This is a genomic window from Alistipes sp. cv1 (genome assembly GCF_900240235.1).
In the GTDB taxonomy this organism is placed as follows: Bacteria; Bacteroidota; Bacteroidia; order Bacteroidales; family Rikenellaceae; genus Alistipes_A; species Alistipes_A hominis.
This window is the reverse complement of sequence record NZ_OEPW01000002.1, coordinates 57525-115195: the sequence shown is the minus strand read 5'-3', so window position 1 is coordinate 115195 and position 57671 is coordinate 57525. Positions and strand designations below refer to the sequence as shown.

The 57671-nt window shown below is 57.2% G+C and carries 46 protein-coding genes and 1 tRNA gene (2 of these 47 cut by a window edge); 30 read left to right on the top strand and 17 right to left on the bottom strand.

What is annotated here, in order from left to right; translation table 11 throughout:
• The 5 genes from C1A08_RS04860 to C1A08_RS04840 form a co-directional block, all read left to right on the top strand.
• Nucleotides 1–1013 carry the 3' portion of a PglZ domain-containing protein gene (locus C1A08_RS04860; protein WP_055202564.1) on the top strand. 541 nt of this gene lie to the left of the window's left edge, so only the last 1013 of its 1554 coding nucleotides appear in the window; the start codon falls outside the window, past its left edge; the stop codon is at nt 1011–1013.
• A gap of 16 nt (nt 1014–1029) precedes the next feature.
• Nucleotides 1030–1830, top strand: a complete 801-nt coding sequence (locus tag C1A08_RS04855) for a creatininase family protein (RefSeq protein ID WP_101571780.1) — start codon at nt 1030–1032, stop codon at nt 1828–1830.
• Nucleotides 1831–1927: 97 nt separating this feature from the next.
• Nucleotides 1928–3739, top strand: coding sequence for a DUF4838 domain-containing protein (locus tag C1A08_RS04850; RefSeq protein WP_101571778.1), 1812 nt, complete (start codon nt 1928–1930; stop codon nt 3737–3739).
• A 125-nt stretch (nt 3740–3864) separates the two neighbouring features.
• On the top strand, nt 3865–4287 hold the full coding sequence (tsaE, locus tag C1A08_RS04845; protein WP_055202558.1) for a tRNA (adenosine(37)-N6)-threonylcarbamoyltransferase complex ATPase subunit type 1 TsaE: 423 nt from the start codon (nt 3865–3867) through the stop codon (nt 4285–4287).
• Nucleotides 4288–4326: 39 nt separating this feature from the next.
• The gene (locus C1A08_RS04840) at nt 4327–5130 is read left to right on the top strand and encodes a hypothetical protein (RefSeq protein ID WP_145996519.1); all 804 of its coding nucleotides are present in this window, start codon (nt 4327–4329) and stop codon (nt 5128–5130) included.
• Between the two features lie 21 nt (nt 5131–5151).
• On the opposite strand, the gene C1A08_RS04835 is transcribed toward C1A08_RS04840, so the two are convergent.
• Entirely contained in the window at nt 5152–5832 is a 681-nt protein-coding gene (locus C1A08_RS04835; protein WP_101571775.1) for a DNA alkylation repair protein, read from the bottom strand.
• 42 nt (nt 5833–5874) lie between these two features.
• On the opposite strand from C1A08_RS04835, the gene C1A08_RS04830 reads away from it, so the two are divergent.
• A complete protein-coding gene (locus C1A08_RS04830) occupies nt 5875–6567 on the top strand; it encodes a YjjG family noncanonical pyrimidine nucleotidase (protein WP_172970731.1) in 693 nt (230 codons plus the stop codon).
• A 52-nt stretch (nt 6568–6619) separates the two neighbouring features.
• Here the strand turns inward: C1A08_RS04830 and C1A08_RS04825 are convergent, their stop codons facing one another.
• From C1A08_RS04825 to purB, 6 genes are all read right to left on the bottom strand, one after another.
• Nucleotides 6620–8062, bottom strand: coding sequence for an alpha/beta hydrolase family protein (locus C1A08_RS04825; protein WP_101571773.1), 1443 nt, complete (start codon nt 8060–8062; stop codon nt 6620–6622).
• Between the two features lie 11 nt (nt 8063–8073).
• Nucleotides 8074–9867 (bottom strand): hypothetical protein, encoded by a 1794-nt coding sequence (locus C1A08_RS04820; RefSeq protein WP_101571771.1) that lies wholly within the window; start codon nt 9865–9867, stop codon nt 8074–8076.
• Between the two features lie 10 nt (nt 9868–9877).
• On the bottom strand, nt 9878–12655 hold the full coding sequence (locus C1A08_RS04815; protein ID WP_101571770.1) for a family 78 glycoside hydrolase catalytic domain: 2778 nt from the start codon (nt 12653–12655) through the stop codon (nt 9878–9880).
• 87 nt (nt 12656–12742) lie between these two features.
• Nucleotides 12743–13918, bottom strand: a complete 1176-nt coding sequence (locus C1A08_RS04810) for a multidrug effflux MFS transporter (protein WP_101572051.1) — start codon at nt 13916–13918, stop codon at nt 12743–12745.
• A gap of 165 nt (nt 13919–14083) precedes the next feature.
• The gene (gene rd / locus C1A08_RS04805; protein WP_055202543.1) at nt 14084–14242 is read right to left on the bottom strand and encodes a rubredoxin; all 159 of its coding nucleotides are present in this window, start codon (nt 14240–14242) and stop codon (nt 14084–14086) included.
• Nucleotides 14243–14291: 49 nt separating this feature from the next.
• Entirely contained in the window at nt 14292–15647 is a 1356-nt protein-coding gene (gene purB / locus C1A08_RS04800) for an adenylosuccinate lyase (RefSeq protein WP_101571768.1), read from the bottom strand.
• 252 nt (nt 15648–15899) lie between these two features.
• Between purB and C1A08_RS04795 the strand changes: the two genes are divergently transcribed.
• The 8 genes from C1A08_RS04795 (at nt 15900) to C1A08_RS04760 (ending at nt 23794) form a co-directional block, all read left to right on the top strand.
• On the top strand, nt 15900–16181 hold the full coding sequence (locus C1A08_RS04795) for a DUF4834 family protein (RefSeq protein WP_055202541.1): 282 nt from the start codon (nt 15900–15902) through the stop codon (nt 16179–16181).
• A gap of 84 nt (nt 16182–16265) precedes the next feature.
• Nucleotides 16266–17009, top strand: a complete 744-nt coding sequence (locus tag C1A08_RS04790) for an MlaE family ABC transporter permease (RefSeq protein ID WP_055203506.1) — start codon at nt 16266–16268, stop codon at nt 17007–17009.
• A 1-nt stretch (nt 17010) separates the two neighbouring features.
• Nucleotides 17011–17766 carry an ABC transporter ATP-binding protein gene (locus C1A08_RS04785; RefSeq protein WP_055202539.1) on the top strand — a complete coding sequence of 252 codons (756 nt, stop codon included), beginning with the start codon at nt 17011–17013 and terminating at the stop codon, nt 17764–17766.
• 158 nt (nt 17767–17924) lie between these two features.
• The gene (gene gap / locus C1A08_RS04780) at nt 17925–18929 is read left to right on the top strand and encodes a type I glyceraldehyde-3-phosphate dehydrogenase (protein WP_055202537.1); all 1005 of its coding nucleotides are present in this window, start codon (nt 17925–17927) and stop codon (nt 18927–18929) included.
• Nucleotides 18930–19111: 182 nt separating this feature from the next.
• Nucleotides 19112–20503: a Gfo/Idh/MocA family protein gene (locus C1A08_RS04775; RefSeq protein WP_101571766.1), complete on the top strand. Its 1392-nt coding sequence runs from the start codon at nt 19112–19114 to the stop codon at nt 20501–20503.
• A gap of 28 nt (nt 20504–20531) precedes the next feature.
• Complete coding sequence (locus tag C1A08_RS04770) at nt 20532–21611, top strand: phosphotransferase enzyme family protein (protein WP_101571764.1); 1080 nt, start codon at nt 20532–20534, stop codon at nt 21609–21611.
• A gap of 48 nt (nt 21612–21659) precedes the next feature.
• Nucleotides 21660–22571, top strand: coding sequence for a glycosyltransferase family 2 protein (locus C1A08_RS04765; RefSeq protein WP_055202533.1), 912 nt, complete (start codon nt 21660–21662; stop codon nt 22569–22571).
• A gap of 59 nt (nt 22572–22630) precedes the next feature.
• Nucleotides 22631–23794, top strand: coding sequence for a glycosyltransferase (locus C1A08_RS04760; protein ID WP_101571762.1), 1164 nt, complete (start codon nt 22631–22633; stop codon nt 23792–23794).
• A gap of 1071 nt (nt 23795–24865) precedes the next feature.
• On the opposite strand, the gene C1A08_RS04755 is transcribed toward C1A08_RS04760, so the two are convergent.
• On the bottom strand, nt 24866–26509 hold the full coding sequence (locus C1A08_RS04755) for a beta-N-acetylhexosaminidase (RefSeq protein ID WP_055202527.1): 1644 nt from the start codon (nt 26507–26509) through the stop codon (nt 24866–24868).
• A 267-nt stretch (nt 26510–26776) separates the two neighbouring features.
• Between C1A08_RS04755 and C1A08_RS04745 the strand changes: the two genes are divergently transcribed.
• Complete coding sequence (locus tag C1A08_RS04745; RefSeq protein WP_101571758.1) at nt 26777–28660, top strand: methylmalonyl-CoA mutase family protein; 1884 nt, start codon at nt 26777–26779, stop codon at nt 28658–28660.
• A 12-nt stretch (nt 28661–28672) separates the two neighbouring features.
• On the top strand, nt 28673–30808 hold the full coding sequence (scpA, locus tag C1A08_RS04740) for a methylmalonyl-CoA mutase (RefSeq protein ID WP_101571756.1): 2136 nt from the start codon (nt 28673–28675) through the stop codon (nt 30806–30808).
• A 238-nt stretch (nt 30809–31046) separates the two neighbouring features.
• On the opposite strand, the gene C1A08_RS04735 is transcribed toward scpA, so the two are convergent.
• From C1A08_RS04735 to C1A08_RS04725, 3 genes are all read right to left on the bottom strand, one after another.
• Nucleotides 31047–32273, bottom strand: a complete 1227-nt coding sequence (locus C1A08_RS04735) for an alkaline phosphatase family protein (RefSeq protein ID WP_055202521.1) — start codon at nt 32271–32273, stop codon at nt 31047–31049.
• Nucleotides 32274–32387: 114 nt separating this feature from the next.
• On the bottom strand, nt 32388–34340 hold the full coding sequence (dnaG, locus tag C1A08_RS04730; protein ID WP_101571755.1) for a DNA primase: 1953 nt from the start codon (nt 34338–34340) through the stop codon (nt 32388–32390).
• A gap of 78 nt (nt 34341–34418) precedes the next feature.
• Nucleotides 34419–35003: a manganese efflux pump MntP gene (locus tag C1A08_RS04725; protein ID WP_055202517.1), complete on the bottom strand. Its 585-nt coding sequence runs from the start codon at nt 35001–35003 to the stop codon at nt 34419–34421.
• 104 nt (nt 35004–35107) lie between these two features.
• Here C1A08_RS04725 and uvrB point away from each other — a divergent pair, with 104 nt between their 5' ends.
• Together uvrB and C1A08_RS04715 are read left to right on the top strand one after the other, a co-directional pair.
• On the top strand, nt 35108–37141 hold the full coding sequence (uvrB, locus tag C1A08_RS04720; RefSeq protein WP_055202515.1) for an excinuclease ABC subunit UvrB: 2034 nt from the start codon (nt 35108–35110) through the stop codon (nt 37139–37141).
• A complete protein-coding gene (locus tag C1A08_RS04715; protein ID WP_055202513.1) occupies nt 37138–37641 on the top strand; it encodes a GtrA family protein in 504 nt (167 codons plus the stop codon). The genes uvrB and C1A08_RS04715 overlap by 4 nt, the downstream gene beginning before the upstream one ends.
• A 2-nt stretch (nt 37642–37643) precedes the next feature.
• Here the strand turns inward: C1A08_RS04715 and C1A08_RS04710 are convergent, their stop codons facing one another.
• Nucleotides 37644–38276 (bottom strand): LysE family translocator, encoded by a 633-nt coding sequence (locus C1A08_RS04710; RefSeq protein WP_101571752.1) that lies wholly within the window; start codon nt 38274–38276, stop codon nt 37644–37646.
• 29 nt (nt 38277–38305) lie between these two features.
• Nucleotides 38306–39403 (bottom strand): peptidoglycan DD-metalloendopeptidase family protein, encoded by a 1098-nt coding sequence (locus C1A08_RS13215; RefSeq protein ID WP_153497792.1) that lies wholly within the window; start codon nt 39401–39403, stop codon nt 38306–38308.
• A gap of 196 nt (nt 39404–39599) precedes the next feature.
• Here C1A08_RS13215 and trxB point away from each other — a divergent pair, with 196 nt between their 5' ends.
• The 9 genes from trxB (at nt 39600) to rnr (ending at nt 49913) form a co-directional block, all read left to right on the top strand.
• Entirely contained in the window at nt 39600–40529 is a 930-nt protein-coding gene (gene trxB, locus C1A08_RS04700; RefSeq protein WP_101572049.1) for a thioredoxin-disulfide reductase, read from the top strand.
• An 11-nt stretch (nt 40530–40540) separates the two neighbouring features.
• Nucleotides 40541–41506 (top strand): acyltransferase, encoded by a 966-nt coding sequence (locus C1A08_RS04695; protein ID WP_101571750.1) that lies wholly within the window; start codon nt 40541–40543, stop codon nt 41504–41506.
• Between the two features lie 63 nt (nt 41507–41569).
• A complete protein-coding gene (locus C1A08_RS04690; protein ID WP_101571748.1) occupies nt 41570–43411 on the top strand; it encodes a menaquinone biosynthesis decarboxylase in 1842 nt (613 codons plus the stop codon).
• A 5-nt stretch (nt 43412–43416) separates the two neighbouring features.
• A complete protein-coding gene (locus tag C1A08_RS04685; protein ID WP_101571746.1) occupies nt 43417–44577 on the top strand; it encodes a ComEA family DNA-binding protein in 1161 nt (386 codons plus the stop codon).
• A 74-nt stretch (nt 44578–44651) separates the two neighbouring features.
• Nucleotides 44652–44843: a 30S ribosomal protein S21 gene (gene rpsU / locus C1A08_RS04680; RefSeq protein WP_055202501.1), complete on the top strand. Its 192-nt coding sequence runs from the start codon at nt 44652–44654 to the stop codon at nt 44841–44843.
• A 73-nt stretch (nt 44844–44916) separates the two neighbouring features.
• A complete protein-coding gene (locus C1A08_RS04675; protein WP_055202499.1) occupies nt 44917–45858 on the top strand; it encodes a tyrosine-type recombinase/integrase in 942 nt (313 codons plus the stop codon).
• Nucleotides 45827–46120 (top strand): ribosome hibernation-promoting factor, HPF/YfiA family, encoded by a 294-nt coding sequence (hpf, locus tag C1A08_RS04670; RefSeq protein WP_055202497.1) that lies wholly within the window; start codon nt 45827–45829, stop codon nt 46118–46120. Before C1A08_RS04675 ends, hpf begins: the two co-directional genes overlap by 32 nt.
• Nucleotides 46121–46258: 138 nt before the next feature.
• A complete protein-coding gene (locus C1A08_RS04665) occupies nt 46259–47638 on the top strand; it encodes a hypothetical protein (protein ID WP_101571744.1) in 1380 nt (459 codons plus the stop codon).
• Nucleotides 47639–47723: 85 nt separating this feature from the next.
• Nucleotides 47724–49913, top strand: coding sequence for a ribonuclease R (rnr, locus tag C1A08_RS04660; RefSeq protein ID WP_055202494.1), 2190 nt, complete (start codon nt 47724–47726; stop codon nt 49911–49913).
• A 131-nt stretch (nt 49914–50044) separates the two neighbouring features.
• Here rnr and polA read toward each other — a convergent pair whose 3' ends face one another.
• From polA to C1A08_RS04640, 4 genes are read right to left on the bottom strand one after another with little or no spacing between them, the layout of a single operon-like run.
• Nucleotides 50045–52885, bottom strand: coding sequence for a DNA polymerase I (gene polA / locus C1A08_RS04655; RefSeq protein ID WP_101571742.1), 2841 nt, complete (start codon nt 52883–52885; stop codon nt 50045–50047).
• A 22-nt stretch (nt 52886–52907) separates the two neighbouring features.
• On the bottom strand, nt 52908–53483 hold the full coding sequence (locus C1A08_RS04650) for a pentapeptide repeat-containing protein (RefSeq protein WP_180951525.1): 576 nt from the start codon (nt 53481–53483) through the stop codon (nt 52908–52910).
• A gap of 11 nt (nt 53484–53494) precedes the next feature.
• Entirely contained in the window at nt 53495–53947 is a 453-nt protein-coding gene (locus tag C1A08_RS04645) for a 6-pyruvoyl trahydropterin synthase family protein (RefSeq protein WP_055202489.1), read from the bottom strand.
• 4 nt (nt 53948–53951) lie between these two features.
• Nucleotides 53952–54425 (bottom strand): Lrp/AsnC family transcriptional regulator, encoded by a 474-nt coding sequence (locus C1A08_RS04640; RefSeq protein ID WP_055202487.1) that lies wholly within the window; start codon nt 54423–54425, stop codon nt 53952–53954.
• 168 nt (nt 54426–54593) lie between these two features.
• Here C1A08_RS04640 and C1A08_RS04635 point away from each other — a divergent pair, with 168 nt between their 5' ends.
• The 3 genes from C1A08_RS04635 to C1A08_RS04625 all read left to right on the top strand — a co-directional run.
• Nucleotides 54594–55853: a phosphoglycerate kinase gene (locus tag C1A08_RS04635; protein ID WP_101571739.1), complete on the top strand. Its 1260-nt coding sequence runs from the start codon at nt 54594–54596 to the stop codon at nt 55851–55853.
• Between the two features lie 224 nt (nt 55854–56077).
• A tRNA-Val gene (locus tag C1A08_RS04630) sits at nt 56078–56152 on the top strand.
• Between the two features lie 490 nt (nt 56153–56642).
• Nucleotides 56643–57671: the 5' portion of a hypothetical protein gene (locus C1A08_RS04625; protein WP_101571737.1), read on the top strand. The gene runs 474 nt beyond the window's last position; 1029 of the gene's 1503 nt are visible here — the first part of the coding sequence; it begins with the start codon at nt 56643–56645; the stop codon falls past the right edge of the window.

Here is a 57671-nt window from a genome sequence, read left to right as displayed (position 1 = left end):
ACCAGAAGAACGAAGCGAACAACGAATTTGCCAAATTTATCAAAAACCGTTATCTGGACTGGTTCGCGAAGCCCGACGACGATACGCCGGTGATGTCGCAGAACCTGATTCGCAAAAAAGTGTTCCCGGTGGTGGACGCCGCTCCGAAGACTACGTTTTTTCTGATCGACAATTTCCGGTACGACCAGTGGCGGGTGATCCAGCCGGTGCTGCACAGTCTGTTCGAAGTTGAAAAGGAGGATTTTTACTGTAGCATCCTGCCGACGGCGACACAGTACGCGCGCAATGCGATCTTTGCCGGACTGATGCCGGCCGCGATCGACAAGATCATGCCCGACCTGTGGCTGAACGACGATGAAGAAGGCGGTAAAAACCAGCACGAAGAGGATTTCCTGCGCCGCCAAATCCAGTCGCAGGGGAAGGGATACAGCCTGTTTTTCGACAAGATCGTCAAGACGGATTCCGGGAAACGACTGATCGAGAATATCGACAAGGTACATAATGCCGATTTCTCGGTGATCGTTTACAATTTCCTCGATATTCTGTCCCATGCCCGCACCGAGACGCAGATTATCCGCGACCTGGCCGAGGACGAAGCGGCTTTTCGTTCGCTGACCCGCTCGTGGTTCGAGCATTCCGACCTGTTGGAGCTGATGCGGCTGCTGGCCGAGCGCGGCCATACGATCATCATCACGTCGGATCACGGTACGATCCAGGTGGATAATCCGGTGCGCGTGCAGGGCGACCGCGCGACTTCGTCGAACCTGCGCTACAAGACTGGGCGCAACCTCGGCTTCAATCAGAAAGAAGTTTTTGCGATCACCAAGCCGGAGCTGGCGCACCTGCCGAAGTCGAACATCACGTCGACTTACATTTTCGCCTACAACCGCGATTTCTTCGTTTATCCGAACAATACGAATCAGTTCGTCCGCTATTACAACAATACGTTCCAGCACGGCGGCATTTCGATGGAAGAGATGATCGTGCCGTTCCTGGTGTTGAAACCTCGATAACCGACCGTTTGCCGTTATGGAGAATCCCGATGAACGCGGCGTCGATCTTACCCGCTGCTGCTATGCCGACCTCAGGGGCGGAACGTACCGTCTGGCCGTGCTGCCTTGGGGCGCTACGGAGCCGCACAACCTGCACCTGCCGTATCTGACCGATTGTTTGCTGGCGCAGAGCTTGGCCGTCGACGCGGCGGCGAGGCTGTGGCGCGAACGCGGCGTTCGCGCGGTCGTGCTGCCGCCCGTTACGCTGGGGTCGCAGAATCCGGGACAGTGGGACAAGCCGTTTTGTCTGCATACCCGCTACGAAACCCAGCGCGCCGTGTTGGGCGACATCGTCGCTTCGCTGCGGCGGCAAGGGCTTTCGCGGCTGATCGTGCTGAACGGACATGGCGGTAATTCGTACCGTAACATGGTGCGCGATCTGGCGTTCGAATACCCCGATTTCCTGATCGCTGTTTCCGATTCGTTCGGGATCGTTCCGCAGCGGGATTTTTTCGAGGAAAGGGACGACCACGCCGGGGAAATGGAGACTTCGCTGATGATGCATTACCATCCGGAACTGGTGGATATCGAACGCGCCGGCGACGGCCGTTCGGAGCCGTTCGCCGTGGAGTCGTTGAACGACCGGACGGCATGGGTGCCGCGCGATTGGAACCGGGTGTCGGAGGATACGGGCATCGGCAATCCGCTGAAATCTTCGCCCGAAAAGGGGGCGCGTTACGCCGAAGCGGTCGTCGACCGGCTGGTGCGGTTGTTCGCCGACCTCGCCGCGCCCGACGGCATTTACGGAGAGCGACGCCCGGAAACAGATCGTTTTTAACGGATTCGTCCGGAATTTTTCGTAGCTTTGTAAACGGCGGCCGGCGTCGCGCCCGAGGGCGTCGTCGGTTTGCCTACAATCGCTAACCTTTTCCGCTATGAAAAATATTCTGCTTGTCTTTTGCCTGCTGGCGGCCGGAACCGGTTTCGTCCGCGCCGGCGGACTGACGCTCGCCTCGCACGGTAAGAGCGGTTATGTAATTATCATTCCCGAAAAAGCCACCCCGGTCGAGAAAAAAGCGGCCGACGAGTTCCGGCGGCTGTTCGCGCTGAGTTCTTCGGTCGAACTGCCCGTCTGTACCGACGCCCGCCGTCCTTCGGCGCGGGAGATCGTGATCGGCAATACGTCGCGGTCGAATTCCGCCGCCGATACTTCCGGCCTGCAGCAGGACGGGTTCGTGATCCGCACCGACCGCAAATCGCTCTCGATCCGCGGCGGCAGCGAAAAGGGGGTGTTGTACGGCGTTTATACGTTTTTCGACAAATACCTCGGTTACCGCTGTTATTCGCCGACCGTGTTCAAATATCCGACGCTCGCGAAGGTGACGGTCGCAGCCGGGATCGCCGACCGCCAGGTGCCGGTCAACCTCTACCGGAACGTCTTTTACGAAGTGGCCGACGATCCGTTCTATGCGGATTGGCATAAGCTCGATCACATGAAACCCGACTGGGGCATGTGGGTGCATACGTTCGCGCAGTTGCTGCCGCCCGACCGGTATTTTGCGGAACATCCGGAATATTACGCCCTGGTCGACGGCAAACGGGTCGGCATGCAGGCCGACGGTCACCTTTGCGCGCAGTTGTGCTTGACCGACCCGGACGTGCTGGAGACGGTCGTCGAAAACCTCGGCGACAGGATGCGCGAGCAGCCCGACGCCCTTTATTGGTCGGTCAGTCAGAACGACACCTATGCCGAGCACGGCTATAACTGCGCCTGTCCCTCCTGCCGGGAGTTGGACGAGCAGGCCGGCGCTCCGAGCGGTTCGGTCGTCGCTTTCGCCAACCGCGTGGCCGCTCGGTTCCCGGACAAAATGATTTCGACGCTTGCCTACCGTTACAGTCGTACGGCCCCGAAAGGAATTCGCCCGGCCGACAACGTCAATATCATGCTGTGCGACATCGAGTGCAACCGCCATCGGCCGATCGAAACCGATCCGACCAGCCGGGCGTTCCGCACCGATTTCGAGGAGTGGGGGAAAATCGCCAAAAGTATCCTGATGTGGGATTACGTGATTCAGTTTTCGAATCTGATGGCCCCGTATCCGAACCTGCGCACGTTGCAGCCGAACATGCAGTATTTCGTCCGCAACGGCGTGACGGCCCAGTTTCAGCAAGGCAATATCAGCAAAGGCGGTGAATTCTGCGAATTGCGGCCTTATTTGGTGGCCCGGCTGCTGTGGAATCCCGATGTCGATATCCGCGCCGAACTGGCCGATTTCCTGTCCGGGTATTACGAGGAAGCGGGGCCGCATATTGCGGCTTATATCGACCTGATGCACGACGAACTCGAAAAGTCGGGCCTGCCGCTGACTATTTACGGCAAGCCGTACGATCATTACGAGAAGGGATATATGCGTCCGGAGCTTTTTGCCCGTTACGAAGTCCTGTTCGACGAAGCCGAAAAAGCGGTCGTATCGAAACCCGACGTGCTCGAACGGGTGCGGGTGGCTCGCCTGCCGCTGACCTTCTCGCTTTTCGAGATCGCCAAGGCGCGCGGTACCGCCGAAGACCGGGTGTTCGAACAGGCGGACGGCCGCTGGAGGGTGCGTCCCGAAATAACGACCCTGCTGGACGATTTCCATGCGTTATGCAATAAAGTGAAGATTCGGCATTTCGTCGAAGGAGGCGTGTCGCCCGACGAGTATTGCCGGCAGACCCGCGAGGCGCTGGAAGCGGCGACCCGGAAATAAAGTCGAAACGAATGTTCCGGGAAACCGGAGTTTGTTGTGGAATTCGAAAGGAAACGTTTATCTTTGCCCCGTATCCCGGAAAGTACCGGAAACGGCGAGTCGCTGAATTTTGATAAAACGATTTTATGATACTGAAGATAGGTTCGACGGACGATCTGCCCAAGGCGGCGGCCGCGATTCTGGAGTCGCTCGACGGACGTTCCGTCGTGGCTTTCCGCGGCGAAATGGGAGCCGGCAAGACGACGTTGATCCGTGCGATCTGCGATGCGCTGGGCGTAACCGATACGGTGACCAGCCCGACGTTCGCCATCGTCAACGAATATCGCGGAGAGGGGATTCCGCCGGTGTATCATTTCGATTTTTACCGGATCGACCGGATCGAGGAGGCTTTCGATTTCGGGTACGAGGAGTATTTCTACGGCGGCGACCTGTGCCTGGTCGAGTGGCCCGAAAAGATTGAAAGCCTGCTGCCGGACGATGCGATGACGGTACGTATCGAAGTGACCGGCGAGGATTCGCGGACGATCGAGATCGATCCTCAGGACTGAGACGAATTGAAAGACTGATTAAGGTTAAACTATATGAATATGACAAAGAGTGCGTTTTTGTTCGTCCTGCTGCTTTTCTCCGTCCGGGCTTTCGGACAGACGGATACGATTTTCTCGAACAACGAAAAGATCCCGTGTATCGTCAAGGAGATCAAGGAGAGCTCTGTGGTGTACGTGCATCCGGGGGAAGAGCTTCTGAACAGTATTTATAAAAATGCCGTCCAGAAGATCGTCTTTAAGAACGGCCGGGTTCAGGTTTTTGCCGAGGCGACTTCGTTCAATGCGGTCAAGGGCGTCGACGATTACGAAAAAGTGACCGTGACGGCCGTCGAAAGCGAGGTGAAAGGGCTTTTCAAAGTGGGGGATGTCAGCGCCAAAGCGGTGGGAACCACCGAACTGTCCAATCAGGAGCGAGTGAAGAACCGGGCGTACCGGAAGCTTAAAATGGTGGCTGCGATGATGGGAGCGAACGCCGTCTACCTGACCAACCAGCGCACCGAAGGCAATAAGATCGGTTATTTCTCGTCCAGTTCGGCCGAGACGAACCTTACGGGCGTCGCCTATACGAACCGGCTGCCCGATTTCAACGCCTTCAAGGAGCTGCTCGATCGGCACAAGGGAAAGATGACTCAGGTGCTCGAGGTCAGCCTCGGCGGCAGTTCTACCGAATATGCGAAATTTAAGACCAACAAGCCTTTTACGATCGAAAACTTGACCGGCGAAAACGGGTTGATCGTGATCGACGACAAATACCGCGTGGTCGGGTTCGACCAGCAGGGGTTCAACGTCTATTACCGGAACAAGAGCAAATGGTTCAACGTGCGGGTCGATTTCGGGGAGTAATCCGTATCGTGCCGCCGCCGTCTACGGCTTGATCCGGGCAATGATTTTCGGGTCGGAGAGTTCGCGCAGCGCGTCGCGGCCGATCCATGCAGCCGTCCGGTCGGCGGACGCCCCCAGGCGGCGGCTCAGTGCGACGGCCTGCGTGTGGAGCCGCAGGTTACGCTTGCCGGTTTGCCGCAGCGCCCAGTTGACCGCCTTGCGAACGAAATTTCGGGGGTCGGCGGAAGCGGTTTCGATCAGATCGAAAAGCGGGATGAATTTTTCATCGCCGCTTTTTTTGTCTCCGACGGCCAGCGTGGCGATCAGCGCGAAGGCCGTTCGGCGGACGAATTCCTCTTCGCGGGGAGCATAAGCGTAAATTTTGTCGAATGCGAACGGTGTATGCCGCAGCAGGTTCTGGCAGCACATATCGCAGATGTCCCAAGCGTCGAAACCGTCCGTCCAGCGGTCGGCCAGCTCCGGCGTCGTCCGGGCCGGATCGGCGATCATCGGGGCCAGCAACCGGGCTTCGTGCCAACCGGTCTCCCAAAGACTCAACGCCAATTCGTGCTGTCTTTTGTAAGGCTTGGCGATCTTCCGCAGTTGCGGCACCGGGACGCCCAGCGCCCGTTCGTTCGGGATTCCGAAACGTTTCATTTTTGCCAGGTGGTCGGGCGAGGCGTGCGATTTGAGCAGTTCGATCAATTCGGTCGTTTTGTCCATGAGTTCGGGTTGTGTTATCTTTGGAGCAAAATTAATCATAAAGTGAAAAGGTACGATTGTTTGCTGTTCGATTTGGACAGAACCCTGTGGGATGTGGAGCGGAATCAGAAGGAGGCTCTGCGGGTGTTGTACGACCGTTACCGGCTGGAGCGTTTCTGCCCCGATTTCGACGATTGTTTCGGTTATTACGAAACGAGCAACGCTCGGCTGTGGGAAGAGTACCGCGACGGCAAAGTGAACCGCGAGACCCTGCGCAATGCGCGTTTCGAGGAGATGCTGGCTGCGATCGGCGTATACGATACGGAGTTGGCGCGGCGGTTGGGGGACGATTACGTCCGCCTTGCGCCGACTTTTACGAACCTGATTCCGTATGCCGAGAAGGTAGTCCGGGAGCTGAGCGGACGCTATCCGCTGTACGTCGTGACCAACGGATTCAGAGAGACGCAATATATCAAATTGAAAGAGTGCGGCCTTTACCGTTATTTCCGGGGCGTCGTCTGCTCGGAGGAGGCCGGTGCGAACAAACCGTCGCCGGTAATCTTCGGGTATGCCCTCCGTGCGGCGGGCGTCGGGGCCGATGAGGCCGTGATGATCGGGGACGATCCGCAAACCGATATCCTCGGCGCGTCGAACGCCGGCATCGACTCCGTCTGGTTCAATCCGTTCGGCGAAGTCCGCGAGATTGACGCGACCTACGAAGTTTCGGCCCTGTCGGAATTACTGGGAATATTTTAGAAGACAGTGTTTTCTGCACTCTCCGCCCTCGTTCCGTTGTTATGGGGGAAGGTCAGCGGGAACTGCCGGTCGTTTTCCCGATCCATTCGGCGATTAGGTCGAGCGCTTCCGGAGCGAACGTTTCGTCGATGCTGCCGTATTCGTCCGGTTCTCCCGTTTCGCAGTGCTGAAAAAGGTGGTTCAGCCCGGGGAACCGGCGGAATTCCACGTTCGTTTTACCCGCTTCGCGGCAGCTCTTTTCGAGGCCGTCCATATTCAGGTCGCAGTAGACCTGCATGTCTTTCTCCCCGTTCAGAATCAGCATCGGGCAGCGTATCTGCCCGATCAGCTTGCCCGGATCGGAAGCCATAAAGTACCGGTACCACGGGATGTTCATCGGGCCTACCAGTTTCGTCAGCGAGTCCGGTTCGAGGTAATGTTCGGACGGCAACGACGGCATGACCTTTTTTACGGTGCCGCTGTCTTGTTCCGCGACCCATTTTTTCAACTGTCCGGAGAAAATCACTTCCGCCTTCTGCTGCGGGTTCGCGATCAGGTCGGTATAGATGCTCCTGTTCAGCGCCTGTGCCGCGTCTATGACCGTCCGATCCGATATGATTTTTTTCAGGGCGTGTTCCTGCTGGGACAGGAATATTTCGATACCCGGCACGCCCGGTCCTGCCAGCGAAACGATAAAGGCGATGTCCGGATTGTCCTGCGCGGCGATCAGCGCGATCAGTCCTCCTTCGCTGTGTCCGGCCAGTCCGATCTTCGCCGGGTCGATTTCGGGCCGGTTTTTCAGATAACGGACGCCTTCCAGTACGTCGCGGGCGAAATCCTCGGATGTAGCCTGCCGCAGATCCCCGGTCGTCTGGCCGCATCCGCGGTCGTCCACGCGCAGTACGGCGATTCCGCGGCGTCCCAGGTAGTCGGCGATCACGCGGAACGGCTGGTGATCGAACAGCGTTTCGTTCCGGTCCTGCTGCCCGCTGCCGGTGATCAGCAGTGCGACCGGAAATCGCTCCCCTTTTTCCGGCAACGTCAGCGTGGCGCCGTAGCGGATCGAGGAGTCGCCGTTGTAATAAATGACATCCTGTTCGGCGTAGGGGAAAGGCGGTTGCGGGTATTGCGGGCGCAGTTTGATCCGGTCGACGGATTTGCGGAGCGTCAGCGGGAATTTTTTACCGTAGTTATGCCATTCGCCTACGATGCTGTCCGCCTTTATTTTGCCTTTAAAATAAGCATCTGCGGGTTTCTCTACCCTGAATACCACGCTGTCTTGTTCATAACCGACCGTCGCCGGATAATCGAATGTGCCCTGTGCCGGGACATTCATCTTCGCTGAAAAGTTTCCCGAAGGGTCTTTTTGTACGATGAACTGCATCCGGAGCCGGTGGGCTCCGGCGACCGCATCTCCTTCGTAAAAATTTGGTTGCAATGGCTCTGCCGTCCGGCTGACGGCAATTACCGGCGTACTCAGCAGAAATATCAACAATATTTTTTTGATCGGGTACATTTTTCCACTGATTATTTGGCTTTGTAATGGTAGTTGTAACGTCGTTCCGGAGCGGATTCCCCGTTCAGGAAAAATTCGGCGATGTCGTCCGGCTTCCGGATATTGTCGGCCCAATGGAAATAGAAATCCGGCCGATCGCCTTGGCCGAGCAACTTTTTCGGGACGGCGATCTCCATCTCGTTCCCTCGCTGCCGGTACCGGCAGGGCGCAACGGTCGTCCAGCGGTCGCCGTCGCGCCGTTTCAGCATGGTTTTTTCCGGCGACCGGATCTCCAGGTTGACGGCGAAATCGTATCCTTCCCAGCCGGTTTTTTTGTCCCGGTCGCCGTCGATGAAAAGCAGCATCCAGTTCGGCTCCCGCCAGCAGGTCATCGGTTCGACGGTTTTGACATAAAAATAGATGAATTTGTCGTCGCAGGCCACACGCGATTCGGCGATGTCGTTGCGGGCGGTACGGTTGACGTAGCGGATGCCCTGCGGCGCGCCGTCGTTGTCCCGCATTTGAAGTTCCCCGACGAAATCCTCGAAGCGGGGCTGCACGTCGGCCCACTCGTCGAAGCGGCCGTCGATCGCGATCGTCTTGCGGGGCGAGGCTTCCGGAGGCGGTTTCATCCCTTTGTAACGGCGGACGTGGGCGGCCAGTTGGTAGAAATAGTTGTCCGAATTTTTTCCGGCCTGCGGCTCCAGGTCGCGGTTGAACTCCTCGTTGAATTCATCGACGAAGTAGGTCTCGCCCTCGGCCAGTTTCCGGTTCTGGAAAGTGATGCCGCCCGCCACGAGTTCGGCGGTGGCCGGCCATGCCTCGGCTTTCCATTCGTTCCATCCGGTAACGCAGACGATCAGCGGACGGAAACGTTCGGCCCCTTTCCACTGCTCTTCGAAAAACAGGCCTTCGCCGGAGCGAGGGCTGTTCCAGTAGCGGTCGTATGCGGGCGTGCTGTCCCGCGTGGAACTTTTCGAACCGTAGGCCGGGTAGTCCCATAACGGGGCTCCCTTGCCGGCGGCCACGGCGATCTGTTCGGCCGCCCCGTCGGGGCGCAGGGCGGGCGTCTGCGGATAGTCGTCGAAATAGTGCCAAAACCCGTCGGCGTCCTTGCCGGCCCACATCCGACGCCATGTAAAGGCGTCGTTGATTTTCCGGTCGGAGGGATGCTGTACGGGCGACAGCACCAGCGGTTTCCCGTCGAGTACGAACCATGCGTCCCGGTAAGCGGTGTCGCGGTAAAATTCCGTGTAAAACTCCTCCAGTTTCGGGACGGGATTCGTGTTGAAAAAAGGCACGAGCCGGGGCGGATCGTATCCGTTGCGCCTCATATTGCCCGTCAGCCGTAACAGCAGGCGCAGTTCGTCCTTGTCCATTACCAGGTTCGTGAAGTCGAGAAACAGGAAGTCGATGCCCACGAGGCAGAACAAGCTCAGGTGTTTCTGCATGACGTACGCGTCCGATGAGCGGTAATATCCGAGCTCGGGTTCCCCCCAATAGTAAGCCAGGTGCGGCCATTGCGTGCGATCCGGCTCTTTTCGCAGCGTTTTCGAAATGTCGTAGTCCGGCGTGTCGTTGCGCAACGGCCCGTGCCACAGCCAGTAGAACAGACCGACGTAGCGGTTCGGCTTTTCTCCGCCGGTCTGTGCGTAGTTCGGCAACTCGCGCCCGAGAGCGTCCGTCGCTACCAGCGGATCGCCGAAAGCCGAGACCTGCGGCGAAATCCCCGTTGCGCCGCAAGTTCCGTCCGGCGTTCCGGCCCGGATGCCGTCGTATGCCAGCAGCAGGATTCCTGCCGTCAGTAGGGCCGGGATCGTTTTCATCGGTCGGCGGTTATTTCCGTACCGAGAAGTTGTAGACGCCCGATCCGACGTGCAATACGGTGCGGTCGCCCTTCCGTTCGACGGTAATGCCTTCGATCTTGTCCAGCGGCTGCCCGTTTTCGGAAATGGCTTCCGGATCGGCCGTAGGCAAGTAGACGAGCGCCGAGGCGTTGCCCGGGATTTCGACCGTCTGCCGGAACGTCTGCGGCGTATCGTTCCATTCGCTGCGGATCAGTCCGTACGGCGATTCGAACGCGACGCGGGCGCTGCGGATGTCGCCGACGACCTGCGGGTCGATCACAACCTCTTTATAGCCGACCGATCCCGGAGCCTGCGACAATCCTCCCAGTCCGTTGAACAGCCACGAATAGAGGTGGCCGAGCATACAGTGGTTGTGCGACAGGTAGTCCTTGCTCATCCACGATTCGGCCAGCGCCGTTTCGCCGCAGGCCAGTTGGTAGCCGTATCCCGGCACGTCGTAGCGGCTGTTCATGTCGAACAGCACGTCCGACGCCCCGTTGTCGAGCAGGGCCTGCACGACGTAGCGGTAGCCGACGTCACCGGCCGTCAGCGCGTTGCCGCGGCTGCGGATGTCGTCGATCAGGTTTTGCAGTACGACCGGTTTGTTTTCGGGTTCGACCAGTCCCATGTAGAGCGCCATGGCGTTGGCCGCCTGGCTGTTTCGGTCGTATTTTTTCGTATTTTTATCGAAATATTTGTCGTTGAACGCCTGCTTGACCTGTGCGGCCAGCGCGTCGTAACGAGCGGCGTCCTCCGTTTTGCCGAACAGTTCGGCGACCCGTTTCATGGTGCAGATGTCGTAGTAGTAGATGGCCGTCGCGCTGACTCCGTTCGACGTGAGTTGCGAGTGCGCCGGTTCGCCGGGGCCGATATCGCACCAGTCGCCGAGGCCGTAGGCGACGATATGACCGTCGGCTTTCGACGACAGGTAGTCTACGTATCGAGCCATTTTGTCGTAATTCTCTTCCAGCGGGCGGGTATCGCCGTACCATTGGTAAAGGTACCACGGGATCAGGATGTAGGCGCTTCCCCATTCCGGAGTGTCCAGGAAACCTTCCGAGAAGACCGTGTATTGCGGGGCGATGGTCGGGATCATGCCGTCCGCGTGCTGCGCCGTCGCCATGTCGCCGACGATCTTCGGGAATGCCCGCGAGATGTCGTAGCCGAACTGCACCGACGGTCCGATCAGGTGAGACTGTTCGAGCCATCCCAGTTTCTCTCGGTGCGGGCAGTCGGTGAACACGCTCGAAAAATTGCTGCGGATCGCCCAATCGATCAACTCGTAAATCCGGTTAAACAACGGGTTCGAGCAGGCGAACGCGCCGACCGGCGCGGCGGAGTTGGTCGTATGCAGACCGGTCAGTTCGACGATTTCGGGCAGTCCGTCCGGGTTCGGCTCGCCGGCCGGAACGGCTCCTTCGACTTCTACGTAGCGGAAACCGTAGTAGGTGAACTGCGGCTGCCAGGTTTCCGGCTCGCCGGTACCGAGCGTCGTGTAGCTGAGTATATAAGGGCCTCCCGACGAACGTTGGTTCGCGGTGCTGTCGCCGCCTTGTAATTCGGAAGGGAACATCCGTACCGTATGTTTGCCGTTGGCTTTGACCGTCAAGCGGACGATGCCCGACGCATTCTGCCCGAGGTCGTACAGGTAATTGCCCCGGCTGTTTTCATATTTGCGCACGGTCGGCAATGCCTGGCGGATTTTCAGCGGCGTGGTACGCTGCGAGCGCAGCGGGCTGTCGAATTTCGTGAGAACCGCATCCTGCCATCCGCTGTCGTCGAATCCGGCCTCTTTCCAACCTTGCTGCACGAGGTTCGCATCGAAATCCTCGCCGCCGTAGATGCTCGAAAAAGTGATTGGGCTTTGCGTGGTTTTCCACGACGCGTCCGATACGATCGTGTCCGACGTGCCGTCTTCGTACTCGATTTCCATCTTCAGAAGCATTTTCGGAGCGCCGTACGATCCGACGAATTTCGTGTAGCGTTCGTTCGGGATATTGAAAAAACCGTTGCCGAGCATCACGCCTACGGCGTTTTTCCCCTGTTTCAGTCGGTCGGTCACGTCGAACGACACGTACTGCGCTTCTTTATCGAATTTCGTCCAGGCCGGGTCCAGAAAATGATCTCCGGTCTTGGTGCCGTTGAGGAACAGTTCGAACTGACCGAGCCCGCAAACGTAGGCCGTCGCGCGGCGCACCGGCTTGTTCACCGGAAATTCGCGCCGCATTTGCGGCAGTTTGTAGCGGCCGATCACCGGCAGGTGACGTCCCAGTCCGTCGGTCACCGTCAGGCTGTCGATGTCGGGTTCGAATGCGATCCACCGTGCTCCCGACCAGTCGGCCTGCGATAGCAGTCCCATTGCGAAAGATGCGGTGCGCGCCCACGGGGACGCTTTTTTCGTGCCGTCCCATACGCGGACGCTCCAGTAGTATTTTTTTGCCGCTTCAAGCGGTTCGCCTGCGTAAGGGACGAGTAGCGATTGCGACGAAGCGATTTTTTTGCTGTCCCACACGTTGCCCGTGCCGCGTTCGACCGCTTCCGGCGTGTCCGAAACGATGATCTGGTAAGCGGTCTGTACGGCGCCCCGTGTCGGGGCGTACAACTGCCAGCTGAAACGCGGCGTTTGGGTTTCGATGCCGATCGGGTCGGTCTCCTGCTCGCATTTGAGTTTGTCTGCGCCGAAGGATTGTCCTTGTGCTGTGCCCGTTCCGAGCAGCAGCAATATGCCTAAAAGTCCGTATGAACGGATCGCCGAAAAGTTTTTCATTGCTGAAAAGATTGATTCGTGTGCTAAAATACGCTTTTTGTACCGTTTCTCAAAACGGATTTTCCGGGAAGGGGCGTAAAGGGATGTTCAGTTTCGGGAGGGGCGGCAAGCCAGCGCTCCGAAACAGAGCGAAACGACGCTACAGCATACGGTCAGCAGACCGGTCAGCAACAGGATATCGCCCAGACCGGTCAGCGGCGAAACGATCGCGCCGGAGAGGAATTGGAAAAACCCGATCACGGCCGAAGCGCTGCCGGAGTGTTCGCGTTCGATGTCGAGCGCGAGGGCCGTCGAGGTCGGCAGGATCATGCCGATGGCGACCATCAGCAGGAAAAGCGTGGACTCCAGGAACCCGAACGGAAGTCCGCACAGCAGGGTCGTCGCGCACAGGACGCCGGAACCGACCAGGCCCCACAGGCCTGCCGACAGCGCGTTGCTTCCCCTGCGGAACCGGCCGGCCAGCCAGCTGCCGACGATGATGCCCGCTGCGTTGGTAGCGAAGCAGACGCTGTACCCGATCGGGCTGAGGCCATAATGCTGTTGCAGGATAAACGGCGACGAGGCGATGTAGGTGAAAAATACGCCCATCCCGAAAGCCTGCGTCAGTACGTAATACATGAACCGGCGGTGTCTGAGGATCGGAACGAAAGCTCGGAACGTGCCCCAGACGCTGCCTTGTATCCGTCGGTGTTTCAGCAGCGATTCGCTAATCCGCAGGTTGACGGCGAAAAGCAGGATGCCGATTACGAGCAGCGTCACGAAAATGCCGTGCCAGTCGGTAAAGTTCAGCAGGAATCCGCCGAATACCGGCGCGAGGATCGGGCTCAGTCCGTTGACGACCATCAGCATCGAGAAAAAGCGGCGCAGTTCCTTGCCTTCGTACAGATCGGCCGCGACCGATTTCGACAGTACGATCCCGCCCGCTCCGGCGATTCCCTGGAACAGTCGGAACAGGACGAACGAATAGATGTCCCAGGCGAACAGGCAGGCGACGGTCGCCGCGACGAACAGGCCGAGCGTGATGAGGATCGGCCGTTTGCGGCCGTACTTGTCGCTGATCGGGCCGACCAGCAATTGGCCGCCGGCGAGGCCGAGCATACTTGACGTCAGGCTCAGTTGCACCATCGATGCGGGCACGTCGAAGTAGTCGCCGATCGACGGGAGTCCCGGCAAGTAAAAATCCGTAACGAACGGGCCGAACGCCGACAGCATGCCGAGAATGATCAGCAGGAAAGTGCGGGAGTTGCGGCGATGGATTTTCATGGTCGGATTTTTATCCCGCAAAAATAACCATTTTTTGTAAAAACCGTTCCCCGAAAAGGAAGGGGCTGCGGTACGACGCGTTGCGGCGGATTCCGGCGGTTGCCGGAAAACGAAAGCGGGACGCGCTCCGGAGAGCGTGTCCCGCCTGAAATTCCATGCGGCGGATTACAGGGCCTCGAAAACTTCTTTCCCTTCCTGGCACAACGGGCATACCCAATCGTCGGGCAGGTCTTCAAAAGCGGTTCCGGGTTCGATTCCGTTGTCGGGATCGCCCACTTCCGGGTCGTAAATGTACCCGCATACTTGGCATTTGTACTTTTTCATCGTATTCGATATTTTATTGAGTGAGACATTGCGTCGCGTAAAAACGGTTTTAGTATTTGCACACGCCGGTATAGGTCTGCGGCGAAAGCCTGCGGAGCTCTTCCTTGACTCCTGCCGGCACGTCCAATCCTTCGATAAACGCTTTGATATCGGCTTCGGTGATCGGCTTGTTGGTGCGGGTCAGCGCTTTCAGCGCCTCGTACGGGTTCGGATAGGCTTCGCGGCGCAGAATCGTCTGGATGCCTTCGGCGACGACCGCCCAGTTGTGTTCGAGGTCTTCGTTGATCGCGTCGAGGTTGATGATCAGCTTGTCCATCCCTTTGAGGATCGACTTGAAGGCGATGACCGTATGGGCCATCGGCACGCCGATGTTCCGCAGTACGGTCGAGTCGGTCAGGTCGCGCTGCATCCGCGAGATCGGCAGTTTCGACGACAGGTGTTCGAATACGGCGTTCGCCACGCCGAGGTTGCCTTCGGCGTTCTCGAAGTCGATCGGGTTTACCTTGTGCGGCATCGCCGACGAGCCGACTTCGCCCGCTTTGATCTTCTGTTTGAAGTATTCCATCGAAATGTACGTCCACATATCGCGGCACAGGTCGATCAGGATCGTATTGATCCGCTTGAAGTTGTCGAGGATCGCGGCGATGTTGTCGTAGTGCTCGATCTGCGTGGTGACCTGCGAACGTTCCAGGTGCAGGATGTCGTTGACGAAACGGTTCGCGAATTCGATCCAGTCGATGCCCGGGTAAGCGGCTACGTGCGCGTTGAAATTCCCGGTGGCTCCGCCGAACTTGGCCGGCGACGGAATCGCGCGCGACAGCGCGATTTGCTTGTTCAGCCGTTCGACGAATACGCAAATCTCCTTGCCGAGTTTCGTAGGCGAGGCGGGCTGCCCGTGCGTATGCGCCAGCAACGGGATCTCTTCCCACTCCTTCGACAATGCCGTGAGCTTGGCCACCAGTTGTTCGATCAGCGGATAGTAGACGTCGTTGGTCGCGTCGCGCAGTGTCGACGGAATCGCCGTGTTGTTGATGTCCTGCGACGTGAGCCCGAAGTGCACGAACTCCTTGTGCGCGCCGATACCGAGCTGCTCCATTTTCTCTTTTACGAGGTATTCGACGGCTTTCACGTCGTGGTTGGTCGTCTTCTCGATCTCTTTGACGCGTAGCGCGTCCGCTTCCGAAAAGTCGCGGTACAGGTCGCGCAGCCCTTCGAACGCCGACGCGTCCACGTCGGCGAGTTGCGGCAGCGGCAATTCGCACAGGGCGATAAAATATTCCACTTCGACCATCACCCGGTAGCGGATCAGCGCGAACTCCGAGAAGTAGTCGGCCAGCACTTCGCATTTGCTGCGGTAACGGCCGTCGACGGGCGATATGGCGGTTAATTCAGACAATTCCATCATTTTTTTACGGTTCTTAATCACACAATAGAAAACAAACAAACCAAGGCGCGCCTTGGCGTCCCGGTTTTTTCGATCTGTCATGCAAATATACGAAACCTCCGCGTAATCTGCAATAAATGTGCCTTCAACTTCGTATTGTGTCAAAAAGAGGGCAATTTTATGCAATCCGGAATTAAAATGTTACTTTTGTAAATTCCGGGGACATTCTTTGCAGGGTTTTTGCCCCCGGAGAATTTTTAGGTTGACGAAGCTATGCTGACGGTATTGTTTTTTATCATTGTCGGGTTTTACCTGTTCGGATTGCTCGGCCGGTTGTTTTTGAATTATTGGATCCGCAAGAAACAGCGGGAGTTTGCCGAAGGTGGCGGCGGGTTTTCGCGTACCTATACGTGGGGGACGGGTTTCGGCCGCAGCAGCCGTCCGAAGCCGGAAGGCGACGTGACCGTGCGGCAAACCGCTTCCGCGCAGAAAAAAGTGAACCGGAACGTCGGCGATTATGTCGATTACGAGGAGGTGAAGGAGGAGGCGAATTAGGCTTCCGGGCTGTTCGCCGCGACGATTTTACCGGCGGAAACCGTCGCGGAAGTTACCCGTCGCCGGATATTTTGGATGTTGATTATGAAAAAACTGTTTGAACAGATAGGCCGTTATTTCGTGCTGATGGGGAAGGTTTTCTCGAAGCCCGAGAAGATGGCCATCTACCGGAAGCGGATACTGGCCGAAATCCAGGATTTGGGGCTGAATTCGATTGGGATCGTGGCGATCATCTCCGTTTTCATGGGGGCCGTGATTACGATCCAGATGGCGTTGAACCTCGAGTCGCCGTTCATTCCGAAATACCTGATCGGATACGCCGCGCGGGAGTCGATGCTGCTGGAGTTCAGTTCGACGGTCGTGGCGCTGATCCTGGCCGGAAAGGTCGGGTCGAACATCGCTTCCGAAATCGGTACGATGCGGATTACCGAGCAGATCGACGCGCTGGAGATCATGGGCGTCAATTCGGCGAGCTACCTGATTCTGCCGAAGATCATCGGCACCGTATTCTTTTTCCCGTTCCTGACGATCCTGAGCATGATTATCGGCGTGGCCGGCGGATACGTCGTGAGCATACTGACCGGGGCGGTGAATCCCGATTCCTACATCGTCGGCGTGCAGTACCAGTTCAAACCTTTCTACATCACTTATTCGCTGATCAAGTCGTCCGTATTCGCGTTCATCATCACGTCCATTTCGGGTTTTTACGGCTATTTTGCCAACGGCAACTCGCTCGAAGTCGGGCGGGCCAGTACGCAGGCCGTCGTGGTCAGCAGTATCGTGATTCTGATATTTAACCTGATTCTCACACAGTTACTTTTGACATAGCATGATTCGAGCCGAACATATCGTAAAGTCTTTCGACGGACGCGTGGTGCTGAACGACATTTCCGCCGACTTCGCTCCCGGAATCACCAACCTGATTATCGGACAAAGCGGTTCCGGAAAGACCGTACTGCTCAAGTCGCTTGTCGGGCTGCATAAGATCGACAGCGGCAATATCTACTATAACGACGTTTGTTTTAACCGGCTGCCGTTCAAGGAGCGCAAGGCGATCCGCGAGGAGGTCGGCATGATTTTCCAGGGAGGCGCGCTGCTCGACTCGTCGAACGTCGAGGAGAACGTGCGGCTGCCGCTCGACCTGTTCACGACGATGAGCATGAGCGAGAAGCGCGACCGGGTGAATTTTTGCCTGAAACGGGTCAACCTCGGCGACGTGAACCATCTGTACCCGGCCGAAATCAGCGGCGGGATGATCAAGCGCGTGGCGATCGCCCGCGCCATCGTGCTGAATCCGAAGTACCTGTTCTGCGACGAGCCGAACTCGGGGCTCGATCCGATGACGTCGGTGCTGATCGACAACCTGATCCAGGAGATCACCCAGGAATACAACATCACGACGATCATCAACACGCACGACATGAACTCGGTGATGGAGATCGGCGAACACATTATTTTTATCCATCAGGGGCAGAAATGGTGGGAAGGCACCAAGCACGATATTCTGCATGCCGATAACCGCGAGCTGAACGATTTCGTGTTCGCTTCGGCGATGGCCAAGCGCGCCCGGGAGGTGGAAATGTAGCGGGGCGGGCCGTACCGAACGGACGTTCCGCGGGAGAGGCGGTTTACTAAAAAAATTTAAAATAATTTTGCAGGCTCCCTGTTTTTTATATACTTTTGCAACGGTGTATTATAAGGTATTTTTCGGCAATTGATTAACCTTTCAAAATAAGTAGAATTATGTCAAAGATTAAAATTGGTATCAACGGTTTCGGCCGTATCGGACGCCTGGTGTTCCGTGCCGCAATGGCCAAAGACAATTTGGAAATCGTCGGAATCAACGACCTGATTTCGGTGGATTACATGGCTTACATGCTTCGTTACGACACGATGCACGGTCAGTTTAAAGGCACGATCGAAGTGAAGGAAAACGCACTGGTTGTCAACGGCCACTCGATCCGCGTAACTGCTGAAAAAGATCCCGCAAACCTGAAATGGAACGAAGTGGGCGCCGAATATGTCGTTGAATCGACCGGCCTGTTCCTGACCAAGGAAAAAGCCGAAGCTCATATCAAAGCGGGCGCGAAACGCGTCGTTATGTCGGCTCCGTCGAAAGACGATACCCCGATGTTCGTAATGGGCGTGAACAACAAAACTTACGCCGGTCAGACGATCGTTTCGAACGCATCCTGCACCACGAACTGTCTGGCTCCGATCGCCAAAGTGCTGAACGATAAATTCGGTATGGTAGAAGGTTTGATGACCACCGTTCACTCGACCACCGCTACCCAGAAGACCGTAGACGGTCCTTCGATGAAAGACTGGAGAGGCGGCCGCGCCGCTTCGGGCAACATCATCCCGTCGTCGACCGGCGCCGCTAAGGCCGTAGGTAAAGTGATTCCTGCGCTGAACGGCAAACTGACCGGTATGTCGCTGCGCGTACCGACCCTGGACGTATCGGTCGTAGACCTGACCTGTACGCTGGCTAAGGATACCACTTACGACGAAATCTGCAAAGCCATGAAAGAAGCTGCCGACGGCGAACTGAAAGGCATCCTCGGTTACACCGAAGACGCCGTGGTTTCCTCGGACTTCCTGGGCGACGCGCGTACTTCGATTTTCGACGCGAAAGCCGGTATCCAGCTCTCTCCGCGTTTCGTGAAAGTCGTTTCGTGGTATGACAACGAATGGGGTTACTCGAACAAAGTGCTCGAGCTGATCGAATACATGAACACCGTGAAATAGTTTTATAACAACGGTGTATTTTTGCGGGGGATGCCTTTGGGGCGTCCCCCGCTTTGTTTTCGCGGGCGCTCAGTCTGCGGCGCCCGTTTCGTCGTATGCCGCATAATGTTGGCGCGGATCGCTGGAAGTTCGGGGCTTTTTATTATATTTGTCTTCTTATTGAAGTAATATTCCGAAATGTTATGAAATCACGGATAAGTGTTTTACTGGTCGCCTTCGCGATGCTGTTCGCGGCTGCGATCCCGGAGACGGCGACAGGCAAGTCTCCGAAAGTGCGCAACGGAATGATCGAATTCCCCGAGCCGGCCCGCGCGAAAGGGCAGACCGACGTGCTGCAATTGCGCTGCGATCCGATTCCGGTGGTTCGGGTGGCTTTTATCGGACTCGGGATGCGCGGCTCGATGGCCGTGGAACGTTATACCCACCTGGACGGGGTGCGGATCGTAGCGCTGTGCGACGTGCGTCCGGAATTGGTGGAGAATGCTCAGGGAACGCTGAAAAACGCCGGGCTGCCCGCCGCCGCCGGATATACCGGCGCGGAGGATTGGAAAAAGGTCTGCGAACGGGAGGACGTCGATCTGATCTACAACTGCACGCCGTGGCTGCTGCACACTCCGATCGCCATCTACGCGATGCGACACGGGAAACACGTGGCGCTGGAAGTTCCGGCCGCGATGTCGATCGACGAGTGCTGGCAGTTGGTCAATACGGCCGAGCAAACGCGCCGCCACTGCATGATGCTGGAAAACTGCTGCTACGACTTTTTCGAGATGGCTACGCTGAATATGGCGCAACAAGGGCTTTTCGGCGAGGTGATGCACGTAGAGGGAGCTTATATCCACGACCTGCGCTCGCTGAACCTCGACGACAAAACCGGATATTACGATATGTGGCGGTTGAAATACAATACCGACCATACCGGCAACCCGTATCCGACGCACGGTCTCGGGCCGGTCTGTCAAATCCTGAATATTCACCGCGGCGACAAGATGGACTACCTGGTTTCGGTATCTACCGACCAAAAGGGACTTTCGCTGGCCGCTGCCGGGAAATTCGGGAAGGATTCCGAGTATGCCGAAACCGATTACAAACTGGGCGATATGAACACCACGCTGATCCGTACGGCCAAAGGCAAAACGATCCTGATCCAGCACGATGTGACCAGCCCGCGTCCCTATGACCGCCTGCATAAGATCAGCGGTACGAAAGGTTTCGCGCAGAAATATCCTGTCGAGGGAATCGCTCTCGAACCGAATGCGCATTCGTTCCTGGCGAAGCCGGAGTTCGATCAGTTGATGGCCGAGTACGAGCACCCCATTTCCAAAGAGATCGGCGAGAAGGCGCGTCAGGTCGGCGGGCACGGCGGCATGGACTTTATCATGGATTACCGGTTGATTTACTGCCTGCACAACGGGCTGCCGCTGGATCAGGACGTGTACGATGCCGCCGAATGGTCGTCGCTGGTCGAACTGACCGAAACGTCGGTAAAACATCGCGGGATGCCTGTAAAAGTGCCCGATTTTACACGCGGAGCCTGGAACCGAGTCAACGGATTTTCGCATGCCGTCAAATAGCGGCGTCGGCGAATGAAATAAGCAGATTATGGAAAAGATAGATCGGATCGTAACGTTATTTGATATTGCCGGCGAGGTCGTAAAGATCGCTCCGGTAGGCAGCGGATGGATCAACGATACCTACCGTGTTTCGACGGCGGGCGATGCGCCGGATTATGTGCTGCAACGGATTAATCACCGTGTTTTCCAGGACGTCAACCTGTTGCAGCGTAACATCGAGCGGGTTACTTCGCACATCCGCCGCAAGTTGACCGAAGCGGGCCGCGAAGATGTGGAACGCCGGGTGTTGCGCGTCGTGCCGACCAAAGACGGCAAACTCTATTATTTCGACGGGGAAAACTACTGGCGGATGATGGTTTTTATCGCCGGTTCCGTTACGCATGAGAGCATCACCGGCCCGTTGGCTTACCTGACCGGGCAGGCGTTCGGCGAGTTCCAGTCGATGCTCGCCGATATCGGCGAGGGGGCGCTCGGGGAGACGATCCCGAATTTCCACAACATCGAGTTCCGGCTCGAAGGTTTCCGCGAAGTGGCGGCCCGCGATCCGCAGGGACGCCTGGCAGGTGTGCGGTGGATGGTCGACGAACTGCTGGCCCGCGCCGACAGGATGTGCCTCGCGCAGCGGCTTTTCCGTGCCGGAGAGCTGCCCAAACGCGTCACGCATTGCGATACGAAGGTCAACAACATCCTGTTCGACGAGCAGGATCGCCCGTTGTGCGTGATCGACCTGGACACGACGATGCCGGGGTTCGTGCTGTCCGATTTCGGCGATTTCATCCGCACGGCGGCCAATACCGGAGCCGAGGACGATCCCGATCTGGACAAAGTGGATGTCGATATGGATATTTTCCGCGCCTTCGCCAAAGGGTATGTCGAGAGCACCGCATCGTTTCTGACGCCCGTCGAGCGCGAGAACCTGCCCTACGGAGCGCAATTGCTGACCTACATGCAGACGGTACGATTCTTGGCGGATTACCTCGACGGCGACAATTACTACAAGATCAAACATCCGGAACACAACTGGCAGCGTTCGAAGGCGCAGTTCAAGCTGCTGCAAAGCATCGAAGCGCAGGAAAAAGCCATGAACGATTACATCGCCGGGTTGTAGATTACTGAAAAAGGGACGGAACCGCAAAAATTTTCCGCGAGGACATCTATGAAAAAACTGTCGATCGTAGTCGCAACGTACAACCGGGCTCCGTACCTGCTCCGGACGCTGGAGAGTCTTGCGCGTCAGACGCTGTCGCCCGGCCTGTTCGAAATACTGGTCGTCAACAACAATTCGTCGGACAATACGCCCGAGGTGGTCGCCGGTTTTGCCGGCAGCCATCCGCAGTTGCAGGTGCGGATGGTGACCGAGACGTCGCAGGGAATTTCCTATGCGCGCAACTGCGGCATCGCTTCGTCGGTCGGGCAGTACATCGTATTCATCGACGACGACGAAGAGGCAAATCCTGAGTTTGCTAAAAGCTATTTTTGTTTTTTTGAAAACAATCCGGGTTTGGATGCTGCCGGGGGGGCGGTTGTTCCGGTTTACGAAGCGCCGTTGCCGGCGTGGTACTCCTACTATATCGAGAAAATGATCACCGGGGCGTTCGATTTGGGCGACCGCATGGTGCCGTTTCGCGGGAAACGGTACCCGGGCGTCGGCAATTCCGGTTTCCGCCGCCGGCTGTTCGATCGGTTCGGTAATTTCAACACGGCGCTCGGACGTTCGGGAGCTAACCCGATGGGGGGCGAGGAGAAAGACTTCTTTATGCGCGTACGGGCGCAAGGCATCCGTTATTACTACGTTCCGGGCGCTGAAATATACCATATTACGCCGGCGTCGAAGCTGACGCGGGCTTATTTCGAACGGTTGACCCGGATGATCGGCGTCAGCGAGCGGGTGCGCACCCGCTCCGAAGGGGGCGTTTCGTTCCCGAAACGTCTGTTGGCCGAGGCGGTCAAATGGGGCGGGGCCTGCGTATTCGCATTCGGCTACCTGTGCCGCCTGCAGCCGCTGAAAGGGTGGTACCTGCTTCGGATGCGGTGGAATATTACCTGCGGTCTGTTGACCGGTAAGTAGGCGTTCTGCCGCGGGAGTTTCGGGACTGAACGGCTCCCGGCGTTTCAAAATCTTTGGTTATGAGCGATTCGAAAAAAATACTGATGGTTTCGGATGCGTGTTATCCGGAGCTTTCGCCTCGGGCGTTCCGCACGACCGAGCTGGCGCGCGAGCTGGCGCGCGAAGGACACCGGGTAACGTTGCTGATTCCGAACCGGCAGGTTTTTCGCGACGATCCGTTGCAGGCGGACGGGTTGCGGGTGATTTTTGCCGACGGTACGGTAGAGGGACGGGGCGGGTCGGCGGTCGCCCGCAGAAACAAGAGCATCCGCCGATTTATCCCGAAATTCGCACAGCGCTGGATTCTCTATTTTTACTGCCACGAGTTTTTCGCCAAATACAATCCGGGGATTTTCCGGCGGTTGGTCGCGTTGGACGAGCCGTTCGACGCCGTGCTGTCGATTTCGTATCCGGCCGCGATCCACCGGGCCGTATCCCGGGCGATGCGGCGGAATCCGAACCTGAGGCATACCGTGACGATCGCCGAATTCAGCGATCCGCCGTTCCGCGGCGATGTGGCACCGAACGTGTTTCCTGTCTATTACCTGATCCTGAAATGTTGGGGGCGCCGGTTCGATTATTTTACGATTCCGGTCGAAAAGGCGTTGGGCTGTTACACGCCTTATAAGAGCCGGGAACGGATAAGAATCATTCCGCAGGGATTCGATCTGAACGCCGTGAAACGCCGGCCTTACGAGCCGAATCCGCAGCCGACGTTCGCCTACGCAGGCCGTTTCTACGAGCGGATCCGCGACCCGCGCTTCTTTTTCGATTTTCTGGAGACGCTGGATGCGGATTTTCGCTTCGATCTGTATATCAATTACCTGGACCCTTGTTTCGCCGAAATGATCCGGCAGGCGCAACAGCGGGTGCGCGGCCGGATCGTGCTGCGCGAAGCGTTGCCGCGCGAACGGCTGATCGAACGGCTCGGCGCGGCCGATTTTCTGATCAATTTCGACAATACTACGTCGAACGCTACGCCGAGCAAGCTGATCGACTATGCGATGACCGGCCGGCCGATCCTGTCGTTCAACGACCGCACGTTCGATCCGGACGGGTTCCGCGCGGCGCTTCGCGGCGATTATCGCGCGCAGGTGCGGGGAATCGACCTGTCGCAGTACGATATCCGGAACGTAGCGGCGCAGTTTATCGATCTGATCGATGCCGGGAAACAAAAGGAATAGGGGCTTTCCGGCCTTTTTCGGCGCGGCTTTGGCTGCCGAAATTGACGTGATTCCGATACGGGATTTGCGGGTGTACGATTTATTTTGAGTCGTGTTGCCGAATAGTCGACACGTGCACCTGACTTCTAATTAACTGCAAATTGTTTGTCGGATGTTTTCAACCGTTAGGGAATACGGCCTGTTATTTTTTTCTGTTTTCACGATTTTTTTCTATTGTAATGCTTGAAATCGCATATTATATATAAGAGTGCGAATCGTGTAGCCATGTTCCCCGTTTTAAATATCAATAATTCCGATATAATGTCCTTTTCGTATTATTTTAAAGAAGGCGCAGAGGAACGATTCTTTCGGAAAGAGGACGTCCGCTATTACATCAGGTATTAAAGATAAGACCTATCATGCGAAAAGAATCAAAAACGACCTGACGGATTTCCCGGCCTATATTTATCTCAATTCGAGTTTCCCGAGTTGTGTTCATCAGGTTTATTATAAAAACTACTTGGTCGATGTGATTATCCCGAGCAGCATGATCGATTTTCCCAGGAACGGTTCAGACAAGATTTTCGTAGAAGGTTTGGGCGAGATAACATCGGACGATAATCCGATAGTTGTAATGATGAGAATGAAGGAATAATGAAAAGAAAAAATCTGTTCGTTTTTGCGGATCGGGTTTTGTTACCGCCGTTGCGGCAGTAACCGTATTTACCGCTCGGTACAAGAATGCGGTCGGCGATTTATTCATGCAAAACGTTGAAGCGTTAACCGAAAATGAAAGCTCCGGGTGCCCGGGAGGACAATGCACCACGACTTATGCTAGCGGCGGAAGTTGTACGGCTTGTTGTGCCTCGGGACAATCGCCTGTTTGTGATTCATACGGTTGTTCCTGCATTTGACGGTTAAATTTTATCCCCGTTTCAGCTTTCGGAGATAGAACCCGATCCGCCGGTTCTCTGTTTTGTCGGTGGATGACGAATTGCGTTTTCGGAAGGCGGTAAAAAAAGCGATGCGGATTCCCGCATCGCTTTTTTGTTCAAGTTCGGTATCGGATTGTAGGCGGCCGTTACCGGTTTTTTATTTTGTCGTGTCCGTGGCCGTACTGTCGGCGGGGAACATGTGTTTGGCATACTTGTACCCGTAAGCGTCGTACAGCCTGGCCAGCGAAGTTTCGCGTTTCTTGAAACTGTCGAAATCTTTGTTGTCGTACGACCAGCCCACTTCGGCCAGCGCGGCCAGGCGCGGCAGCAGCATGTATTCGGCATGGTCGAATTCGCTGATGAATTCGGTCCACAGGTTGCCCTGTACGCCCAGGATATACTGCTGTTCGTCGGCGTTCAGCCCTTCGTACGGGTCGAGCGAGTACACTTTCTCGATCGGAAGATGTCCGCCGATCGATTTCGGTTCGGTTTCGGTCTTGTCGGTCTGGTAGTAATCCAGATAGCAGTGCGAGTTCGGGGCCATGATGACGTGGTTTCCCTTTTTAGCCGCTTCGATACCGCCCGCGGAACCGCGCCATGACATGACGGTCGCCGTTTCCGAGATGCCGCCTTCGAGAATCTCATCCCAGCCGACGATCTTGCGGCCTTTGCCTGCGAGGAATTTCTCGGCCCGCTGCATAAAATAACTTTGCAGTTCGTTCTCGTTTTTCAGCTTTTCGGTTTTGATCCGCTGCTGGCATGCCGGGCATTGCTGCCAGTTGATTTTCGGGCATTCGTCTCCGCCGATATGGATGTATTCCGACGGGAACAGTTCGACCACTTCCGACAGGACGCCTTCTATAAACCGGAACGTCGAATCGTTGCCGGCACAGTACACGTCGGCTTTTACGCCCCAGGTCGACGGAACGACATACCCTTCGCCTTTGCAGCCGAGGTAAGGATAGGAGGCGAGCGCAGCGGAGGCGTGGCCCGGCATTTCGATTTCGGGGATGACCGTGATGAACCGTTTTGCGGCATATTGTACGATGTCGCGGATTTCGTCCTGCGTGTAGAAACCGCCGTAGGGAACCGAATCTTTCGGTGCGTCGGCTTCGGCTTGCAGGTTGCAGCGGTCGCGGAACGCGCCGACCTCGGTCAGTTTGGGGTATTGTTTGATTTCGATCCGCCAACCCTGGTCGTCGGTCAGGTGCCAGTGGAAACGATTGAGTTTGTGCATAGCGAGGATGTCGATGAAAGTTTTCACGTCGTCGGCGGTAAAGAAGTGACGACACACGTCCAGCATTCCGCCGCGGTGGGCGAAGTGCGGCTTGTCGGCGATCTCCGCGACGGGCAATTCGATGACGCCGGCTTTTTCGCCCCGCGCTACGGCTACCGGCAGTAACTGCCGCAGCGTCTGGAAGGCATAAAATACGCCGGCGGGGCTTCCTCCGGTAATGTCGACGCCGTCCGGACGGATATTCAGCGTATATTCCTCGGGTTGCAGGCCGCCCAATCGCACGTTGATCGCGCCCGCTTCGGGCTGCGTGCTTTTAATCACCGGCAGCGGTTTGCCGAACGATTTGTCGAGCAGGCCGTTGAACAGGCGGACGGAGTAGTTCAGCGTCGAGTCGTCCGACAGCAGGCAGATTTTGGTGTTTTTCGTCAGGTCGAACGCCCCGTCGGAGGCGACGACCGATACCGGCTGCGGTACGATGTCGACCGATTCGACGCGGGCGATCCGTTTGCCGCAAGAGCTGCATAAGACGGCCGCGACGCCGCAGAAGAATAGCAGTTTTTTCATAGGTCAGATTTTTAAATTTTGGATTCGGTGGAACAAAAATACGTTTTTTTCGCAAAACCGCGTCGTATCCGTCCGCTTTTTGCCGACCGTCGATCCGGACTCTTCGTGCGATCGCGTAGCCGTATTGTCGCATCGCGTCGGTCTGTTTTCGTAGGGGAAGGGCGAAAATGTCCGGCGGTTTGCCGTCTGTTCGTAAAAAAATTATAACTTTGTATGCATTTGATTTTTCAGATGCGGGGAAAACTAATCTTATCAAATCATAAAACTATGGCAAATAAGGAACAGAAGCTGTTCGCCGAATTTCCGCCGGTTTCGACCGAGCAGTGGGAATCGGTGATCGCGGTAGACCTTAAAGGGGCCGATTATGAGAAAAAACTCGTGTGGAGAACGGCCGAGGGATTCAATGTCCGCCCGTACTACCGCGCCGAGAATCTCGACGGCATCAAGTACCTCGGTTCGCAGTGCGGGGAATTTCCGTACGTACGGGGTACCGGGAAAGACAACAACTGGCGGATCGTCCAGACCATCGAGGTCGGATGTCCGAAAGAGGCCAATGCACAGGCTACCGTCCTGTTGACCAAAGGGGTCGAATCGATCGGTTTCGTGATCGGGGACAAGGAGTTTTCCGCAGCCGACCTCGATACGCTGCTGTCCGGGATTTCGGTAAAAAATACCGAGCTCGTTTTCAGCGGCTGCGCCACCAAAAAAGTAGCGGGCCTTTTTATCGATAAAATGGATAAGGAGGGAGTCGATCCCGAAACGGTGAGAGCCTCTTTCGTGCTCGACCCGATCGTCAAAAAGCTGACGCTGAAAGGAACGATGGCCTGCAAGAACGGGCAGTGCAAGGGTTTTGAGAATCTGGCGTCGCTGATCTCGAAGGGAGCCGCATACAAGAGGATTCGTTTTGTCAACGTCAGCGGCGAGATTTTCCATAACAGCGGTTCCACGATCGTGCAGGAACTGGCCTTTACGCTGGCTGCCGGCCACGAATACGTGGTGAAACTGATGGAGCAGGGCCTGAGCGTCGATCAGGTCGCTCCGGCGCTGCGTTTCTCGATGGCGATCAGTTCGAACTACTTCATGGAGATCGCTAAGTTCCGCGCCGCGCGGCTGCTGTGGGCCAATATCATGGCGCCGTACAATCCTTCGCGCGGCTGCGCAAGCAAGATGAAGGTGCATGCGGTGACCTCGAAATGGAACATGACCGTTTACGACCCGTATGTCAACATGCTGCGCGGCACGACCGAAGCGATGAGCGCCGCCGTATCGGGCGTTCATTCGATCGAAGTGCTGCCGTTCGACACGCCGTACGAAAAACCGACCGATTTTTCGGCGCGTATCGCCCGCAATGTGCAGTTGCTGCTGAAAGAAGAGTCGCATTTCAACCAGGTTTGCGATGCCGCCGGCGGATCGTACTATATCGAAAACCTGACCAATTCGATCGCCGAGCAGGCGTGGAACCTGTTCCGGCAGGTGGAAGAGAAAGGCGGTTACATCGCCGCGTTCGAAGCCGGTTTTATCCAGGATCAGGTCGAAGCTTCCGCCGCCAAAAAGAATTCGAATATCGCGACCCGCCGCGAGACGCTGCTCGGAACCAACCAGTTCCCTAATTTCAATGAAGTGGCCGACGAGGCGATTACCGAAGACGTCGTTACCGGGAAATCGACCTGCAAATGCGGTTGCGCGTCCCAGGCGGCAGACGGCGTACGTCCGTTGAAGCCGTACCGCGGCGCGATGGCTTTCGAACAGATGCGCCTGAAGGTGGACCGCAGCGGCAAACAGCCGAAGGCCTTCATGCTGACCTGCGGAGCGTTGGCTTTTGCCCGCGCCCGCGCGCAGTTCTCGTGCAATTTCTTCGCCTGCGCCGGGATCCGCGTGCAGGACAATACCTATTTCAAGAGCGTCGAAGAAGGCGTGAAAGCCGCATTGGAAGCGAAGGCCGAGATCGTGGTGATCTGCGCGGCCGACGACGACTACGCTACGCTGGCTCCCGAGGCGTTCAAGCTGCTCGGCGACAAGGCGATTTTCGTGGTTGCCGGGGCGCCCGCCTGCAAAGAGGAGCTCGAAGCACAAGGGATCAAGAACTTTATCAGCGTCCGCAACAACGTGCTCGAAACCCTCCAGTATTATCTTAAAGAACTCGGTATTTAAACAGGGATTGTCATGAGAGCAAAATTTTCAGATTTAAAATATGCAGGCGCCGCGGCAAAGTGCTGCAGCGCGAAAGGGTGCAAGGAAAACGAGCCCTGGGTAACTCCCGAGCACATCGCCGTGAAAGGAACCTATACGGCCGAAGACCTCGAAGGCATGGAGCACCTGAATTATGCCGCCGGTATCGCGCCGTTCCTGCGCGGTCCGTACAGTACGATGTACGTGATGCGTCCGTGGACGATCCGTCAGTACGCCGGTTTTTCGACCGCGGCCGAATCGAACGCGTTCTATCGCCGTAACCTGGCTTCCGGCCAGAAAGGGCTTTCGGTGGCGTTCGACCTCGCTACGCACCGCGGTTACGACGCCGATCATCCGCGCGTAGTCGGCGACGTCGGCAAGGCCGGCGTGTCGATCTGCTCGGTGGAGGATATGAAGGTGCTGTTCGACGGCATTCCGTTGAACAAGATGTCCGTCTCGATGACGATGAACGGCGCCGTACTGCCGGTGCTGGCGTTCTACATCGTGGCCGGTCTGGAGCAGGGCTGCACGCTCGACCAGCTCAGCGGTACGATCCAGAACGACATTTTGAAGGAGTTCATGGTGCGCAATACTTATATTTACCCGCCCGAATTTTCGATGAAGATCATCGCCGATATTTTCGAGTACACGTCGAAGAACATGCCGAAGTTCAACTCGATCTCGATCTCCGGCTACCACATGCAGGAGGCTGGGGCTACGGCCGACATCGAGCTGGCTTATACGCTGGCCGACGGTCTGGAGTACCTGCGAACGGGGGTTAATGCCGGCATGAGCGTCGATACGTTCGCTCCGCGGTTGTCGTTCTTCTGGGCTATCGGCATGAATCATTTTATGGAGATCGCCAAGATGCGCGCCGCCCGTCTGCTGTGGGCGAAGATCGTCAAGCAGTTCGACCCGAAAAATCCGAAATCGCTGGCGCTGCGTACGCACTCGCAGACTTCCGGTTGGTCGCTGACCGAACAGGATCCGTTCAACAACGTGGCGCGTACCGCGATCGAAGCGATGGCCGCCGCGCTGGGACACACCCAGAGTCTGCATACCAACGCGCTCGACGAAGCCATCGCGCTGCCGACCGATTTTTCGGCGCGTATCGCGCGTAATACGCAGATCTATATTCAGGAAGAGACCAACATTACCCGCGCGGTCGATCCGTGGGCCGGTTCCTATTACGTGGAATCGCTGACCGACGAGATCGTGCACAAGGCCTGGGATTTGATCCAGGAGGTCGAAAAGCTCGGCGGTATGGCCAAAGCCATCGAAACCGGTATTCCGAAAATGCGTATCGAGGAGGCGGCCGCCCGCAAACAGGCGCGCATCGACTCGGGCAACGATACGATCGTCGGGATCAACCGTTACCGTCTCGAAAAAGAGGATCCGATCGACATTCTCGCCGTCGACAATACGGCTGTCCGCGAAGCCCAGATCAAGCGTCTGAACGAACTTCGCGCCAACCGCGACGAAGCGAAAGTGAAAGCCGCGCTGGCCGCTATTACCGAATGTGTCCGCACGAAGAAGGGGAATCTGCTCGAACTGGCCGTCGAAGCCGCCAAAGTGCGCGCGTCGCTCGGTGAAATCTCGGATGCCTGCGAAGAGGTCGTAGGACGATACAAAGCTGTTATTCGTTCAATATCAGGAGTATATTCAGCAGAAGTGAAAAACGACGAAAGTTTTGCGAAGGCCAAACAAATGGCCGAGCAGTTTGCCAAAAAGGAGGGTCGACAGCCCCGCATCATGATCGCTAAACTCGGTCAGGACGGGCACGACCGCGGCGCGAAGGTAGTCGCTACCGGTTACGCCGACATCGGATTCGACGTCGATATGGGGCCGTTGTTCCAGACCCCGGCCGAAGCCGCCAAACAGGCCGTCGAAAACGACGTGCATGTGGTGGGCGTATCGTCGCTGGCCGCCGGCCACAAGACGCTCGTTCCGCAGATCGTCGCCGAACTGGCGAAGCTGGGCCGCGAGGACATCGTGGTGATCGTCGGCGGCGTGATCCCGCACCAGGATTACGACGACCTGTACAAAGCCGGCGCCGCCGCTATTTTCGGTCCCGGAACTCCGATCTCGACCGCTGCGATCAAAATCCTGGAGATTTTGAATGCCGAATAGGTTGTATGCATAGACGAGGCCGGGCCGTCCTTTCGGGCGGCCCGGTTTGTTTTGCGGGAGGAACGGGGCCTTTCCGGCCGGACCGGGAATCGACAATCGGTTCCGAGTATGGATTCCGGTGCGTCCGTCGAGGCTGCTTTGCCCACCTGTTTCTCCGAATAAAAAAGCGGCCGTCCGGAGTCTCCGGACGGCCGCTTTCGCTTGCGGGAAGGGAACCCCCTGCCTGTTTCCCGAACGATTACTTGGCCGGAGCCCAGCAGGTCAGGTGGTTATTCGGCGTTACGACGGCGAATTTATAAAAACCGTCCGGGTTTGCGGAGAGGTCGTAGGTGAAACTTCCCGCGCCGGCTTTCACTTTGCCGACCTTGACCCACCGATCCGGCGAACCTTGTTTGAAGTTGTTGGAGCGGGCGGCGTATACGGTGGCCGTAGCTTTGTCGTTCAGGCTCGTCCATCCCAGTTCGACGGCGTTGCCTTTGCGGTCGATCCGGATGCCGGCGATGTCCGCCTTGCCGATAAAGGGCATCCCGTCCTGCTCCCACAGCACGTCCGTCGGAACTTCGAAGCCCAGGTAGCGGCAGATCGTCGGGGCGATGTCTACGATCGACAGCAGCGGAGCGGCGAAGTGCGCATTCGGCTGCACGTTCGTGGCGATCCACGAAGTGCGTTCGCGTTCGGACTGCCCGCCGTGGTGGTATCCGTCGGGGCCGCGTCCGTGGTCGGTCGTCACGATGAGCAGCCACTCTTCGTCGTAGTTGGCTTCGCGGTATTTCACGGCTTCCCGGATTCGTTCGACCTGCTTGTCGGCTTTCATCACGTATTCGTCCATGAAATCGCCGTTGCCATAATAGTGTCCCGCGTCGTCCGTGTACCACAGGTAAACCCAGCTCATGTCCGGGGCGTCGTTGCGGATTCCTTCGGCGGCGGCTTCGGAGATCGCTTCGTCGATCTTGAAAATATGGAGGTCGTCTTTCTCTTTCGGGTAATTTTTCGTGTCGAGGTCGAGCCCGTCCGCGACGTAGTCGATCTTCAAATTGCCCGTTTCGGGAAGCCCTTCGCCGAGCAAGACGGTACGGTTGTCCGTCCAGCTCGAATAAAGCCCCGTTTTGAAATTTTTCTTCTGTTCCTTGGCGATCCGGAAAATCGACCAGTAATTATAGTCCGGTTTCGGAGAATTGTCCCAGACTTCGTGCTTGTTGGCCCAGGTGGCCGTCAGGATGCAGTTGTAACCGACGGCCGAAATGGTCGGCGTCTGGTCGTACCGGCCGACGGTTCCGCCGCAGTAGGCGCGCGAGTAACCGCCTTCGGCTGCGACGGCTTTGATGGCCGGCGGATCGAGCCGTTCGATCACGTCGGCCGGAATTCCGTCCAGAATAACGTATACCGCTTTTTTCGTTTTTGCGGAAAAAACCGAGAGCGGCAGCAGCAAGGCGAATGCAAAAGAAAGGAGGGTCAGTCGTCTCATAGTCCGTTTTTAAATGTTCCGGATTCAAAGATACGAAAAATGCGGCAAATATTTTTTGCAAACGGATGGAAGCGAGGAGAAACGGGACGAAGCCCGGTTCGGCGGGGCAATCATTCAGACGATCAGCCGCGAAAGTTTTTTCGAGATCAGCGTCCGTTCCTGGTTCAGAACCGAAATCTGGTGGGTGAGGGTGGCTTGTTCCTCCTCCGGCAGCGACTGGTCGGCCAGTTTCGCCCGCAGCCCGGCGATGATGTCGTCGATCACTTTCGACTTGTACAGGATCACGGCCCGCGGAACCGCCACCGGCAGCCGCTCCTGTTCGCTTTCGACGACGATGTCGAATTTTTTCCACAGTTTGCTGACCATGTAATTGTCGTCGTAGGTCAGCAGGTTTACCACGGCATTGCTGACTTCCGGATCGGGGTGGTTGATGAAATGGTTCATGCCGATTCCTTCGCCGCTCTGTCGTAGCGTTTTGTATTCTTCGTATATTTTGTGCAGTACGGTGTTTTTCATCACGATGCCGTTCTGGTCGAGGTCGTTTATAATCACTTCGGCCACGTTCAGTTCGACGACCTCCTTTCCTTCGACGTACTCGAAGTCGTGCTCGCCGTACTTGAGCAGGTATTTGATCAGTTCGTTTTCCAGTTCTTCGATGCTGCTGCCCGCTTCGACTTGCGCTATGGCGGCCGGTTGGTTTTCCGTGCGCCGGCGGATGATTTCCTGGTTGCGGATAAACTCTTTGGCTTCGTTGCCGGCCGTGTGTTCGACGCGGCGCAGCGCGATCTCGCGCAGCAGGATCTGTTCGTCGATCTCCATTTGCCGCGAACATTCGCGCGTGTAGACCGAACGGGTGATGGCGTCCGGAATCACCGAAATGCTTTGCACGATGTCGGCAATCAGCGCCGCCTTGCGCAGCGGGTCGCCCGCCGCCTCGGCCAGCAGCAACCGGGTCTTGAACGAGATGAAGTCTTCCTCGTGCGACAGGATGAAATCGCGCAGTTCGGTCGCGTTGTGCTTGCGGGCGAACGAGTCGGGGTCGTCCCCGTCCGGCAGCAGCACGACCCGCACGTTCAGGCCGTCTTTCAGGATCATGTCGATCCCGCGCAGCGAGGCTTTGATGCCGGCGCTGTCGCCGTCGTAGATCACCGTCACGTTGCGCGTGAAGCGGCCGATCAACCGGATTTGCCCGTCCGTCAGCGAGGTGCCCGACGAGGCGACCACGTTTTCGATCCCGGACTGGTGCATCGAGATGACGTCCGTGTAACCTTCGACCAGGATGCAGCAGTCCTGCTGCGTGATCGCCCGTTTGGCGAAATAGATTCCGTACAGGACGTCGCTTTTGTGGTAGATCTCCGATTCCGGCGAGTTCAGGTATTTCGCGACTTTCTTGTCGGTGCGCATCGTCCGGCCGCCGAATGCGGTTACGCGTCCGCTGATCCCGTGGATCGGGAACATTACCCGGCCGCAGAAACGGTCGTAATAGCCGCCCGTCTCGCGTTTGATCGTCAGTCCGGTGCCGACCAGGAACTCCTCTTTGTAGCCGTCGGCCAGCGCCTGCCGCGTAAAAGTGTCGCCGCCGTCGGGACAGTAGCCGAGTCCGAATTTCCGGATCGTGGCGTCCGAGAACCCGCGTTCGCGGAAATAGCCGATACCGATGCTTTGTCCTTCGGGCGTGTCGTGCAGCGTCCGGACGAAATAGTCGGCGGCATACGACGAGACGACCATCATGCTCTCGCGGTCGTCGTTGCGGCGCACCTCTTCGGGAGTCTGTTCGCGTTCGGCGACCTCGATGCCGTATTTGCGGGCGACGTATTTCAACGCTTCGGGATAGGTCATGTTTTCGTGTTCCATCACGAAGGTCACGGCATTGCCTCCCTTGCCGCAGCCGAAGCACTTGAATAGCCCCTTCGACGGCGAGACAACAAACGACGGCGTTTTTTCGTTATGGAAAGGACAGCACGCCTGGTAGTTTATCCCCTTCTTTTTGAGGGTGACAAAGTCGCCGACCACCTCGACGATGTTGGCGGCGGCGAAAATACGGTCTATGGTTGCTTTGTCGATCATAGGGATAAACGGTGTTTCCGGAATCCAAAGTTACGATAATTTTCGGATTGTAGGATGCGGCGCGCCGGCCGGAACGCTTTAGCTGAGGTGTTCGATCAGGATTTTGACGCCGATGCCGATCAGGATCAAGCCGCCGAAGATTTCGGCTTTCGGGCCGAGCCGCGACGAAACGCGTTTGCCGATCTTCAGTCCGGCGGCCGAGATCAGGAAAGCCGACAGGCCGATCAGCAGCGCCGCGAGCAGGGTGTTGCCCAGCGGCGGTCCGTCGAACAACCTGATCTTGACCATCCCGAGGCTGAATCCGGTGATCAGCGCGTCGATGCTGAGCGCCACGCCGAGCAGCAGCGTATTGCGTAGCGATAACAGGTCGTTGCAGTTGACCGATTCTCCTTCGGCGGAAAGGCCCTCTTTGATCATCTTGCCGCCGACGATCGCCAGCAGCCCGAAGGCTACCCAGTGGTCGTAGTCGGCGATCAGCCGGCTCACGTTTTCGCCGAGGAACCAGCCGGCCATGATCATCAGGAAGTGGAAGATGCCGATGACGATCAGGAAACGCATCCGCTGCCGGTGCGTCGTGCACCCGGCGAATCCCAGCGACAGCGAGACGGCGAACGTGTCGAGACTCAATCCGACTCCCAACAGTAAGACCCCAAGTAAACCCATCCGGAAAAGTGCTAAATTTTATGCAAAAATAGCCATTAATTCCGGTTTTGTGAATAAACGGTACGACGTGACCGGATTTTTAAATCAATTCTTACCTTTGCACCATGGATTTCAAACTGGTATCGGAATACAGCCCCACCGGGGATCAGCCCGAAGCGATCGGGCAGCTCGTGTCGGCGCTGCGGGACGGTTGCCGGCACAATACGCTGCTCGGCGTTACCGGTTCGGGCAAGACGTTTACGATGGCCAACGTGATCGCCGCGCTGAATAAGCCGACGCTGATCATGAGCCATAACAAAACGCTCGCGGCGCAGCTCTACGGCGAGTTCAAAAACTTCTTTCCGGAGAATGCGGTCGAATATTTCGTCTCTTATTACGACTATTACCAGCCCGAAGCCTATCTGCCGACGACGGACACTTTTATCGAAAAGGATCTGTCGATCAACGAAGGGATCGAGAAAATGCGGCTCAGCGCCACTTCGTCGCTGTTGAGCGGCCGTAACGACATCGTCGTCGTATCGAGCGTGTCGTGCATATACGGGATCGGCAATCCCGAGGACTTCCATGCCACGTCGGTCGAGCTGAAAGTCGGCGATGTGATCAGTCGCAACAAACTGCTGTACGCGCTGGTCGATGCGCTCTACACCCGCAGCGAGAACGATTTCCGGCCGGCCACGTTCCGCGTCAACGGCGATACGGTCGATATTTTCGCCGCTTACGGCGAGAAGTGCTATCGGGTGGTTTTCTTCGATAACGAGATCGAGATGATCAGCCTGATCGATCCGGTGACCGGACAGCGGCTCGAATCGCTCGAACGCGTGATCGTGTATCCGGCCAATCTGTTCGTGACGACGCGCGAACGGGTCGAGCAGGCGATCCGGATGATCCAGCTCGATCTGGGGAAACAATGCGAGTTTTTCGAGTCGATCGGTAAGCCGACCGAGGCCCGGCGGCTCAAACAGCGCGTCGAATACGACCTGGAGATGATTAAGGAATTGGGTTATTGTCCCGGGATCGAGAACTATTCGCGCTATTTCGACGGGCGTTCGCCGGGCAGTCGGCCCTTCTGCCTGATCGATTATTTCCCGAAGGACTTTTTGTTGATTATCGACGAGAGTCACGTGACGATCCCGCAGATACGGGGGATGTTCGGCGGGGACAGTTCGCGTAAAAACAACTTGGTCGATTACGGCTACCGGTTGCCGGCCGCGTTGGACAACCGACCGTTGAAGTTCAACGAATTCGAATCGCTCGAAAATCAGGTGATCTATGTGAGCGCCACGCCGGCCGACTACGAGCTGATCAAATCGGAGGGTTCGGTGGTCGAACAGTTTATCCGCCCGACCGGGCTGGTCGATCCGCCGGTGGAGGTACGTCCGACGCTGAACCAGATCGACGACCTGGTCGAGGAGATCGAAATCCGCGCCGAAGCGGACGAGCGGGTGTTGGTGACGACCCTGACCAAACGAATGGCCGAAGAGCTCTATAAATATTTCGACCGGATGGGAATCCGCTGCCGGTACATTCATTCCGACGTCGATACGCTCGAACGGGTGCAGATCCTCGACGATCTGCGCGCCGGATTGTTCGACGTGCTGATCGGCGTAAACCTGTTGCGCGAGGGGCTCGATCTGCCCGAAGTTTCGCTGGTGGCGATCATGGACGCCGACAAGGAGGGCTTTCTGAGAAGCGCGCGTTCGCTGACGCAGACCGCGGGGCGCGCGGCGCGAAACGTCGGCGGACGGGTAATTATGTATGCGGATAAGATCACCGATTCGATGCGGCTGTCGATACAGGATACCAACCGCCGCCGAGAAAAGCAGATACATTATAACAACCTGCACGGCGTGGTGCCGCGGCAGGCGATCAAGAGCGGCCGGGCGATCCTTTCCGGCGAAGCGTTGCAGGGCCGCAAAGGGGAAGGCGCGCTGTACGACCTGACCGGGGACCGCGGCTTTGCAGTGGCGGCCGATCCGGTGGCCGCCTACATGACCGAGCACGACCTCGAATCGGCGATCAAGATCGCCCGCGAAGCGATGGAAAATGCCGCTCGCGAACTCGATTTTGCCGCCGCCGCCGCTTACCGCGACCAGATGTACGCGTTGCAGGAAAAACAGCAAAACCTGAAAAAGAAATGACGTTCGCCCGGAGACTGACCCGCATCATCGATATTTTTTACCTGCCGCCGTTGCGGCGGCTGGTGCCGTTACAGACGTTCCGTTACGCGGTTTGCGGCGGGGCGAACATGGGGTTCGACCTGCTGCTTTATTTCATTCTTTACAATTTCGTGCTGGACAAGGAGGGCGTCGTGCATCTCGGCGACTTTGTCGCCGTTTCGTCGTATAACGCCGCCTGGATGATCGTTTTTCCGATCACGTTCTTCACCGGGTTCTGGCTGAACCGTCACATCGCGTTTCACGGTTCGCCATTGCGCGGACGCGTGCAACTGTTCCGTTACCTGATGAGCGTGTGCGGCTCGATCCTGTTGAATTATCTGTGCATGAAACTGTTCGTCGGCGTGATCGGGATCTATCCTACGCCGTCGAACGCCCTCACCAAAGCGATTTCGGTCGCTTACAGCTACCTGATGCAGAAATATTTTTCATTCCGGGGCTGCGTGGACGGCAATTGCCGCTGACGTCAGTAGAACAGGAACAGCACGGCGATCGTCCAGTAGACTCCGGCCCGGATCCAAGCCAGCGTGGCCGGCGGGAGCTGCCGTGCGCCGAACCGTGCGGAGACCCAGTCGGCGACCAGGGCTACGATCGTGAAGATCGTAATCGCTACTGCTGCGAACGTCGTGCCGAGGATCAGGATGTCGATGCGCGGCGTCGCGGATGTTTTGTCGAGGAATTGCGGAAAAAACGCGAGGAAGAAAAGGATGATTTTCGGGTTCAGCAGGTTCATCGTGATTCCCGTCCGGTAGAGCTTGCCGAACGTGCCGGCGGATTCGTTTTGCAGGGTGGCCGTGCTGTCCGCGATGGAGACGGATGCGTCGTTACGGCTTCTGAGCGAAACGATGCCCATATAGATCAGGTAGGCGATTCCCGCGTAACGGATGGCGGCGAACAGGATCGGGGAAGAGGCGATGATCAGCGAGATGCCGAGCGCGGCCAGCGCCGTGTGTACGAACAATCCCGAACAAAGCCCCAAGGCCACCGCGATCCCCGTCTTACGTCCCTGGACGATGCTTTGGGCCATGACAAACAAAATATCCGGACCCGGCATCAGGGTCAGTAACGACGAGGCGACGATAAATTCGAGCAGTTTCATGTGCGGAGCGGTTCAAAATCCGCGGACGGCTATTTGACGCGCAATTTCTGTTTGATCTGCAACAGACTGTTCGGCTTGATCCCGTTCAGCGCGCACAACTTCGAGACGGTCGTCGAGTAATTTACCGCGATGTGCGATAGGGTTTCCCCTTTTTTCACATAGTGGTAGGTCGGCGCGGTTTGTTGCGGCGAGTTGTCTCTCTCGGCGGCTGTCGCGGGCGACGATTCCCGGGGGGCCGTTTTATCCGCCGGTTCGAGGGTCTGGGCAAAAATCGGCTGGTTGCCGTCGCTGTCCGGAATATAAGTCGTCGCGCGTTTTGTCGAGACGCGGATCGCTCCGCCCCGGTTATAACAGTAAAGAGTTTGGTCGCTGCGCAGGCAACGGTTGTCCGGATCGACGAGCAGCGTCGGATTGACCGGTTCGCTGGCGACGCGTACTTCGAAATGGACGTGCTCGGTGGTCGCCCGGCCGGTTCTTCCGGCCAACCCGATCGGGTCGCCGGCTTCGACGACGTCGTTCACCCGGACGAGATTCCGGGACTGGTGCGCATAGACGGTCTCGATGCCGTTGTAATGCCGGATCACGACGAGGTTGCCGTATCCGCTGTACGGTTTCGACATCCGCACGACGCCCGGCATCGCGGCCCGGATCGTGTCGTTCGGGATCGCCTTGATGTCGATACCGGTGTGGTTCGAACGTCCGCGTCGCCCGAACGGGGAGATCAGTTTTCCCGGATACGGATAACAGAATTCCGTCTCCAGCTCGCACAGCGGAACGACCAGTTCGCCCGATTCGGGGAACGGATTGTTATAACGCAACGGGATGCGGACGTTCGCGCTTTCGGTTTCGCCGAAACTCATCTCCGGTCGCGCCTTCAGCGGTTTGATCATCGCTTCCGGACGTTCTACGCCCGGAATTGCGCACACGTTGTTATCGGATTTTAAATTTTCAGAGAGCGAATTGCCGTCGGATTCGGATGTCCGTGCGGAAATATTTTCAGCCACGACTTCCGTTCCGGCCTTTTGCCGCTGCTGTTTTTTCGAACTGCCGAAAAACGATTTTACGGACGAACATCCTGAAAGTAAAATGGTTACGACAATAGATAAGATCAATGAACGCAGTCTCATACGGCGATTTGTTTTTTATGGCTATAAAAATAGGCATTTTTTTCGGGAAATCATAATTTCCGCGACGCCGGCTGCGGCCGGGCCCGTCGCGGCGGAACGAATTCGTCCGGATTCGCGCCGTTTCGAAAATATCCTCTATATTTGTATAATCTGTTTGATTTTTGCAGCTACTTACGCAACGATTAAAAATAACGATATGGAGACCGAAAAAACGAAATGCCTGATCGTCGGCAGCGGGCCGGCGGGTTATACGGCGGCGATTTATGTTTCGCGCGCGGGTTTTACGCCTATCCTTTACGAAGGGATGGCCCCGGGCGGACAGCTTACGACCACGACGCGGATTGAGAATTTTCCGGGATTCCCCGACGGGATCGACGGGGGCGTCCTGATGGAGAATATGAAGCAGCAGGCGATCAGATACGGGGCCGATATCCGGATGGGTGCGGTGACCGGGGTGGATTTCACGATGCGTCCGTTTCGGGTGACCGTCAACGGCGAGAAGCGGATCGAGGCGGAAGCGCTGATTATCGCTACCGGGGCGGAAGCCCGCTACCTGGGTTTGGAGTCCGAACAGCGGTTCCGGGGGATGGGCGTGTCGGCGTGCGCTACGTGCGACGGCTTTTTCTATCGGGGACAGGACGTCGTGGTGGTCGGCGGCGGCGATTCGGCCTGTGAAGAGGCGGCCTATCTCGCGACGATCTGCCGGAAAGTGTATATGATCGTGCGTAAGGATCGTTTCCGGGCGTCGAAGGCGATGCAGGAACGCGTGATGACCACGCCGAACATCGAGATCCGTTTCGAGACCACGACGCAGGAGGTGCTCGGCGACGATTCCGGCGTAACCGGGGTCCGCGTGCGCCGTGCCGACGGTCGGGAGGAAGAACTCGGCGTGACCGGTTTTTTCGTGGCGATCGGGCATCAGCCCAATACGGAGATTTTCAGGGGCTCGCTGGAACTCGACGACGAAGGATATATCAAAACGGCGCCGGGGAGTTGCCGCACGAACATTGTCGGCGTCTTTGCCGCCGGCGACGTGCAGGATCCGCATTACCGGCAGGCGATCACCGCGGCCGGGTCGGGGTGCGCCGCCGCGCTGGAATGCGAACGGTTCCTGTTGCAACTGTAAAAGGTCGGGCGATGATCGATCCGAACCGGATTTTTTCTGTCCGCGACGACGAAGAGTTCGACCGGCTGGCGCTGGAAGTGTTCCGCTTCCAGGCGGAAGCTTGTGCGCCGTACCGAGAGTACCTCGGCCTACTCGGGATCGGGCCGCAATCCGTCGGGCGGGTTTCCGAAATCCCTTTTTTACCGATCGGGGTTTTCAAGAACCGTCGGGTTTATGCGGCCGACCGCGAGCCGGAGACGGTCTTTACCAGTAGCAGCACGACCGGTCAGACGCCGGCGAAACATTATGTCGCCGACCTGGAGCTTTACCGGCAGGCTTTTACGCGCGCTTTCGAACGGTTTTACGGGCCGGTCGGCGAGGTCGCCGTTTTTGCGTTGCTGCCCAGCTACCTCGAACGGGAAGGGTCGTCGTTGATATACATGGCCGACCGGCTGATCCGCGACGGGGCCGGCGGCGGTTTTTATCTGTACGACCACGAGGCCCTGTTGCGCGATATGCGGGCGTGTACGGCGCGGAAAGTGTTGTTGGGAGTGAGTTATGCGCTGTGGGATCTGGCCGAACGGCGTCCGGGACCGCTGTACGATACGGTGGTGATGGAGACCGGCGGCATGAAGGGACACCGCGAGGAATTGCCGCGCGAGGCGTTTCACGAACTGTTGTGCCGGGCGTTCTCCGTACCGTCCGTCCATTCGGAATACGGGATGGCCGAGCTGATGTCGCAGGCCTATTCCGCCGGCGAGGGCATCTTCCGGACGCCGTCGTGGATGCGGGTGTCGGTGCGTGATCTGAACGATCCGTTCTGCACGCTGCCTGCCGGGCGGACGGGCGGGATCAACGTCATCGATCTGGCGAACCTTTATTCGTGTTCTTTCGTACAGACCGAAGACCTCGGCGTCGTGTGCGGCGACGGGGCGTTCCGGATGTTGGGACGTATTTCGGGCAGCGAAATCCGGGGGTGCAACCTGCTGGTGCAGTGATCCGCGCCTTCCGGATCGGTCCGTACGGAGACCGTATCCGAAAGATTTCATTCGAATCGTGCTATGTATAAAAATCTGACCGATTATATCGGGGCGCTCGAACGGGCCGGCGAACTGGCCCGGGTCCGCGTGCCGGTCGATCCGCAGTTTGAGATTGCGGAATTGACCGACCGCGAGTCGAAGCGGCCCGAAGGGGGAAGGGCCCTGCTGTTCGAAAATACCGGGACGGCGTTCCCCGTGCTGACCAACATGATGGGTTCCGACCGCCGGATCGCGATGGCGCTCGGCGTGGAACGGCTCGGAGAGCTTACCGAGCGGATCGACGCGCTGTTCGGCGAATTGACTTCGCCGAAGCCGTCGCTGATGGACAAGTTGCGTATGCTGCCGGTGCTGGAAAAGATGTCGCGCTGGCTGCCGCGCAACCGCGGCGGGCGCGGAGCCTGCCAGCAGGTCGTGCTGACAGGCGAAGAGGCCCGTCTCAGTCTGCTGCCGGTGCTCCGGTGCTGGCCGCACGACGGCGGCCGCTTCGTGACCCTGCCTCTGGTGAATACGGTCGATCCGGACAGCGGCGTGCGCAACGTGGGGATGTACCGGATGCAAATCCTGTCGGAGCATACGACCGGAATGCACTGGCACCTGCATAAGACCGGCGAGCGCCACTACCGCAGGTATGCGGAGCTGGGACGGCGAATGCCGGTGGCGGTGTGTCTGGGCGGCGATCCGGCGTACACTTATGCTGCGACGGCGCCGATGCCCGATAACATGGACGAGTACTTGCTGGCCGGGTTTCTGCGTCGCCGTCCCGTCGAACTGGTGCGCTGCCTGACTTCGGATCTGCGGGTGCCCGGAGACTGCGATTTCGTGATCGAGGGCTATGTCGATCCGGCCGAGCCGAAGACGACCGAAGGACCTTTCGGCGACCATACCGGTTTCTATTCGCTCGAAGACGCTTATCCGGTGTTCCACGTCACGGCCGTTACGCACCGCCGGGGCGCGGTCTATCCGGCGACGATCGTCGGCGTGCCGCCGCAAGAGGACGCTTACATCGCCAAGGCTACCGAAAAGATTTTCCTCGCGCCGATCCGCCGGGCTATGCTTCCGGAGGTCAGGGATCTGTATATGCCCGTGCAGGGTGCGGCCCATAACATTGCGGTCGTCGATATCGTGCGGAACTATCCGGGGCAAGCGTTGAAGGTCGCTTCGTCGTTGTGGGGCGCGGGGCAGATGATGTTCAACAAATACATGGCGGTCGCATCGTCCGGCAGGGACGTCCGCGATCCGGAGGTGTTGCGGCAGTTGCTGCGCCGCGTGCGCGTTCCGGAAGACGTCGTGCTGTCGCGCGGGCCGCTGGATGTGCTCGATCATGCCGCTCCCCGGATGGGGCTCGGCGGAAAACTGGCCTTCGATCTGACCGGGGTCGATCCGGACGGCGCCGTGCCGCCCGTCGGACTGCCGCAGCGGTGGGAAAACTGTTGCGGCGTGGAGAGGGCGGACGATTCGCTGTGCGCGTCGTGGGGCGTGTTGCTGCTCTATGCCGCCTCGTCCGTCGTACCCGATGTTCCGGCGTTTCTGCGACGGAACGGGGTCTCGTACCTGCCGCTGGCCGTCCTGTTGGATGCCGGGGCCTACGGATTTTCCTACGGGGATCTGCTGTGGCTCGCTTCGTCGAACTGCGATCCGTCGCGCGACGTGGCGTTTTCCGGCGGCACGGCGATTTTCGACGCCCGGACGAAAGCCGGCGGAGTGAACGGGTTCGCGCGCCGCTGGCCGAACGTGGTGGCGTCGTCGCCCGAAACGATCGCACGGGTCGACGCCCGCTGGGAGGAGTACGGACTCGGGCCGCGGACGGAGTCCCCGTCGTTGCGCTACCTGAAACTGCAACGGCGCGCGTCCGCCGAATACTGAATCCGATGAAAGAGCGTCTGAAAGCGTTGCTGAAGGCCTGGACGGCCTGCTCCGGCCGCGAAGGGAGGCGGATCCTGCTGCTGATTCCGTTGCTGGTGCTGATCGCGCTGCTGTTTCTGTGGCAAGGCAAACCCCGTTTCGAGCGGAGTTTCACGATGTACGGCGATCGGGTGCTCGATTCGTCGTATCGGGCGAAAAATTCCCGTGCGCGGGCGGCTGAGTACCGGACGGATTCCGTCCGACCGTTTCTTTTCGATCCGAATACGGTCGATCGGGACGGGTTGTTGCGTCTGGGTTTTTCGCCGAAACAGGCCGACGGCATCGTGCATTACCGGCAGGCCGGAGCTGTTTTCCGTACGGCCGCCGACTTCGCGCGCTGCCGTATGGTTTCCGACCGGAAGTTCCGCGAATTGTCGCCTTATATCGCGATCCGCGCAGGAGGAAATTTTTCGAAACCGGAGACGGGAACGGATTCCGTCCGGGAGGGGCGGATTCCGGCGCAAGATTCGCTGTTTCTTTTCGATCCGAACACGATCGACCGGGACGGGTTGTTGCGCCTGGGTTTTTCGCCGAAACAGGCCGACGGCATCGTGCATTACCGGCAGGCCGGAGCCGTTTTCCGCACGGCCGCCGACTTCGCGCGCTGCCGTATGGTGTCGGCCGACCGCTACCGAAAACTGGAACCCTATATCCGGATCGATTCGGTTGTCGGGCGCCGCGAAGAACTTCTGGAGAAGCGCGGTGCGCCGGATTCGGTTTCCGGCTCGGTCGAGTTGAACGGAGCCGATTCGGCCGCGTTGGTCGCGGTGAGGGGGATCGGGCCGCTGACGGCCGGCCGAATCGTGCGTTACCGCGAACGGCTCGGCGGATTCGCCCGGATCGGGCAGCTACGCGAGATCGAGGGGATGACCGATGAAAATTATCGCCGCATTTTGCAACAAATTTGGGTAGACAGTAGTAAAATTCAAAAAATTGATATTAACTTTGCACTCCCGTTGCAGTTGAGGGATCATCCCTACCTGCCGGAACGAGTTTTAAACCGGTTATTGAAATACCGACAATTAAAAGGAGGTTGGCGTAGTATAAGAGATTTGACAGAGCAACATATCATTTCGGAGCAGCAGGCTGAGAAGCTCTCTCCGTATCTCTGTTTCAGAGTGCAGTAAACCCGCGCGGGAGCGTCGGTTTACACCGATTTACGAATTTTGATTACTAAAAAATTTAAAACCATTTTTGCAAAATGATTATCATGCCGATCAAAGAGGGCGAAAACATTGAACGCGCACTCAAAAAATTTAAAAGAAAATACGAAAGAACCGGTGTGCTGAAAGAACTCCGTCGCCGCCAATATTTTACGAAGCCGTCCATCACGGCGCGTGAGAACAAGCTGCATGCGATCTACGTCGAGCAGTTGAAGCGGGAGGAAGAATAGTACGCGTGTTTTTATCATAAACGAGACCGTCCGGAACGTAGTTCCGGACGGTTTTTTATTTACCTTTACGGCAATGGACGAATTCCTGACATACCTGCGCGCCGAAAGGCGTTATTCGGAACTGACCGTGAAAGCCTATGGCGACGACATTCGCCGCTTCGCTCGGTTCTGTACGCGGGACGGGGCGGAACCGTTCGACCCGGCGCGGGTGACGGCCGACGATCTGCGGGCTTGGATCGTCTCGCTCGGCGGCACGGAAAAAATGGCGGCACGGAGCATCAACCGGAAAATCTCGTCGGTAAAGGCCTATTTTCGCTACCTTCGCAAGCAACGGATCGTTGAATCGGATCTTTTCGCGCATATCACGGCGCTGAAAACGCCGCAGCGACTGCCGTCGTTCGTCGAAGAAAGCCGGATGCAGCGCATCGTCGCATCGCTGATGCAACCATCCGACGATTTTTCTACGGAACGGGACGCCGTCGTGGTGCTGTTGTTTTACGCGACTGGCATCCGTCTTGCAGAACTGACCGGTATACGGACGGAAGATTTCTCGGACGGATACCGGACGTTGAAGGTGAGGGGCAAAGGAGATAAGGAGCGGATCGTCCCGGTGATCGAGCCGGTAGCCGCGCGGGTACGGCATTATCGGGAGCTGATCGAAGCGCAAAATATTTGTAAAAACGGAAATAATTTCTTAATTTTAACGCAACAAGGAAAGCCGATCGGGCGCAGTGAAGTGTACAATGCGGTGCATGAGGTGCTGAAAGGAGCGGGCGTACAAGGCAAGAGCAGCCCGCATGTGCTGAGGCATACGTTCGCCACTCACCTACTGAACCACGGGGCCGATATCCGAGTGATTCAAGAGCTGCTCGGACACGCCAGTCTCGAAACGACGCAGGTGTACACGCACAACAGCATCGAGAAGCTCAAAGAGATCTATAATCACGCCCATCCGAGGGCTAAAAAAGATAAGGAGGATAATTATGAAAGTGCAGATTCAATCCGTAAAGTTTGATGCCGACCAGAGACTCGTCGACTTCATTCAACACAAAATGGACAAAATGGATCGGTTTGTTGAGGGTGTTCTCTCCGCGCAGGTAAACCTGAAAGTCGACAAAGACGATGAACTGGGCAATAAAGTGGCCGTCGTAAAAATGGATGTCGCCGGCAGCGAATTGGTTGCCGAACGTCGTTGCAAAACTTTTGAAGAAGCGATCGATCAGTGTCTCGACGCTATTAAAAAGCAGATCGATAAGTATAAAGAGAAACACCGTTAGAAAAAACGGACGATATCGTGGCCGTCCCTCCGGATTCCGGGGGGACGGTTTTCGTTTCTGCAGTAAAATCCATATCTTTGTGCAAACGGTTGCATAAGCCGGATGCCTCGCGTATGAGACTAACTTGAATCCGATATTATGAAAAACGATCCGCTGAGATTTTTACTGGTTTTCGCCTGCATTTGCGGGTGTTCCCGCGCTGTCGGGACCGTCCGTCCGTCGGGGAACGATCCGGAAGCGGTAGCGCCGGTACGCTGGGCCCGGTTCGATCCGGCTCCGGTAAGCGGGAGGTTGGAAGACCGCGTGAGAACGATTCTGTTGAACAGCAACAAATATGCGCTGAACAAGTGGTACGACCAGGTGAAAAAATTGGGAGCCCAGTCGGGAGAATACCTCGATTTCGGCGGGATCCGCGAACATCATATCCGTCCGGTGGCCAGCGAAGCGCTCGCGTTGGCCGTGTCGTTGAAATTCGGGGTGTACGATCCGGCGGTTACCGGCGTTTCTGAAACAGAAGCGGTCGCCAAGGCGGTGCGAATGACTGCCTCGCTCGCGGCGCGGCATCGGGTGAATGCCGGCGACAAAGGCTGGGGACACGAGTGGCAGAGCGCGCTGTGGGCCAGTTTCGCCGCTACGGCGGGTTGGCTGCTGTGGGACGACCTGACGCCGCAGGATCGGGAGCTGGTACGCCGGATGGCCGTCGACGAGGCCGACCGGCTGATCGACTACGAGGTTCCGTATTACAGGGATGCGAACGGGAAAGTGGTCTTCAAGGGGGACAGCAAGGCCGAGGAAAATTCGTGGAACTCGACGATTCTGGTGATCGCCGCCGCGATGATGCCGGAGCATCCGCATTGGAAGGGTTGGTACGATAAGTCGGTCGAGTTGCAGCTTTCGGCCTACGCCGCACCGCAGGATTTGCGCAGTAAACGGAAGATCAATGGTTTCAGACTGAACGAAATCCTGCGCGGCAGCAATGTGGATGCTTACGGAATCGTGGTCAACCACAATATCCTGCATCCGGATTACATGACCGCTTTCATGCACAACGGGTACAACGCTTGGATCTGGCGGTTGGCGGGCCTGCGGATGCCGCGGGCGACGGTTTACAACGGCGATTTGCTGTACCGGACGCTGGCGCTCCGCCCGGTCGGCGACGGTCGCACGATGTACGTGCGCGGCGATAAAGGGGAGGCGACTCCGCAGATTTACTACCCCGAAGGCAACGACTGGGGGTACGGCCGCCAGGCGAATTTTCTGATGATGGACGTGATGGCGATGGCTTTCGGCTGGGACAAGGGGTTCGACGTCCCGGCGTCGGCCTGGGCGGACGTGCGGGCGCAGGAGATGTTGCGGATGCAGGCCCGCGATACGACGGGACAGTATTACCAGCAGCGACAGGAAGACTTTTATCCGTCGCGCGAGGAGTGGGTCGCCTACCATGCGGCGTTCTGCTACCTCGGTCTGTGGATGAAAGATCGCGGACTGCACCGCTTTACGGACGGGAAAATCCGCTGATCCGCGGTTTCGTACAAATTCTTCCGACTGTTTTGGAAGAATGCGAACTATTTGCCTAACTTTGTACCTGTTTAAAAGAGAGATTATGGCAAAAGGAAAAAAGACCTCCGGCAAGGAAAAAGGTCTGTACACCGATCCCGCAACGCTGATCATGGAGCTGTTCCGCACGTTGCCGGACAAACGTTATTCGGTGAAAAGTCTGAGTGCGGCCGCCGGAGCCGCGACCCGGGAGCAGAAAGATCAGGTGCGCGCGATCGTGCACGACTTTCTCAGGCAGGGAGTGATCCGTCAGGTATCCGAGGGAAAATACAGCCTCAGCGGTTCGCAGCGCGAAACGGTCGAAGGAACGGTCGATATGACCTCTTCGGGCGCGCTTTACGTGATCGTCGAAGGGATGGACAAGGATGTTTACGTCAATGCGTCGCGCGCCGGACATGCGCTGCACGGCGACCGGGTGAAGGTGGCCATTACGCGTAAGGGGCGCGGCGGAAATCCCGAAGGGGAGGTCGTCGAAGTGATCGAGCGCTCGCCGAAAAAGTACGTCGGCGTGGTCGAACGTTCCGATAATTTCGCTTTCGTGCATGTCGACAGCCGTAAGATGGCGCACGATATTTTTATTCCCGAACGTTCGCTGAACGGTGCGAAACAGGGGCAGAAAGTGCTGGTCAACATTGTCGGCTGGCCCGATACGATGAAGAGTCCCGAAGGGGAGATCGTCGACGTGTTCGGCACTCCGGGGAACAACAATACCGAAATGCATGCGATTCTGGCCGAATTCGATCTGCCGTACAGTTATCCGCAGGAGGTCGAACAGCAGGCCGAGAAGATTCCCGATACGATCGATGCGAAGGAGATCGCCCGCCGGCGCGATATGCGCGGCGTGACGACCTTTACGATCGACCCGGCCGATGCGAAGGATTTCGACGACGCGCTTTCGATCCGGCGCCTGCCGAACGGTAATTTCGAAGTCGGCGTACACATTGCCGACGTGACGCACTACGTGCATCCGGGCGATATGATTGACGCCGAGGGACAGTCCCGCGCCACGTCGGTCTACCTGGTCGACCGAACGGTGCCGATGCTGCCCGAACGGTTGTCGAACGGATTGTGCTCGCTGCGCCCGAACGAAGAAAAACTGTGTTTTTCGGCGATTTTCGAGCTGAGCCCCGAAGCCGAAGTGCAGCAGGAATGGTTCGGGCGGACGGTGATTTATTCCGACCGCCGGTTCACTTATCAGGAAGCGCAGGACGTGATCGAAACGGGACGAGGCGATCTGTCCGACGAAATCCTGCTGCTGAACGACTTGGCTCAAAAGTTGCGCGCCGAGCGTTTCCGCAACGGTTCGATCAATTTCGAGCGCGACGAGGCGAAGTTCGAACTGGACGAGAACGGCAAACCGCTGCGCGTTTATTTCAAGGAGATCAAAGAGTCGAACCAACTGATCGAGGAGTTCATGTTGCTGGCCAATCGCAAGGTGGCCGAATTCGTAGGCCGCAAGCGCAAAGGAGTGCAGAACAGCGATCGCACGTTCGTATACCGGATTCACGACAAGCCCAACACCGATAAAATGGCGCAGTTCCGCAGTTTCGTAACGCGGTTCGGCTATCAGATGAAGGCGCAGGGAAACAAGGCCGTGGCGAAGGAGATCAACCGGCTGATGAAGAAAATACACGGCCGTAAGGAAGAGAACATCATTTCGACGTTGGCGATCCGTTCGATGGCCAAAGCGACCTATTCGACCGACAATATCGGGCACTACGGGCTGGCGTTCGACTATTATACGCATTTTACTTCGCCGATCCGTCGTTATCCGGATATGATGGTGCACCGTTTGCTCGCGCACTACCTGGCCGGCGGAAAGTCCGAGGATAAGGAGTATTACGAACGCCTGTGCGAGCATTCGTCGGCGATGGAGGTGCGTGCCGCCGATGCCGAACGGGCCTCGATCAAGTACAAAATGGTCGAATTCATGCTCGACAAGCTCGATCAGGAGTTCGACGGCCATATTTCGGGCATTACCGAGTGGGGCATTTACGTCGAGTTGGAGGATACGAAGATCGAAGGGATGGTCGCGCTGCGCGACATGACCGACGATTTTTACGTGTTCGACGAGGAGAATTACGCGGTTCGCGGGCGCGAGCACAAGCGGACGTTTACCCTGGGCGACGAAGTGCGCATCCGCGTGACGCGGGCCGATCTGCAACGCAAGCAGCTCGATTTCGACCTCGTGGCATCGTATGATTTCGATACGAAAGAGGCGATTCGGGTCGAATAACGGCGCGGGAAGACGCGCGGTTCCCGGAACGGAACGCAACGCAAACGGCCGGAGCGATATCGCTCCGGCCGTTTGCGTTGCAGGCGGTTTTGTCCGGTTTTCCCGGTCGTCCGTCAGATTTTCAGGGGAAGTCAATGGGCCTCGACCCAGTTCTTCCCGATACCGCAGTCGGCGATCAGCGCTACTTTGAGTCGCGCGGCGTTCTCCATGCAACGGACGACCAGTTCGCGCACTTCGTCTTCTTCGCTTTTCAGCAGGTCGATGACCAGTTCGTCGTGTACCTGCAGGATGATGCGCGACAGCAGTCCGCGTTCGCGCAACTCGCGGTGCACGGCGATCATCGCCAGTTTCATGATGTCGGCCGCGCCGCCCTGGATCGGGGCGTTGATCGCGTTGCGCTCGGCCAGTCCGCGGACGACCGCATTGCCCGAACGGATGTCCGGCAGCATCCGCTTGCGTCCGAACAGCGTGCTGACGTAGCCGGTTTCGCGGGCTTTGCTTACCACGTCCTCCATGTATTTTTTGACGCCCGGGAAGGTGGCGAAATATCCGTCGATGATCGCTTTCGCTTCGGTGCGCGGAATTTGCAGCCGTTGGGCGAGCCCGAAAGCGGAAATGCCGTAAATGATGCCGAAGTTGGCCGTTTTGGCCTGCCGCCGCTGTTCGCGCGTTACGTCGGCCGGAGCGACGCCGAAGATTCGCGCGGCGGTCGCCGTGTGGATATCGGCATCGTGCGCGAAGGCGTCGATCATGATCGCGTCGCCGCTCAAGTGCGCCATCAGCCGCAGTTCGATCTGCGAATAGTCGGCCGACAGCAGCAGGTGTTCGTCGTCCGACGGTACGAACGCCTTGCGGATCTCGCGGCCCTGTTCGTCGCGCACCGGGATGTTTTGCAGGTTCGGGTTCGTCGAACTGAGCCGCCCGGTTGCGGTAACGGCTTGGTTGAACGAGGTGTGGATGCGTCCGGTCTGCGGATTGATCAGTTGCGGCAGCGCTTCGACGTAGGTCGAAAGCAGCTTGCGCAGGCCGCGGTATTCGAGGATCAGTCCGACGACCGGGTGGCGGTCGGAGAGCATCTGCAGGTACTCCTCGTCGGTGCGATATTGTTTGGTTTTGGTCTTGCGCGGGTTCGGGTCGATCTTCAGCCGGGCGAACAGCGCCTCGCCCAGTTGTTTGGCCGAGTTGACATTCAGCGACGGATCGCCGCACAGTTCCCGGATGCGTTCTTCGAGTCCGACAAGTTGTCCGGAGAGCTCGCGGCCCGAGGCCGCCAGCGTTTCGGCGTCGATCTTTACGCCGGTCATCTCGATATCGGCCAGCACGCGGATCAGCGGTTCCTCGATCGTCCGGTACAGTTCTTCGAGTCCGGCCTGTTGCAACTGCGGCCATAGGCGCAGTTGCAGCCGCAGCGTCACGTCGGCGTCTTCGGCGGCGTAAGCGGCCGCTTTTTCGATCGGCACGCGGTCCATCGTGATCTGGCGGACCCCTTTGCCGATCAACTCTTCGATCGGTACCGGCGAATAGTTCAGCAGCGTGCGGGCGAGGTGATCCATGCCGTGCCGGGATTCGGGGTCCAGCAGGTAGTGGATAATCATCGTGTCGTAAAGCATACCGCGCACCTCGGTGCCGGCGCTGCGCAGCATCATGATGTCGAATTTGACGTTCTGCCCGATTTTAGCGATTCGCTCGTCTTCGAAAACCGGGCGTAGCGTGTCGATGATTCTTTTCGTGTTTTCCGGGTTGCACGGGATGTACCAGGCTTCGTGCGGTTCGACGGCGACCGAAATACCGACCAGCCGGTCGCCGAATACGTCGAAGCCGGTGGTTTCGGTGTCGAAACAGAATTCACGGACGGCGGCGAGCCGGTCGCGCAGCGCTTCGAGCGCTTGCTGCGTTTCGACGATGTGGTAGGTGTGCGCGACGGTGTCGATCGTTTCGTAGGTGCTTGCGCCGAACAGGTCGGCCTGTCCGGAACTCCCGCCTGCCGTTTGTTCGAGCGCCGAGAACAGGTTCGGAGCCCCGGTCGTCTGGGGTGCGGAAGGCGAAACGCCGGATTTGGGCCGCGCGGGTTTGCCGTCCGTCAGAATGCCGGCGTCGGGATGTCCTTGCCGCATTTCCTGCAGCAGCGAGCGAAACCCCAGTTCCTGGAAAACCTCGGCCAGACGGTCGGCGTCCGGCGATTCCATGACCATTTTTTCGGGTTCGAAAGCCACCGGAACGTGCTGTTCGATGGTCGCCAGCCGTTTGGCCAGCAGGATTTGTTCGCGCAATCGTTCGATATTCTCCCGCTGTTTGCCGGAGAGTTTTTCGGTATTGTCGAGCAGGTTCTCGACCGTACCGTACTGGCAGATCAGCTTCACGGCGCTCTTCTCGCCGATGCCCGGCACGCCCGGGATGTTGTCCGAGGCATCGCCCCACAGCGCGAGAATGTCGATTACCTGTTTCGGGTCGTCGATGCCGTAGTGCTCGCAGACCTGTTCGCAGCCGATGATTTCGACTCCTTCGTTGCCGCCTTTGCGTTGTTTGTAGATATAGACGTTCGGACGGATCAACTGGCCATAGTCCTTGTCCGGCGTGACCATGAACACTTCGAATCCGGCTTCGGCCGCTTCGCGCGACAGCGTGCCGATCACGTCGTCGGCTTCGTATCCGGGGACTTCGATCACCGGGATTCGCATCGCTTCGAGGAACTCCTTAATGTACGGAACCGAGACGATGATGTCCTCCGGCGTTTCGCCGCGGTTGGCTTTGTAGTCGGCGAACAGTTCGTGCCGGAAATTGCCGCCCGGCGGATCGAACGCCACGCCGAGGTAGTGCGGGTTTTCGCGGCGAATGATCTCGTTGATGTAGCGGACGAAGCCGAAAACAGCCGAGGTGTTGACGCCGTCGGCGTTCCGCATCGGACGACCAATGAATGCGTAATAGAATCGGAATATCAGCGCGTAAGCGTCGATCAGGAATAGTTTTTTCATCTTTTCGTTTGCGGGCCGGGCGTCATTCGATTACGATGCCGTATCCGGAGAGCAGTCCGGCCAGGTTATAGGTTGAAAATTTGGCTTTCCGCAGGTTGTTCTGCGCCGGGTCGATCGCGAATTCCGATGCTGAGCGGAAGTCCGCCCCTTTCAGCGTGCAGCGATCGAACACGGTTCCCGGCAAGGAGCAGTCGTCGAACGAGGCGCCCGTCAGGTCGCTTTCGGTGAAAAAGCAGTCGTTCAGGACGCTTTTCGAAAACGGCGTTCCGGACATTTTACGTTTGCGGAACGAACAGTTGTCCAATTTCGAATGCCGGAAATCTACCGAGAATCCCAGGGCTTCGCACTGGCCGAAATCCACGCCGGACAATTGGCACTCTTCGAAAACGGCGCTTTGCAGATGGACTCGTTTCAGGTCGGGAACCACGAAACGGCACAACCGGAAAGCGCATCCGGTGAACAGCGCCCCCGACAGGTTTACGTACGAAAAATCGCACTCCGTAAAGCTGCATCGTTCGAATTCGGCCCCCGACAGGTTTTCGAAAGGGAATTCCTCTTTCGAAAGCGTTTTTTGAAGATAGACGACGGGCTGCTGCATGGCGGTCGGAATTAACGGTTGTCCGAGCGGAACCATTCGGCGAACGAAGTGGCCGTTTCGTGCAGGCGGATCGAAAACAGTTCGACCCCTGCCGGCAGCTCTTTTTCGATCGCGGCGGCGAAACGGGCGACCATGTTCTCGCAGGTCGGCTGGTAGTCGACGACTTCGATTTTTGCGTAGTTGCCGCGCAGCGTTCGGATCAGTTCGCCGTTATCGGCGGTCGCCCGCATGACCAGCGCATGGTCGTACCGGTCGACGATCAGCCGTCCCACGATCCGTTTCAACTCGCCGAAATCCATTACCATGCCGTATTTCGGTTCGGCGGCGTCGGCGACCGGCTCGCCTTTTACCGTGACGAACAACTTGTAGGAATGGCCGTGGATTTCGCGGCACGGACCGTCGTATCCGGCCAGCGTATGGGCCATTTCGAACGAAAATTCCTTGGTAAGTCGAATTGCTGCCATCGTGTTATTCCTCCAGATCGGGTATTTCCACCTGCCGGTCGAACGATTCGATCAGCGAGATGAACGTTTCGGTTTGCGAGACTTCGGGCAGTTTCAGGATATGGTCGAAGATCGTATGCATCAGGTGTTCGTTGTTCGTGCAGTAGAGCTTGATCAGGATGTTGTATTTGCCCGTAATGAAATGACATTCGGTGATTTCAGGTATTTTGCGCAGGTGTTCGACCGTCTGTACGGTTTTCGTCGGGTCGGAGATCCGGATGCCGATGATCGCACAGACGTCGTAGCCCATCGCTTTCGGATTTACCTGTAACCGGGAGCCGAGGATGACGCCGGCGTCTTCCAGCTTTTTGACCCGTTGGTGGATGGCTGCTCCCGAAACGCCGCATTCCCGCGCGATCTCGAGGAATGGCATCCGTGCGTTTTTGATCAGAAATCCCAGTATCTTGCGGTCGACTGCATCCAGTGAAATTTTTGCCATATTCCTCCTTCCGTAAATTTCGGGCCTTTCCACCCAAGTTAATTATAAGCAAAGTTACGTTTTTCCCTGAAAAAATTCTAATAAAGTGGAAAAAATATCGAGACATTGTTTAACTTTGGGGAATTCTTAAAGATATTTAAAAAGTTTAACCTAATAATTTTTGGTATTATGCAATCGATCGACAGCTACGATTTCAAGGGTAAGCGCGCGATTATCCGCGTGGACTTCAACGTGCCCCTGAACGAAAAACTCGAAATTACCGACGATACCCGCATCCGTGCGGCGATCCCCACCATCAAGAAGGTGCTGGCCGAAGGCGGTTCCGCCATTCTGATGTCGCACCTGGGACGTCCGAAAAAAGGCCCGGAAGACAAGTTCTCGCTGAAGAACATCATCCCGGGAATCGAAGCCCGTCTGGGCGTGAAAGTCGATTTCGCCGGCGACTGCATGGGCGAGGAAGCTGCCAAGAAGGCCGCTGCGCTGAAACCCGGACAGGTGTTGTTGCTCGAAAACCTCCGTTTCTACGCCGAGGAAGAGGGCAAACCGCGCGGACTGTCGGAGAATGCGACCGACGAGGAGAAAGCCGCTGCAAAAAAAGCGTTGAAGGCGAGCCAGAAAGAGTTTACCAAACGCTTGGCCTCCTATGCCGACTGTTATATCAACGACGCGTTCGGAACGGCGCATCGCGCGCATGCTTCGACGGCGTTGATCGCCGAATACTTCCCGAACGACAAGATGTTCGGTTACGTGATGCTCGGCGAGCTGAAAGCGATCGACAAAGTGCTCGAAGCGCCGGCCCGTCCGTTTACGGCCATTCTCGGCGGATCGAAGGTTTCCACCAAGATCAGCGTGATCGAAAACCTGATGAAACGCGTGGACAATCTGATCCTCGGCGGCGGTATGACCTATACGTTCAAAGCCGCCCTCGGCGGTAAGGTCGGAACCAGCATCTGCGAGCCCGATCAGTTCGAAACGGCGCTCGGCATCCTGGCCAAGGCCAAAGAGATGAACGTCAAGATCTACCTCGCCGAAGACGCCGTTTGCGGAAAAGAGTTCAAGAACGATACCGAAACTCAGATCGCTCCGTCGAATGCGATTCCGGACGGTTGGGAAGGTCTCGACATCGGCCCGAAAGCCATCGCCGAGTTTACGAAGGTGATCGCCGAATCGAAGACGATCCTGTGGAACGGCCCGGTGGGCGTGTTCGAAATGGATAACTTTGCCAAAGGGTCGCGCGCGATTGCCGATGCAATCGTGGCGGCTACCAAGAAAGGCGCTTATTCGCTGATCGGCGGCGGCGACTCGGTTGCCTGCATCAACAAGTTCGGTCTGGCCGACCAGGTAAGCTATGTTTCGACCGGCGGTGGCGCCCTGCTCGAATACATGGAAGGAATCGAACTGCCGGGCGTAGCTGCGATTCGCAAGTAAGTTATCGCGCAGCCTGCCGATTTGAAAAATACCGGAGAGACCGTGTCTTTCCGGTATTTTTCGTTTTGCACCTCCGCGCTTTCGTGTCTTCCGCCTGCGTGCAATCGCTCCTCCGGGCGTAAAAATTTCAAAAAAATCTCCCGGATATTTGGAGGAATAAATATTTTGCCTATCTTTGCACTCGCAATCGGGAATAAGACGGTTGCCGACGTTCATAAGCATTCGGGAGTATAGCTCAGCTGGTTCAGAGCATCTGCCTTACAAGCAGAGGGTCCGGGGTTCGAATCCCTGTGCTCCCACTATCATTGAAACGGGAAAGGTCTAAAGCATGTGCTTTAGACCTTTTTTTGTTTCCGTAGGCGCTTCTTTGCGGTCGATTTCCATTGTCGGATTTTTCGTTTTTTTTCGATTTCCGTATAATTCGGTCTTCAGAAGTTTTGGATAGTATATATTTTTTATTAATTTTGGTCCGAGCGATATCAAGTATAGCGAATAAAATAAGACAAAAAGCGGCATCCGTCGGATTATCATTTGTTTGTCAGTGCGTTATGACGGCATGTTTTAAATAACATTTTTTTATTTAACTATTTATTTAATCAGGGTATGGCGATGATCCTGCCGGTGTTGTGTAAGCGCCGGCCGTTCCGGATCGATCCTTTTACCTCGTAATTTGAAAAAGGAGGAATTCAATCGGAAAAAGAAATGCAAACAGCGGGGAGAGTTACGCGCTTTCCATTCCCGTCGCGGGGAACGTCGAACCTTATTTTAAACTCAATTTAACGTATTTTTATGAAAAAATTTTTACCCGGACTGATATGTCTGGCTGGTACTGCGTGTTTATATTGCTGCAGCAGCGAGTACGACATTTTTGAAAACGATGTCGAACAAATTTCAGATCAGTTTTCGGTCGCGGAGGCCCGCGCCTATTTCGAACGGACGGCCGAGGACCTTCGCGGCGTAACCATCGGCGCAGGCCATACGCACGCTCCCGTCACCAAGGCGCTGCCCGGCGCCGACGAAGTCGAGGGCGGCCCGGTGTTGACTCCTCAGTGGTCGAAAGGGCGGCAGACCGACGATAACGGCCTGGCCGTGTCGATCGAAATTCCGCTTGCGGTTCAAGGGACTCCGCTGCAGGCCGCCGTGTCGGAAAAGCGGAACGGTCGCAAGCCGTCGTCCTACCTGTCGACCGGTCTGAGCAAACTGATCCTGAAAAAGAACGTCGAGACCGGCGAAACATTTTATTTTATCGCTACCTTTATCCCCGATTCGGCTTGTTTTGCGAAGCGGAAGCAGGATATTAAAAATTACCGCTACATGAAAGATGCGGATTACAGCGGACTGGTGATTCTTTCCGACGAGCGCGGGGAGTATCTCGGCGCCATTCTCCGCAAAGACGGGAAGCAGCAGCGGGTGAAATTGCGACGCTGTATTCCAGAATCAGAAAAGCCGCAAGATGTAACAGATAATGTCTTGATGAGACTTAACTTGAGTCAAAAAGCTCCAATTGCTTTATTGGCAGGAACTAACGATTCGGAAGAGAGAAACGATGATGAAATCAAAGATGGAATTTGCTTAGGATGTGGTCAGCCGCTGAACGGATTTGATTACTGTCAAAATCCTAATTGTGGAGGTGTTGAGGTAGTTGGACCTCCTCTGCAACCAAGGCCTGATCCTATATGGCCAGGGCTATGTACAAATCCGAATTGCCCGTACGGAGGACATTGTAATGGTTTATGTGACCATGCCGGTATTGGCGGCGGCGGAGACAATGGCGGTGGAACTACAGGGGGAGGAGGTGAAATAGGAAACGATAATTCG

Excerpts from the sequence above, each read along its gene's own strand:
- C1A08_RS04855 (WP_101571780.1), top strand. The coding sequence starts at position 1,030 with ATGGAGAATCCCGATGAACGCGGCGTCGATCTTACCCGCTGCTGCTAT.
- C1A08_RS04850 (WP_101571778.1), top strand. The coding sequence starts at position 1,928 with ATGAAAAATATTCTGCTTGTCTTTTGCCTGCTGGCGGCCGGAACCGGT.
- tsaE (WP_055202558.1), top strand. The coding sequence starts at position 3,865 with ATGATACTGAAGATAGGTTCGACGGACGATCTGCCCAAGGCGGCGGCC.
- C1A08_RS04840 (WP_145996519.1), top strand. The coding sequence starts at position 4,327 with ATGACAAAGAGTGCGTTTTTGTTCGTCCTGCTGCTTTTCTCCGTCCGG.
- C1A08_RS04835 (WP_101571775.1), bottom strand. The coding sequence starts at position 5,832 with ATGGACAAAACGACCGAATTGATCGAACTGCTCAAATCGCACGCCTCG.
- C1A08_RS04825 (WP_101571773.1), bottom strand. The coding sequence starts at position 8,062 with ATGTACCCGATCAAAAAAATATTGTTGATATTTCTGCTGAGTACGCCG.
- C1A08_RS04820 (WP_101571771.1), bottom strand. The coding sequence starts at position 9,867 with ATGAAAACGATCCCGGCCCTACTGACGGCAGGAATCCTGCTGCTGGCA.
- C1A08_RS04815 (WP_101571770.1), bottom strand. The coding sequence starts at position 12,655 with ATGAAAAACTTTTCGGCGATCCGTTCATACGGACTTTTAGGCATATTG.
- C1A08_RS04810 (WP_101572051.1), bottom strand. The coding sequence starts at position 13,918 with ATGAAAATCCATCGCCGCAACTCCCGCACTTTCCTGCTGATCATTCTC.
- rd (WP_055202543.1), bottom strand. The coding sequence starts at position 14,242 with ATGAAAAAGTACAAATGCCAAGTATGCGGGTACATTTACGACCCGGAA.
- purB (WP_101571768.1), bottom strand. The coding sequence starts at position 15,647 with ATGATGGAATTGTCTGAATTAACCGCCATATCGCCCGTCGACGGCCGT.
- C1A08_RS04795 (WP_055202541.1), top strand. The coding sequence starts at position 15,900 with ATGCTGACGGTATTGTTTTTTATCATTGTCGGGTTTTACCTGTTCGGA.
- C1A08_RS04790 (WP_055203506.1), top strand. The coding sequence starts at position 16,266 with ATGAAAAAACTGTTTGAACAGATAGGCCGTTATTTCGTGCTGATGGGG.
- C1A08_RS04785 (WP_055202539.1), top strand. The coding sequence starts at position 17,011 with ATGATTCGAGCCGAACATATCGTAAAGTCTTTCGACGGACGCGTGGTG.
- gap (WP_055202537.1), top strand. The coding sequence starts at position 17,925 with ATGTCAAAGATTAAAATTGGTATCAACGGTTTCGGCCGTATCGGACGC.
- C1A08_RS04775 (WP_101571766.1), top strand. The coding sequence starts at position 19,112 with ATGAAATCACGGATAAGTGTTTTACTGGTCGCCTTCGCGATGCTGTTC.
- C1A08_RS04770 (WP_101571764.1), top strand. The coding sequence starts at position 20,532 with ATGGAAAAGATAGATCGGATCGTAACGTTATTTGATATTGCCGGCGAG.
- C1A08_RS04765 (WP_055202533.1), top strand. The coding sequence starts at position 21,660 with ATGAAAAAACTGTCGATCGTAGTCGCAACGTACAACCGGGCTCCGTAC.
- C1A08_RS04760 (WP_101571762.1), top strand. The coding sequence starts at position 22,631 with ATGAGCGATTCGAAAAAAATACTGATGGTTTCGGATGCGTGTTATCCG.
- C1A08_RS04755 (WP_055202527.1), bottom strand. The coding sequence starts at position 26,509 with ATGAAAAAACTGCTATTCTTCTGCGGCGTCGCGGCCGTCTTATGCAGC.
- C1A08_RS04745 (WP_101571758.1), top strand. The coding sequence starts at position 26,777 with ATGGCAAATAAGGAACAGAAGCTGTTCGCCGAATTTCCGCCGGTTTCG.
- scpA (WP_101571756.1), top strand. The coding sequence starts at position 28,673 with ATGAGAGCAAAATTTTCAGATTTAAAATATGCAGGCGCCGCGGCAAAG.
- C1A08_RS04735 (WP_055202521.1), bottom strand. The coding sequence starts at position 32,273 with ATGAGACGACTGACCCTCCTTTCTTTTGCATTCGCCTTGCTGCTGCCG.
- dnaG (WP_101571755.1), bottom strand. The coding sequence starts at position 34,340 with ATGATCGACAAAGCAACCATAGACCGTATTTTCGCCGCCGCCAACATC.
- C1A08_RS04725 (WP_055202517.1), bottom strand. The coding sequence starts at position 35,003 with ATGGGTTTACTTGGGGTCTTACTGTTGGGAGTCGGATTGAGTCTCGAC.
- uvrB (WP_055202515.1), top strand. The coding sequence starts at position 35,108 with ATGGATTTCAAACTGGTATCGGAATACAGCCCCACCGGGGATCAGCCC.
- C1A08_RS04715 (WP_055202513.1), top strand. The coding sequence starts at position 37,138 with ATGACGTTCGCCCGGAGACTGACCCGCATCATCGATATTTTTTACCTG.
- C1A08_RS04710 (WP_101571752.1), bottom strand. The coding sequence starts at position 38,276 with ATGAAACTGCTCGAATTTATCGTCGCCTCGTCGTTACTGACCCTGATG.
- C1A08_RS13215 (WP_153497792.1), bottom strand. The coding sequence starts at position 39,403 with ATGAGACTGCGTTCATTGATCTTATCTATTGTCGTAACCATTTTACTT.
- trxB (WP_101572049.1), top strand. The coding sequence starts at position 39,600 with ATGGAGACCGAAAAAACGAAATGCCTGATCGTCGGCAGCGGGCCGGCG.
- C1A08_RS04695 (WP_101571750.1), top strand. The coding sequence starts at position 40,541 with ATGATCGATCCGAACCGGATTTTTTCTGTCCGCGACGACGAAGAGTTC.
- C1A08_RS04690 (WP_101571748.1), top strand. The coding sequence starts at position 41,570 with ATGTATAAAAATCTGACCGATTATATCGGGGCGCTCGAACGGGCCGGC.
- C1A08_RS04685 (WP_101571746.1), top strand. The coding sequence starts at position 43,417 with ATGAAAGAGCGTCTGAAAGCGTTGCTGAAGGCCTGGACGGCCTGCTCC.
- rpsU (WP_055202501.1), top strand. The coding sequence starts at position 44,652 with ATGATTATCATGCCGATCAAAGAGGGCGAAAACATTGAACGCGCACTC.
- C1A08_RS04675 (WP_055202499.1), top strand. The coding sequence starts at position 44,917 with ATGGACGAATTCCTGACATACCTGCGCGCCGAAAGGCGTTATTCGGAA.
- hpf (WP_055202497.1), top strand. The coding sequence starts at position 45,827 with ATGAAAGTGCAGATTCAATCCGTAAAGTTTGATGCCGACCAGAGACTC.
- C1A08_RS04665 (WP_101571744.1), top strand. The coding sequence starts at position 46,259 with ATGAAAAACGATCCGCTGAGATTTTTACTGGTTTTCGCCTGCATTTGC.
- rnr (WP_055202494.1), top strand. The coding sequence starts at position 47,724 with ATGGCAAAAGGAAAAAAGACCTCCGGCAAGGAAAAAGGTCTGTACACC.
- polA (WP_101571742.1), bottom strand. The coding sequence starts at position 52,885 with ATGAAAAAACTATTCCTGATCGACGCTTACGCGCTGATATTCCGATTC.
- C1A08_RS04650 (WP_180951525.1), bottom strand. The coding sequence starts at position 53,483 with ATGCAGCAGCCCGTCGTCTATCTTCAAAAAACGCTTTCGAAAGAGGAA.
- C1A08_RS04645 (WP_055202489.1), bottom strand. The coding sequence starts at position 53,947 with ATGGCAGCAATTCGACTTACCAAGGAATTTTCGTTCGAAATGGCCCAT.
- C1A08_RS04640 (WP_055202487.1), bottom strand. The coding sequence starts at position 54,425 with ATGGCAAAAATTTCACTGGATGCAGTCGACCGCAAGATACTGGGATTT.
- C1A08_RS04635 (WP_101571739.1), top strand. The coding sequence starts at position 54,594 with ATGCAATCGATCGACAGCTACGATTTCAAGGGTAAGCGCGCGATTATC.